Origin of the sequence: Paenibacillus sophorae (assembly GCF_018966525.1) — a bacterium.
Taxonomy (GTDB): Bacteria; Bacillota; Bacilli; order Paenibacillales; family Paenibacillaceae; genus Paenibacillus_AQ; species Paenibacillus_AQ sophorae.
Genome location: NZ_CP076607.1, coordinates 5,350,528 through 5,408,198, shown reverse-complemented (window position 1 = coordinate 5,408,198; position 57,671 = coordinate 5,350,528). Strand labels below are relative to the sequence as shown.

The window sequence follows — 57,671 nt, the reverse complement described above, 5'->3', positions numbered from 1 at the left end:
TTTGGTGTGTCAGGTTATGGTGACCCTGCTCATAATGTTAGTGTTATTCTTGATACATTTGGAGAGGGTTTTATAAAGAAAATGAGTAAGTACTACGATGAGATCGAATCATTTATTGATAGATCAAGATTTTATGCTAATGTATCTTCTTTAAGATGGGCACTAATTGGATTTGAGAGCAATGATATCTCATGGAATCTAAATCACTTTTTTACAGCTAAAGATATAGGTCCTTATGGTAAGGCATTTAATAATTTGTAGGTACCGTTAGATACAGCCGCCATCTGATAACACCGTATTCATGCAGCGGCCTGACGGCCCTTGGTTGCCTGGTGTAAAGCATGAAGTATATTCAGATACACACGGCCTGGCCAAGAACCGAGTATCAAAGTAGGTGATCCATAGTTGCTTGAACTTATAGAAGCGCATCGATATATGTTCTATTTTACAAGGAAGGATATTGATATCTTAGAGTTTGAACAATGGATGTATGATCATGGTGAACTTGAAGTCCTGCTAGGGAATCATTACTTTGACTTGATATCTATCAATTACAGAGATAAGTTTGCCAGGGAAGCGGTTAAAACAATAATACGGAATATTATTAATCCAGGTGTCTTCGAAGAAGAACGAATAACCAAACTCCTTACTGAATTGATTACTGACGAAATTTAAAGGCGAATTCTGAAAAAATCAACAACTACAGAAATAAGATAAAGCAAGAATCAATTAGATTGCTTGGATTTCTTGAAAGCCGGGAGATCGTAATTAAGGACGAATATGAATATGAAGATAAAAGAGATGAAAAGACAGAACTGAAGTTTATAATTCAAAAGATGTTCAAAAGATAGGAGCTGCGCTAGTGAAATATATTAAACTAATTGGCTATGTGGCGAGTGCGTCAACAATTGCTCTTTGGATTATTTTAATTTGGGTAAATCCATATGCTGAAGGAATGAATCAAACTAGCCTGTTAATTACCTTGATAATGCTAGTTCTTCCGAGCGTTTTATTTACAATAGGCCAATTTTTTAACAGAAGTATTATTCTATTAATTTCATTTATCTGGAGCTTCCCATACAGTATGTATATGTTGTTAAGCCCAGGTGTTTTTTTATTGTTTGGCGTTACAAATCTTATCTATTTACTTTGCTTCGTGTTATTTAGAATAAATAAAATAAAGTATTAATGTGTCCGGATGATGATGAATATAACCTGAAATCGAATAGGCGTTGATGGGAGTAATTTAAATAAGGGATAGGAATACATCGGTAAGGAGTGAAAGGGTTAAGATGATAAATAAGATACATATTCTTGGGGCGTCTGGCTCTGGAACGAGCACATTAGCGAAAGCCTTGTCAGAGAAGTTAGGATATAAGCATTTTGATACAGATGATTATTACTGGATTCCAACAGACGAACCCTTTACTAAGGTTAGACAAATTCAAGATCGCCAATCACTTCTGCAAAAGGATCTAACCAACACTCCCCAATGGATATTGTCTGGGTCATTATGCGGTTGGGGGGATATGTTTGTACCCTATTTTGATTTAGTAGTGTTCATATGGATACCTAAAGAAATACGGATTAAGCGATTAATTGAAAGAGAGCAAAATAGATACGGGAAAGAGATTGAAACAAATGGAAGTCGATATCAATCGTTCAAAGAGTTTATTGAATGGGCAGCAAGCTATGACGAAGCTGATGTAGAAACAAGAAGCAGAGCTATGCATGAACAATGGATCTCTGAATTGAAGTGCCCTGTAATAAGGATTGAAGGGGATATAACATCAAGTGTTCAAGAAAGAGTCAGTAAAGTATTGGAAATGATCAATACGGCAAGAGCCTAAATCGCAATTTCTAAAAAAAGCGGTAACTACATATAACACAGCATTCACGCTGCGGAAGTAGAGCTCCTGGTTCTGCCCAAGGCATTTTAGCGGATGAAGATCCAAAAAGATAGGAGAAGGCATGAATCATTTTAAATATTTAATTATTTTTATTCTTGTATGTGTATTCATCGGAGGATGTAAAAGCAATACAATAAACGAAGCATTTCGAAAACAACATCCAGATCAACATTATGAACTGCTTTATACAAAACAAGTAGAAGAGAAGGTCATTGGTTTTTACAAGGCTCCGTTTGATAGTGGTAATGTTGGAATCGGAGTAGCCATTTTTCAGGGAAGTGAACAGAAAGGTTGGAAAGTTATAGATTCATATTCTTATTATTCAACTTCTAAAGTCATTATTGAAGCTGGAAGAATTCATTTGGATCAGAATGAGAGTTATAGAATCTTATATGGCTTAATTGACACTCCTGATATAACAAAAATCAAAGTTACAGATAAACATGGAGAGATAATCGAAGGGAATATTATTAATACCAATTGGAAGAGAATATGGTATGCGATAGCAGAGATTAATGAAATGAAAGTAAAAGCCTATACGAAAGATGGAAAAGTAGCTGTTGAAGTGCCTTACAAAGACAAGAAGTAGTAATGGGAGGCAATATGAATCGAGTATTGGTTATTGGTTCAAGCGGAGCTGGAAAATCGACCTTATCTCAAAAGCTTAGCAAAATACTCAATATTCCGGTAATACATTTGGATGCATATTTTTGGAATGCCAATTGGGTTTCTAAACCAAATGACGAGTGGGATAAAATCGTTGAAAAATTTACGAACGAAGATCAATGGATAATCGATGGAAACTACTCAAGAACTATGGATATCAGAATTAAGAAAGCTGACCTAATCATTTTTTTGGACATGCCAAGGCTTCTATGTATTTACCGAATTATTAAACGGAGAATTAGGTATCATAAGAAAACTAGACCTGATATGAATGAAGGATGCCCAGAGAAATTAGATTGGGAATTTATTAAATGGGTTTGGAATTATAGAAAGAGAAGTCGAATGAACACAATAACGAAACTTGAATATATAAGAGAAAATCAACAAGTAATCATTGCAAAAACAAGAAGACAGGTTGATGAATTGATTGAAAAATTAGAGAAGCTAAGAAATATTTGAATGTAGCTCAGGAAGTTGCCGACATCTTCTAACAACATGTTCCGAATTCGGCTCCTACGGAGCCTTGGTCTGCAAGAGGGGTTTCGAGGAAGTGGATTTAGCAGACAGCTGTATCGACTAACCCCGTCATGAATGCCCTTTGGGCTTAAATCTGTAAGGCGTCGGGAACACAACAACGTTATGTTAAATCCCTTTAATGAATAATGAAAAGAGATGATAAACATTCATAAAAGATATTTAGTAGCCATATTACTGATCTTAGTTTTTGTTACAGGATGTAATAATAAGACGGATTCAAATGATTCGATTACCTCTATAAGACTTGATTGCCTTCAACCTATTAAAGATGAATTATGCGAGAGTAAATATTTTGAAAATGCGCGATCCATTAAGATAATTGAAGAAGCGATTAATAATGCAATAAAAATGAAAGGAGAACTAAATTATGTAGCAGAGTATAGCTTGACAGTTACATTTGCTAACAATACAACAAAGAATTATCATTTGTCGCTAGGATCAGATAGAACAATGAATGGATTATTGGTAGATCAATCAGATACAGGTCAGGGATACGAAATTTCAATGAAATATGCAAATCATTTGAGAGATTTATTAAAGAAATAGGAACGTTAGCTGAAATTCCGGCAAGTTAATTAATGAGATATCGAGGGAGGAATTTAATTGCCTTGGCCTATGGTAAACTTTGCAATTTCGACTAACCTTTCTTTTGGTGATCCATCACCAAATTTTTTATTAGGTAGTATTGCTCCGGATGCAATTCATATGAGAGGGTATATATCTAGGGAAGAGAAAGGAGTTACTCACCTCGTACGTAACGATAGACTGCCAGCCAAAGAATTGATTATGGAGAAGTGCAAGGAATATTTAACAAAGCGAACAGAGATCGAATGGAAGGACTTAGTATTGGGTTACTTTTCACACCAAGGGATATACTATAGAACCTTATGTTACTCAGCTTGAAGTAAATCAGTATAGGGATAATAAGATAAAATGGCTTCAAGACTATGAAAACGAAGCTCGAATAACACCGGTGTATTTTCAGACAGACATTATAAAAGGCTTTATAAATTAAACATCAATTGAATTGAAAGAGCTATTTAAAGACTGGAGTTTTAGGTATCTCGACGACGGCCGGAACATCAGTTAACATCATATTCCCGCTGCGTCACATTCGCTCCTTGGTCTGCAGAAGTTAGAGCTAGGAAGTTTATGGCTGGCAAGACAACCCTGACGGGTTCCAATTATGGCTCCTTTTTAAATGTTATTCTCTCTCCGCTCATTAAACCTTCAAGCAGCAACTCATCGCCTCGGCGAATAAACCACGAAATCAAACTCGCTTCTTATGTAGGATAAGCCCGCAATTTTCACGGTAAACGGCGTGTAGCGTTGGATCGAGCCACCGCAATTCACTACGGCTCCGTCTTTTTTGCGGATGATGATGCGAACCTGAGTGAGAGCGGCGGTGAACAGTTCAATATCCGTATCTAAATGACGCATAATTTGTGTGATTCCGCCTTTCTTTCATAATAATTTCTTCCATAATATAGGTAACTATTCGCCGAGTTGGCGGCAGAATCCTTCCGAGAATTTCAGATTCCCGAAGGTGCCGGGCGTTTCGTAAACAACCGCCGGAGGGATTTTTTGTACCTTTTTATAATAGAGCCCCTAAATCAGGTATGATACTATTAATTTATCGTGAAATCGTCTTCATTTATATTGGCAACGGTGGTGATAAGATGAAGCGCTTTCTTCTGGATCTGTCAAGCAGATACACCCGCAAGCTGGGGAATAAGCTGGGATTGGCGTTTTCGCTCATTGTCTGTGTGCTGATTCTGGTGCTTGCCACCGTGTCCTATTACCGAACAACCTGGATTATCAGAGACAATTACATTTCCAATACGGCCAAAGAGCTGAAGCATATGAACGAGAGTCTGGAAAGCTATGTGGCGCAGATTGACGCGCTGTCGCTGACGTTCAGGCGGGATGACAACTTTATGGAGGCGCTGATTAACGACGAAGAAGATTTTTCAAGCCGTCTCTATATCGAGAACCAGCTAAGGAACCTGTTCTTTTCCAGCAGAGATATCGCCGCCGTCTCCTTATATATTCCGCGGACCGGGGCCGAGTACACCATATCGCGGCTGACGGACTCGCCGAAGCTGGTAGTCAATTACCCTAAGTATATGATGTCGAACCCATGGTTTAAGGAGGCCAGCTCCAGAGCCAATACATTCCGGAGCATCAAACCGCCGCTGCAGTCATCCTGGGCATATAATACGGATAATAAACCGCTGTTTTTCACTTTTCACAGGGCACTCATCAATATTCCGAGCCAGAGGCCCTTGGGTATGGTGTCCATAACGATCAACTCCGCTTACAGAGATAAGATGATTAACGATATTCTTGAGCAGAGTGCCGAGGTTATCGCGATTTTTGACCGGAACAATACCTCCTTTTATAACAGCAACTCGAAGATATTAAGCAATGAAGCCGATCTGCTGCAATCCATTAACTGGACGAAGCCGGAAGGCTATCTGAACTGGAACAGCGGAAAGCAGGATTTTCTCGTCATGTACGACGTTTCGCCGGGCGACGGCTGGAAGCTGGTTAAGATGATCTCCACTAGTGCCTTGAACGAGCGGGCCAAAAATACGAGGAATCTGGAGTTTTTAATCGGACTGGTCTTTTTGCTGATTGGGACACTGCTCGTCACGTTTACAACGAAAACGATTACACGGCCGCTGAAGAGGCTGTCGAAGCAGATGGAAAAGGTCGGCGGTGCGAACTTCGATGTGATGATTGAAATTAACGGGAACGATGAGATCGCCTATCTCTCGAAAAAATTTAATGCGATGGTGGCCAAGATCAACGATCTTATTAATGAAGAGTATAAAGCCAAGCTGGGAGAGAAGACCGCGCGAATGAAGGCGCTTGAAGCGCAGATCAATCCGCATTTTCTATATAACGCCCTGCAGACGATTTCCACGGAGGCGCTCGTTCACAGGGTCGATCATATTGACCGGATGGTGCAGGCGCTGGCTTATATTTTACGGTATTCAATCCGGACCGGCGATAATGTGAATCTGTCCCAGGAAATGAGAAATGTCGAAAGCTATGTGATGCTCCAGCAGGCCCGGTACGGCGAAAGGTTATCCGTAACCATCGATTTGGAAGAAACAATCGCCGATATCCCCATCCCCAAAATGGCCGTTCAGCTTCTGGTGGAGAATTCGATCAAGCATGTTTTGGAGCAGACCCTGGACCCCGTCTTGATCAGAATTCGGGGCTATTTCAGGGAAGGCCGGACCATTATCGAGGTCAGCGACAACGGTCCTGGCATTCCGGAAGCCCGGCTCAAGGAACTGCTGGAACTGCTGCAGAAGGAGAACTGGATGAGCGGACAGCAGGGGGGGATCGGGCTAAAGAACTTGTCCGAGAGATTAAAGCTGCTGATTCACAGTGACGCCAGGCTGGATATCCGCAATCTTCCGGAAGGGGGAGCTTCCGTACAAATCATCATTCCTGTGGAGGCTGGAGGGATATACCCATGAGCAAAAATCGGGAGGGATCTTGACATGTATAAGGTGTTGATTGTCGATGATGAGCGTCCTGTCCGGATGGCGATCAGGCTCGCCGGAGAGTGGGAGAAGCTTGCGGTGTCCGAAATCGTGGAGGCTCCGGAAGCGCATACGGGACTCCGACTGCTGGAAGAGTGGAAGCCGGACATCGTCCTGGTCGATATCAAGATGCCCGTCATGGACGGAATGGAAATGCTGCGCAGAGCGAGTGCCCGGTACCCGGAAGTCAAATATATCATCGTCAGCGGCCTCGACGAATTTGAATACGCCAGGCAAGCCATCCAGTACCGGGTATTGGATTATTTGCTCAAGCCGGTCGACAAGGTGGAGCTGAATCGATCCTTGCGTGAGGCGGTCCGGCAGCTCGAAGAGGAAAGAAAGGACCGGGAGATGAAGCAGCGGCAAAGCATGATGAACAATTTGTCTCTGCCCCTGTTCAAGGAAAAGCTGCTGACCATGATTATCGACGGCGACCGCATCCATCCCCCTATTCTTGAAGATTACAAGAAGCTGACCTCCATGACGAAGCAGCATGTTCTTTACAGCTGCGCCATTATTCAGGTTCTTAATTTTGATGAGGTGTGCGCTTCCAAATTTAAGGGAGACTCGTTCTCCTGCTATTTTGCATTAACGAACATGATTGACGAATGCTGCGCTCCCTGGAGCCAGGGCTTCAGCTTCCGAAGCTACAAGACCGATCATGAGATTATCGTCGTGCTCGAAATCGGCACCCACCCGGAACCCAAGGTTTTCAGCGCGGCTAAAATGACAGAAATCATCCACTCTTTGCAGACCCTGTTCGGCTTCGCTTCAATCGCCGGGATTGGCGGTTTTTCTCCTTCCTTTGAAAAGCTGGGAGAATCCTTCGGCGAAGCCCATGCCATCAAGTCCAGCATCAACATCCTTAAATGCGAGAACCGGGTGTTCACGGAAACCCAGACCGGACGCAGGGCAGAATTGTCTTCTATTATGAACAAAAGAGAGCTGCTGATCCGCGCCTTCGAGAGCGGAAATATCGAGTTTACCCGGGGGATTGTGAATGGGTATTTTGACCTTATCAAACAGACCGGTTATTTCAGCATGGACGACGCGAGAAAGTCCGCCGCCGAATTTATCCTGATGTTTGAGGATATTGCAGCTCAGCTTGGCATCGCCGAGGACCCGCAGGGAAAGCCGTTATCCTTCGGAACCGTCGGCCCCTACCCTTCGTTCGAGGATTTCAGCGAGTTTGTGTTTCGCGTCATTTCGCTCGTGTTCGACAGAATTCAGGACGGACTGAGGAATTCGGAAGCTTTCAACATTATTCGCATTAAGAACTATATCGACGACCATTTTTTTACCGATATCAATCTGACGATGTTCTCGGAGCAGTATTATTTAAGCAAGGAATATCTGTCCAGACTCTTTAAAGAAAGATTCGGATTCGGCATCTACGAGTATGTGCTCAAGGTGCGAATGGACCGGGCCAAGGAAATGCTGGATGATCCGTCCATCAAAATCCAACTGGTCTCCAGCAAGGTCGGCTTTAACGACAATGCCTATTTCAGCAAAGCCTTCAAGAAATACACTGGCCTGTCGCCAAGCGAATACCGGAACCTGGCGCTGCAATCCAAAAAAAGCATCTGAGCCGGCTGTAAAGCTATATAAGGAGCGCGCCCGAAATCCATTGTGTTGGACCATTTTCGGAGTTCAGGATATTCCTATAAATGCTTCATTTTTGTACATTACAATCGGAACGGCTTCGCGTTATTCTGTCATAGAGGAGCCTTAAACGTTTACGTGGAGCCTGAATAAAGGAGCCTCAGGATGATGAAGAAACCGGTGTTCACCTCACTTAGTGTGATTCTCATGGCCGCTGCGTTCACAAGCTGTTCGTTTGGAGGCGGCAGTTACTCTGCAGAAACCCAGGATGTCAGCACGCAGGCCCGGCCGGTCGTCTTGAAAATGTTCACTTTTGGCGAAGGATTGTCGGAGCAGCTCCATGATATGGCGGAAAAATATAACGCTCTGCATCCGGAAGTTACGGTAGAAACAGAGCTCATTTCCAACGAGTACGATTCGGTCCTCCAAACAAAGCTGAATTCCGGCGATGTGCCGGATATCTTCATGACTCAGGGCTATTGGGCGAACCGGACGTATAAGGACATCGTGGTGGAGCTCACCGGTCAACCATTCCTGGATCAGATTGAAGACAGTGCCCTGAAAGCCGCCGAATTGGATGGCAAAATATACGGGATTCCCGTCAGCACCCAATCGTACGGCTTCATTTACAACAAAAAGGTGTTCGCCGATGCCGGCATTGACACCCTGCCCACAACCTATACCGGACTTGAGGAGACGGCCAAGCGCTTGAAGGTTAAAGGCGTCACGCCGTTCGCCAACTCATTCAAGGAATGGTGGGTGTTCAAGCATATCGCATCCCAGACTCTTGCGGCTGAAGAAGGTGATTATGCGCAAACGGCGCAGGAAATTTCGGAAGGTACAAAGACCTTTAAGGATTTGCCGCTGTTTGGCAGGACCTTCGATATGATCGATCTGATGGTCAAGTATGGCAGCGATAAGCCGCTGGAGACGGATTACGGCACAGGGCTTGCTCTGGTGGCTCAGGGCAAGGCGGCTATGATCCATAACGGGAACTGGGCGGAAGGGGATATGCTGAAAGCGAATCCGTCCGCTAAGATCGGCTTCTTCCCGGAACCGGTCGGAGACGATCCTTCTAAAGCGAGGCTGATGGTCGATTCCTCCGTGCTCCTTCGCATCAGCAACAGCTCCAAGCATATAGACGAAGCCAAGAAATTTCTCGATTACATCGTTACTGATTATATCAAGCAATATGGCTGGCACGGCGAGGTCCCGGTCTTGAAGGGCGGAGCGGCGCCTGACGGCCAGCTTGCCGCCGATACGATCCGCTATATGAACAAGGGTGAGACTTACCCCTGGGTTCAAGGATATTGGCCGGATGGTTTTGATACGGAGCTGGGGGCGCTGTTACAGGAATACGTAGCGCAGGCCAAGACAAAGGATCAGGTGCTTGACGAATTGACGAAGGCTTGGGTGAAGCTGGTGAAGGCTGCGAATATGTAAGGAGGTGAATTCCGCCGCCGGGCGTGATCTTTGCTTATATGGTTATCCACTCTATTCCAAATGGGAGGACACTAGGGGATGCAAAAAAAGAATAGAAAGCGATTACATCGCGTGATGGCCTCGATTATGGTGTTAAGCCTGATCGTGCCTGCATTCGGCTCGGGTTCCGTGGTGGCGCGGGACAGCGAGTTCACCAGAAAAGGCTCGGGGCCGATGTACTGGATCACGTATGAGCATCAATGGACCCAAAATACGTTCATGCCGGAAGATCGCTGGAAAGCGAACATCGACTGGATGGCGGAAAATTTTCAGCCGTACGGTTACGATATGGTCAGCACGGACGGATGGATTGAAGGGGCCACGCTATTAAATGAGAACGGTTACATTGTTTCGCATAATAATAAATGGATGACCGATCCGCTGGGCTCAGGCGATGATGATACAGGACCTGTATACGGAGTGGTCAACGGTGATTTCAGCGCTCCCGAGACAAAGGGCTGGACCTTTACCGGACCGGCTTCCCACGGGCGGAATAACGACAACGGCAATGATTCCTTGTATACGTGGTTGGATGATCCCCATAAAGAGACCGTCAGCCAGAGCGTTTATCTGGAGGATACGGGCCTGTACCGGCTGAGCGCAAAGGCGAAGACCAAGAACGGGATGTATACGGATGGCGTTCCGGCCTTCATGAAGATCAAGGGCTATGATGCCGCCGATCCTGAGGCTGAAACAGTAACCGCTATTACTTATGAGGATTGGACGGATTACAGCGTAGAGCTGAACATTACCCATCCGAACGTGTATCTTGAATTCTCGTATGATGCGCTAGCCAAATCGAAGAGAAGCGCCGGGCTGGACCTTGATGATGTGAAGCTAGAGAAGCTTACGGATGATGTGGACACCTCGAACCACGCGATTAACGGCGATTTCGAGCAGGGAGATTCCGTGGGCTGGACAATCGGGGATGGATTCCTTCACGGAACCAACGATGACGGCCCGGGAGATAAATCCCTGTGGACCTGGTCGAATGATGCCAATACGGTTCAGTCCATAAAGCAGAGCGTTACTCTGCCGAACGGCAAATATCTGGTAAAAGCCAAGGCTAAAACCAAAGACGACATGATTAAAAACGGAGCGACCGCCGTCTTCCGTGTCAACGGCTACAATTCCGCGGTTCCGGACGCGGCTCTGGCTAAAACGGTGACCAGCCAAAGCTGGACGGACTACTCGATCGAGGTCGATGTGACCTCGGGTTCGCTGAACTTGGAATTTGTCGCCGACCCCAAGGGCAAATCAAACAGCACGGGAATCGACGTGGACGATGTCGAGGTCAAATGGGCCGGACCGAATGACTGGCAGGGCTACCCTTCCGAGGTTTATCCGGACGGCCACAATTGGAAGTACTGGGGAGATTACATCAAGAGCAAAGGCATGAAGCTGGGGATTTACTATAACCCGCTGTGGGTTACCCCCGAAGTGGTGAAGCATCCGGACAAATACCATGTCACTGTGAAAAATGACGACGGCAGCACCGAGCAGATTCCGGTAGCCAGCCTGGTTAAGACGGAGCCGTACAATCTCGGCAACGGCAAGCAGCTGAACGGGGACCGCTTTGATGGCGGACAGGGCGCCGACCAAGCGCTGTACTGGCTGGACGTCAACAAAAAGGGCGCTAAAGAATACCTTCAAGGCTATATAAAATTCCTGGCTGAGCAGGGAGCTTCCTTCCTGCGCGTCGATTTCCTGTCCTGGTATGAATCGGGTTACGACCAGGGCCTTGGCCAAATCGGAACGGGCCATAATTCGGATACGGAATACGCCAAAGCGCTGCAGTGGATGGATGAAGCATCCGCCGACAATCATGTATTCCTCAGTTTGGTTATGCCGGACCTGAAGGGCCATGCCAAATATGAGCAGCAGTTCGGCGATATGATCCGCATCGACGAGGACGTATTCTCAGGAGGCTGGGATCATACCAGCGGACGCCGCCAGAACTGGACTCCCAGCTGGTCGCAGTGGGCCAATCCGTTCCAGGGCTTCACCGGCTTCTCCGATATTTCGGGCCGCGGCTCGATGATTAATGACGGCGACTTCCTGCGCCTGAACACCTATATCGGCCAATATGCCGACAACGAGCGGAAGACGGCCTTGTCTCTGTTCACAATCGCTGGCTCTCCGATTACGATCGCCGACCAGTACGACACCATCGGGGATAACGCCAAATTTTATCAGAATCCCGAACTGATTGAATTGAACAAATCGGGATTTGTAGGCAAGCCGATTTACTATTCCGAAGAACATTACAAGAACAATGCCAGCCGTGACAGCGAGCGTTGGGCCGGGCAGCTGCCGGATGGAACGTGGGCCATTGCCCTGTTCAACCGCAGCGACGAATCCAAAGCGCTGTCTATGGATTTCACGAAGGAGCTTGGGCTGGCTGACGGAGCGTATGTCCGCGACATTTGGGAGCACCAAGACCTCGGATATAAAAAGGTCTACTCCAAAACCCTTGAACCGCATGATGCTATCGTGCTGAAACTGATTCCGAAGACGGCTTCCAAGTCTTATCAGGCTGAAGTGGCTGCGTATCAAGGCGGAGCGATCTTCGGCAATGATGCGGCGGGATACCAGGGCTTTGGCTACATCGCCGGGCTGGATAAAAAAGACGCCAAGCTGACCTTTGCCGTCAGTGTTCCACAGGACGGCGACTACCCGCTGAATGTCCGCTACGCAAATGGCAATGAAGCGGACAGCCTACTTGCGGTATCCGTGGAAAATGAGGCCGGCAGCACAGTCGATTCGGATACGGTTGCTTTCAAGAGTCTCGGCAAAGACAACTGGGATAAATGGAGCAGTGCGGAAAAGACGGTTTCGCTGAAAAAAGGAACGAATCTGATCACCTTGAAGCAGACGGAGGACAGTGCGGGTTCCGTTCACATCGACTCCATCTCGTTCAGTTCCGGAACCGGCCAATTGATTAACGGTGATTTCGAAATGGGCAATGAAACCGGATGGACAGTGGATACGCACGGCACCACGATATGGCATGGCGTGGATACCAATGATGCCTTTGCAGGCCGCAAGCAGTACCTGTATTCGCCGGATGCCGGAGGTAAAGCGACATCCCAGCAGAAGATTACCAGTCTGAAGAACGGGCATTATACCCTTTCCGCTATGGTTAAGCTGATGCCGCATACCGATCCGACGTTTGCTGGCGGAACGGCGAAAATGGTCATTTCGCAGCCGGGCAAAGATGATGTGGCCGTTAATATTACGCCAAGCCTCAAGGATGGAGTTCCATCAACAGGCAAGACGAAATGGGAATCAGGCGATTTTGAGTACAAGGAATTCAAGGCCGAAGCGGATATAACGGAGCAGGAAGCCACGGTCAAGTTCATCATTGAGGCGCCTAAGGCGGACACTTCCATGCAGATCGACAATGTGAAATTTACCTCCGAGGAAGTGGTGACTGAAGCTCCGGCGGTAGCCTTGTACAATCCGGGCTTTGACGAAGGCTTCACCGGCTGGAGCCGCACGAACATGACGCATCAGGCAATCGCCAAAGACGGGGATAACGCCTTCGCCAGAATCGGCGGAGCCAGCGCCTATTCCTCCGATATCTGGCAGTTCAGCAATGCGCCGACAGACGGCGTATATCAACTGTCGGTGAAGACCCGCAAGACCGGGGACTTTGACAAGGCCCAGGTGTATGTAAGCTATTCCGGCGGCACGAAGAAGCTCGATATTCCGGCCGGAGCGGAATTTACGGAGCTGAAGCTGCCGAATATTCAGCTGTCCATGAACGAAGTGGTCAAGGTCGGCGTGATTTCCGAGGGCAAAGCGGGAAGCTTGCTGGGTATCGACGACTTCAAGCTGCAGAAGGACAATGACCAGCAGTTTAAAGACGTTACATTCGTTAGCAGTCTGTCGGAAACCGATCCGTACCAGGTGTCCTCAGGCGGAACGGGGGTTGTGCTGAATTCGCAGGGCAGCGCGAAGGTGAAGCTTGAATTTGTAAAAGCTGATACGGCCAAGGTATGGATGGAGCCGACCGGAACTTTTGCGAAGAAGGACACTTTCGTTGTCGACAGCGAGCAGGGAACAGTGAAGCCTGCCATTAAGAATATGGAAGACGAAGGCTACATTCTGATACAGACCGATGCTTTGAGTGTGCGAGCTTACAAGTCGCCGTTCCGTCTGGCTTACTATGACGCTTCCAACACGAAGCTGCTGTCCGAACAAATTAGCGGCGAAGGCTTCGGGTACGATGGAGATACCGGCATATATAGCGAGATGTCCCTTGCGCCGGATGAACATATCTTCGGACTCGGCATGGACCGCGACGCGCAGTCGTTTGACCGCAGAGGCAAGAAGGTCGTTATGGACAATGCGATGACCGGAGGTTACGGCGGCAATACGTCCGACGTTTCCAGCCCCTTTTTTACCAGCACGAAGGGTTATGGCTTGTATTTCGATAATACGTTCGAGAAAGCGGCCTTTGATATGGGGGCGGCGGATGAGAGCAAATACAGCTTCAGCGCGCCGAACGGGGAAATGCTGTATTACTTCATCGCCGGCGAGAACAACGGTTCATTGAACAGTATTATGAAGAGTTTTGGGGGCCTGACCGGCACCGCTCCGATTCCGCCGATGTGGACGCTGGGATATATGCAGTCCAGATACGGTTACAGAAGCTGGAACGAAGTGGACGGCATCGTGGACACCTTCCGCGATAAGAATATCCCGCTCGACTCCATGGTGCTGGATGTGTACTGGGCTAAGAAGAATCATTATTTCGATATGACCTGGAACGACGATCCTGCGCAGGACTTTACGAGTCCAAAGGCAAACATGGATGAACTGAAGGGAAAAGGCGTCAACATCGTAACCATCGTCGATCCTTACATCCAGGTTACGGCTTCCAATTTTAAAGAGGGCGACAGCAAAGGCTATTTTGTCAAGGACGCTTCCGGCAAAACGGTCATGTATCCGGCTTGGTACGGCAAAGCGGGACTGATCGACTTCACCAATCCCGAAGCGGCCAAGTGGTACAGCTCCCAGGTGAAAAAGCTGCATGATGCCGGCGTAAAAGGCTACTGGATCGACCTTAACGAACCGGAGCAGCCAACCGATTCTGTGAGAGACCAGTTTGCCGCAGGCAGCGCGGCGGAAATTACCAACGTGTATGCACTGAATGAGGCAAAAGCTTTCTATGACGGCCAGCGCGGCTACACCGACGACCGGGTCTGGACGCTGGCAAGATCGGGCTTCACCGGCATTCAGCAGTATGGCACCACCGTCTGGAGCGGAGACATTGACTCCAGTTGGGCTTCTTTCTCGCATCAGCTGCAGCTCGGCTTAAGCGCGGCGGCATCGGGCATTTCGTATTTCACTAACGATACCGGCGGCTTTGTCGGCAAACCTACGCCGGAGCTATACACCCGCTGGATGCAGGCGGCTTCGCTGATGCCGATTTTCCGGTCCCATGTGGCTCTTGGCGACAATCCTACAGATCCGACCAATATCAGAGAGCCATGGGCATTCGGAGACGCAGCGGAAGCTTCGGTAACGAAAGCGATCAACCAGCGCTACCAACTGCTGCCGTACATCTACTCTACGGCTAAGCAGACGGCAGACGGCGAAACTTCGCTGATGAAGCCGCTCGTTATGGACTACGCGAACGACAGCAAGGTTTACAACATTCAGGATGAGTGGATGTTCGGCGGTTCTATTTTGGCTGCTCCTGTGCATCAGGAAAAAGCAACGGAAAGAACGATCTATCTGCCAAGCGGAACCTGGTATGACTGGAACTCTGAACAGCAGTATACCGGCGGGCAGGAAATCACGTACAGCGCGGACCTGAATACCATTCCGATGCTGGTGAAGGAAGGCGCCATCATTCCGACCAGAGACGCGCAGGACTTCTCCGAACAGACTCCGGCAAGCGAATTGACGCTCAAAGTGTATCCGTTAATCAGCCGAGAGACTTCGAAATTCACGCTCTACGAGGATGACGGCAAAACGTATGCTTACGAGAAAGGTCAATCATCGGCAACCGAGATCTCGGCAAATTCGCAGAATGACAAAGTAGCTCTGAATATCGCTGCAATAAAGGGCAGCTACACAGGAAAGGTCGACCAACGGGTTTGGTCTTCCGAGGTGAAAGTCGGAGCCGAAGGCAAGACGGTCTATTCCGTCAAACGAAACGGCCAAGAACTGGCGGAGGTTAGCTCCAAAAATGCTGTGAACGAAGGCCAGGATGTATGGTACTACGATGCGTCCGCCCGCAAGCTGTATGTCAGAACGGCGAAGGTTGCGACTTCGGAGGCTCAGCAAATTACAGCCGCGCTGACCGCGGACGGAACCTCAAACATCAAAGACGTGACGCTGGACGCCGCTATGCACCGCGCTGGCAGCGCCAAGGATGTGCAAATCACCGCTAATACGGCTAACGTCGCTGACGGAACGGCCGTCAAAGCAGTCTTGCTGAAAAACGCCCTGCCCTATGAGGGAGTTCCGGCTGCTTCTGGCTCCGTTGCAGGAGGCAAGGCCAGCCTAACTCTGCCGCTGCCAGCCACGCTTCCCGCAGGTCCGTACCAGATCCGCGTCGAAGCCGGGAGCGCATCGTATACGTTGGACTATACGGTACTGAAGAGAATGGAAGACAGCTTCAAGATGGAACCTTCATTTAATATGAATAAGCTTGAAGCCGGCAAATATCTGGACGCCAAGGTCAAAGTAACGAACGCCTTGTCCGAAGACAAGCAAGTGATGATCATTGCCGCGCTCTATGATACGAACGGCGGACTGAAGATGGTCAATCATGCTTACAGCTCCTCACTCGTCAAGGCAGGCCAGACCCTGCAGCTGAATGCGGGCTTCCAGCTTCCGTCCAGTGTTGCGGGATACAAGGTTAAGCTGATGGTCTGGGAAGGCGAGGATCTGATGAACACCACCATGATGCCGCTTGCCGGCGTAACCGAGCTCACCCCTTGAACCATTATATTAGATGAAGGAACCCGGCGGGAATGCACCGCCGGGGCTCCTTTTAGAAGGAGGCAAACCATGAAGAAGAGCATAACCGCGCTAATCCTAATTCTGCTCCTGTCTACGTTCTGGCAAGTAATGGTTACCGCTTCGGAGACCGTCTGGTTTACGGATGTCTCGGCAAGCGCGGATGCGTCCGCCAAGCAGGGGGCGGTAACGGGGAAAGTTGCGTCCGGAGCTGGGCAGCTGGTAACGCTGAAGGTGGTGGAACCCGGCGGACAATTTTTTCTGGACAGCGTAAAAAGCGGAGATGGCGGCGTGTTCACTTTTAAATGGAATATTTCCGCCGAGGGCAAGTACGAGGTTCAGCTCGGCGTAGAGAACAGCAGCACTCCTTATAAGACCAGCTTTACCTACGGACTGGCGCCGTCTCCGACCGGAGCACCGACTCCAACCCCGTCTCCATCAACGGGTCCGGGTCCGGGTTCGGGTTCGGGCGGCTCGGGTGCGGCGGCCTCGCAGGCGCCTTCTCCCTCTCCCGCCAATATCGTGCGGGTGACGGAGGATAAGCTCACTTTTAACGAAGTCTTAAAAGAGGCGACGTTCAATCTTGGAACAGGTGCGGAAGCGCACATTCCGGCCGCTCTGCTGGAAAAGCTTGCGCAAAACGGTACCGGCTTAAATTTGGCGGGTGAGGAATTTACGCTTAAGCTGAGTGTTCAGACGCTCCGCGACCTGCTGGGCAAGGCATCCAAGGCGGGCGGCGGTGAAGTGGCTGTAAGTATCAACAAGGTGGCCGCTGCCGACATGAAATCGCTGCTGGAGCTTGCCAAGCAGCACAATTATGCAGAGCTCAAGCCAGGAAGTGATCTATACGAATTTGAGATGAAGCTGATCACAAGCGGCGGAGCCGAAACGGCGATCTCCGCATTTGATCATCCGGTCACACTCCAGCTTAAGGCAAACGGGCTTATCGCGTCCAAACTGGCTGGAATCTATTATATCTCTGATGCAGGGGAGCTTGAGTATACCGGCAGCCTGTCTGCAGGAGGTTGGCTCAGCGGCAAAATGAATCATTTCAGCAAATACACAGTACTGGAATACCGCAGGACGTTCACGGATGTTCCTGCCGGAAACTGGGCATATGACGCCGTTACGGAAATGGCGGCGAAGCACATTGTGGAAGGAATAAGCTTGAAGGAATTCGCGCCTGCACGCAAGGTGACGCGCGCCGAATTCGCGGCGCTGCTGGTGCGCGCGCTCGGACTGAGCGGAGGAAGCGCGTCGTTCACGGACGTCCCGGCAGGCAAGTGGTATGCGGATGAGGTGGTGGCAGCCCACCAGGCCGGAATCGTCAAAGGCCTCGGCGCAGCTTCCTTTAAGCCGGAGCAAACGATCAGCCGCGAAGAGATGGCGGCAATGCTCGTCAGAGCCTGGAGCGTCCTTCAGCCGCAGGCCCAGACCGAAAGCGCGGCGCCGCCGGTCTTTAAGGACCAAGCGGCAATCAGCGTTTGGGCGCGGGATGCCGCAAGCAAGGCGGCGGGACTTGGCCTGATGAAAGGCAGAAGCGCGGCGGCGTTCGTCCCGCAGGGAACGACAACCCGGGCGGAAGCGGCTCAGGCGATTGCGAATTTGCTGAATGCCGGGAATTGATACCGGCTCTGAATAAGAAAGATGCCCCATGCGATCAGCCGGGGCATCTTTTGTTGCTTGCAGCAGCGGGAACATACCCGCTTTCATGCCGCCAAAATAAACTTGTAGTTAATCATAAAGACGATCAAGGCCACGGATACAAGCGAGAAGGCGATACAGCCTGCGCCCAGCGCTCTCCGTCCATCTTTAATGAAGAATTTGACACCGAGCCCGCAGACCAGCAGCGTAGTTGCAGCCAGTACGACGGACGAGCCGACCATAGCGAACCAGTACAATACCTCAAAGAATTGAGCCATCGTAAAGCCTCCCTCTCACGTGTCCGAATAGATACTTTAAATATAAGCCATCGAGGCTCCTTTGGAAAGCGGTTACTTTTGCCGCCTTATTGGTCGACCCCCGCTCGATGGCCGTCCCCCGCTCGATGGCCATCCCCGCCCGATGGCCATCCCCCCGCCCCATGTCCGCAACTCGCCGCAGAAATATGTCGTATTACAGCGGCGGCTCAGGCGACATATTTCCCGCCTTTTCTCCGGCAGATGCCAGCGGCTCGGATGCTGTCGGATTTCGCAGGCTGTTCTCCCGGTCCTCGTGGCATCCGCCGCGGCATAGCCGCCCCTTTTTACACAGCTGCCTTCAGCTAAGGACAATCATACAGGAGGTAAAAGTAGTATTTGAGTACAGTATAGCAGGCTTTGAGAAAGGAGAGAGGGGCAAATGGCGGGAAGACAACTGGCCAGCAAATGGCGGAAGACTGAAGCGCTGCTCAGCGACAGCCGGATTTCCGGTTATATACCGAAAACGATGCCTTATAGTAATACCGCTCTGCATTCCATGCTTCAACGGTACGGCAATGTGGTGATCAAGCCGATTGTCGGCGGCGGGGGCTATGGCGTCATCAAAGTGTTCCGGGACGGCAGGGGGTATGGTTTTACCTATATGGACAGAACCAGAATATACCGGGACTATTCCAGCATGGCGGGGGCGCTGAAGAGAGTCAGGGTCAAGCGCAGCTATTTAATCCAGCAGGGCATATCGCTTGCCAGAATAGCCGGACGTCCTATCGATTACCGGGTCAAGGTCGTGAAGAACGGGGAGCACTGGGAGTTTCGTTCCATGGTTGGCCGATTGGCCAGACCCGGACTGTTCGTGACCAACCTATGCAAGGGAGGCACTATGCTGACCTGCCGGGAAGGGCTGAGAAGATCGCTTCCGCGGATTAAGATATCCGCCAAAAGAACGGAGATGCGCAATCTCACCATAACGTGTATTGGAGTGCTGGAGCGCCATTTTCCGGGAATCGGTGAACTCGGCTTCGATTATGCGGTAGACCGCTCGGGTAGAATCTGGATTCTGGAAGTGAACACAAGACCGCAATAATTTACGTAACGGGAAAAAATGGCGATAATAGTTCTTTCCGAATAGGGAAGAGAGACCGATTTTTAAGAATAGCTATAGCAAAAATGAATTTTTTTTATTATACTACCAAAGGCGAATCCTGTGTATAACTCTTATCCCCATTGTCCACCGCATTTTTCCAGCATTTATTACCTTTACCCACATATTATGCACAGGATTTCCACATTAGGCTGTGGATATTAAGAACACTTGTTCGAAAATTGATAGTTTGATATGATAGAGAAGAGCCAAATAAAGGAAAGGTAGGTGAACGTTGTGGTTGAATTATCGGATGAGATGTTGTTGGACTCTTATCACAAAGCCATAGAACTTCAACTGGAGCATGATTTTATCGCTCTGTTATTAGTTGAAATTCTCAAACGGAACTTACACTCTCCAGAGCATGCGGTACTTCAATAATGACTTCAGAATGATTAATGAAGCCCTACATAAAACTAAACCGCTACTAGAATTTAAATAGGGTATCCTTACGAGCTGTGATTAACTTCAACCCGTTAGGATACCCTTTTTATTTAACCTAACCCCACAATATGCAGCTTTGGCTCAGAAACCTCCTCAGGAGCTTTGCGGGGACTCCGAGAACAATATTATTAAGACGGTTGATCTTGCAGCTTCAGACTGCTGCTATGGCCCGGAGACAGCTTCGCTTCGGGATCAATGTAGATCTTGGCATTGTTGATGGCGGTCGGCGCCTCTCCAAAGCCTACGGCGATTAGCTTCAGCTTGCCAGGGTAAGTGGTAATATCGCCGGCAGCAAAAATGCCGGGGATGCTGGTCTCCATGCGGGAATCGACGACAACGGAACTGCCTTCAATTTGGATGCCCCAATCAGAGATTGGGCCGAGCGAGGAGAAGAAGCCGAAGTTAACGATTACACTGTCCACTTCAATATCCTGGGTCTCCTTTGTCTTGACATTGGAGAGCGTCACCTTGTTGATAAATTCATCTCCGTGCAGCGCTGAAATCTCAGTAGGGGTAATAACCTTGACCTTAGAGTTCATCAGATTCTCCACGCTATGCTCGTGGGCGCGGAACTTGTCGCGGCGGTGGATCAAAGTGACCTCAGCAGCGATAGGTTCAAGCATAAGCGCCCAGTCGACCGCGGAATCGCCGCCGCCGGTGATCAGTACTTTTTTATCTTTAAACGCATTCAAATCGCTTACAAAATAATGCAGGTTGGCTTTTTCGAAGCGTTCAGCTCCGGGAAGATCCAGACGCCGTGGTTCAAAGGCGCCAACGCCTGCCGTGATGATGATGGCTTTGGCGTGGTATTCCGCTTTATCGGTCGTAACGGCGAAATGGCGTTCGCCCCGTTTTTCAACGGAAATCACTTTCTCCTCCAGGCGGATATCACTCTGGAACAGAGCCATTTGCCGGGAAAGATTGTCTACGAGCTCTTGTGCCGTGATTTTTGGGAATCCTGCTACATCATAGATATATTTTTCGGGATAAAGTGCAGCAAGCTGCCCGCCCAGTTGGGGCATGTTCTCTATCAGAGTTACGGACGCCTGGCGCATTCCGCCGTAGAAAGCGGCGAACATGCCTGCCGGACCACCGCCTATGATGAGAAGGTCGCTCATAGGAGCGCCAAGTTGCTGGGAAGTCACAGAATCTTACACCTCCAAGTTGATATATTCAAAATGCCATACTACCCCATTATAAACATTGCGGGACCGCACTGCAAAGTGTCAGCTTTAAATAATTGGAGGAGCATGAGCCAGCAAACATGATAATAATTGCTATTTGCTTAAATACAAGGTAAGGATTACAATGTATATGATTATTTTCGGTTTATTTTAAGTTTTACTGGAATTTATTCCAATCTCTTGTGTATAATTTCACAAAAAACTTTATTTATTCAGACACTTTAAATCAGATTCGCCTGTTGGAAGGAGCCGGAAAATGAACAGTATTCCTAAAATCGTAATTCTAGGCGCTGGATATGGAGGTATACTAACCGCACAACGTCTGCAAAAGGCCTTAAATTACAACGAGGCGGATGTTACGCTTGTCAATCGCCATGAGTATCACTACTTCACTACGCATTTGCATATGCCTGCCGCGGGAACGGACAGCATCGACCATTCGCGCGTAGCCATTTCCAAGCTGATCGATGAATTCAAGATCGACCTTGTCAAGTCGTCGGTGCAAGAAATTCGCACCCAGCAGAAAAAGGTCATTCTGGAGGACGGAACGCTGTCCTACGACTATCTTGTTATCTCACTGGGCGGAGAGCCGGAGACGTTCGGCATTCCAGGGCTCGACAAGTATGCCCTGACGATCCGCAGCATCAACGCCGTTCGTCTGATCCGTGAGCATATCGAATATCAGTTTGCCAAGTATAAGAACGAGAATAACCCGCAGGAGCATATCAATTTCGTTATCGGCGGCGCTGGGTTCAGCGGCATTGAGTTCGTGGCCGAGCTGGCGGACCGGATGCCGGAACTGTGCAAGGAATACGACGTGGACCCTAGCCTGGTCAACATTTACAATGTGGAGGCCGCTCCGACGGCTCTGCCCGGCTTTGCTCCCGAGCTTGTCGAGCATGCTATAAATGTGCTTACAAAGAAAGGCGTAACCTTCAAAATCGGTGTAGCCATCAAGGAATGTATGCCAAGTGGCGTTCTGCTCGCGACGGGCGAAGAAATCAAGGCATCGACAATTGTCTGGACGGGGGGCATCCGCGGCAACCGTCTGATCGAAGCTGCGGGCTTTGAAGCGATGCGCGGCCGTGTCAAAGTGGACGAGTTCCTGCACGCTCCGGGTCATGACAATATCTTCATCATCGGAGACGGTTCGCTTATGATCGGACCTGAGGGCCGTCCTTACCCTCCAACGGCGCAAATCGCCATGCAGCAGGGCGAGTGCTGTGCCCATAATCTGGTGGCGGCGATCCGAAATAAGCAGCCGAAGAAATTCGCATTCAGCAATAAAGGAACGGTCGCTTCGCTCGGCAGGGGCCAGGGAATCGCCGTAGTCGGCGACAAGAAATACAAGGGCTGGATAGCCGCCCAGCTGAAAAAAGTCGTGGACATGCGCTACCTCTTTATTATCGGCGGCATTCCGCTCGTTCTGAAGAAAGGCAAGTTCCTATAGAATGCGGCACTGCAGCGTGCAAGTGCGGGGGCTGCTGACGCGGGACGAACTGGATCGTTACAACGGCTTGATGGAGGTCGGCTCCTATCTCGAGGATCAAAGCAGACATGATCTGGCCTATACCGTCCAGAAAGAAGTCGACCTGCTCATTCTGCCTGCGATTGAGCGGCTGAAGGAGAAGAGCCGGGACCGTGACCGGGCGACCGAGGATTACCTGAAGAGCCTGAGGGACGGGGAAGATGATGGAGAGTCTTCGGAAGGATAAATGATATGACAAAGGGTATGCCCTGGCGTTATACACGCTGCGGAGCACACCCTTTTTAATTACACTTTTAGCATTTCCTCAAAAGATTCGGAAGTCAGCAGGTTGCCGATATAGAACGATCCGAATTCGCCGTAGCGGGCGCTGACCTCGTCAAACCTCATCTCGTAGACGAGCTTCTTGAACTGCAGCGCGTCCTCTGCGAACAGAGTTACGCCCCATTCCCAATCGTCGAAGCCGACGGAGCCGGTAATGATCTGCTTAACATTGCCGGCGTAACCGCGACCGATCAGCCCGTGCGAGTACATCAGCTCCTTGCGCTTGGCCATATCGAGCATATACCAGTTATCGGCCAGCTCCCGCTTCTTGTTCATCGGGTAGAAGCAGATATGCCGGGCTTTCGGCAGAACCGGCTTTAAGCGGGCGGCGATATGCGGATTCTGCATCGGGTCTTCTCCGCTTTCTCCGCCGGAGTTATAATTGCTCAGCTCCACAATGCTGACATAGGAGTAAGCCTTGGTTGTAAAGGGGGCAAAAGCGGTCTTGTTGAAGGCTGCCTCAAGCTTGTTCAGGTCCTCCAGGCTTTCACGCAGGTGCATCATTACGAAATCGGCCTTCTGTCCCACGATCGAATACCAGGCTGAGCTGCCCAGGTTCGCCTCCTCGACACCGGCCCATTCTGCTATAAATGCATTCAGTTCATCCAGAGCCACAGCGCGTTCCTCATCATCGGCCGCCGTCCAGGCGGTCCAATTCAGAGAGCGGAAGTCATGGAGAGCATACCATCCTTCCAGCGTCAAAGCGGCTTCACTCATGTGATCACTCCTCCAATGGTTGTCCTTCTAAGCATTGTAGCGCAAGCTTGCGGTGAAGAGCAAACACTGCCGTCGGCTCAGTCACGGAAATTCATTGCTTCGTCACCTTTTTTCTAGTAAACTGACTACGGGTTGATGCTTTATGTGAGGTTCTTTATAGAGAGGGGAAGTGAGTCGGGTGGGATTTATTCCTGTGTTTGTGCTCGCCGTTCTGTTCTTTGTAATGATGTTTGGTATCGGCTTTATCCTCAATATGTTAATGAAAACCACATGGTTTCCCGCTTATTTATTCGTGCTCGTCATGTTGCCGGTGGTGGTGTATTCCATCTGGGACCGTTCTTCCGTGACGCTGTGGGAGCATCTGTCTTCCTTTCATCCGGTGGACTATTTGACCGGCGCCGCCGGCTTGGCCGGAGCGGTGCTAAGCGGCTGGACGATCCGGCGTCTGCGGCTGGGCGGATATAAAATGTTCTGACGAATAAGGTATGATGAGAAAGCGCAGCGGCCGCTTTCCCGTATTCTGCGGGAGCGGCCGTTTTAGGTTGGATTTTCATCTTTTTTTCTAAAAAATCCGCATGTGTCAGGATGACGAGGACCGGCTGCGAACGAGCGGGAGAAAGCGTCTGTTTTGGGCTTTTTTCAACATTTATAGACAGTCGATTTATGATAGAATAGAACTCTACTTGAAAGAGAAACCGTCTTGAATTCGCGAAAAGGAGGAGGTATCCGAAGATGCATATCAGTCATTTACATCATTTCACCGAACATCATCGGTACTGCGTTTCCCGCGAATTCGGTCTAAGTCCCGTAGACGAGCGTATGCTGAGTTCTATCTACCAGCCTATGGTCGGCGCTTTTGCCATAAGCCTGTACCGTTTGCTCTTCTCGCATGTTCCTGCGGAGAATATCGGCTACTCGGCTGCGGAACCGCAGCGCCGCTTGTTTCTGACGCTGGGGATTGAACCAAATGAGAAAGGCCGCAGATCGCTGATTGAACAGGCTTCCCGGCTCGAGGCAGTCGGTCTGCTTCAGACCAGCCGTATCTTTATACCGGAAACCGACGATTATTTGTACGAGTACGAAATGCTGCCGCCGCTGTCTCCATCAGACTTCTTTGCCACCCAGCATTTAACGCTGCTGCTGCGCGATAAGGTAGGTAAATTCGCCGTATTGTCGCTTAGGGAGCAGTTCTGGAGCCGGGAACCGGAGGAGTGGAGCCGGAGCGCCGTAGGCAAGGAAAATATATCACGGCCGTTCTATGATATTTTTGAGCTGAACACGCATGTCATCGATTATGAGCTGGAGCAGGCGCTGACCGAGGTGGCCGCTGTCCGCCAGCCAGTGAAGAGCGCCGAGGGCAAGCTTGCGATCGGTTACAGCGACATTATTCTGCGCTTTCCGCGGGAATCGGTCAACCGGGCGCATGTCGAGAAGCTGCGTTTTGATTTTGATCAGATGGGCGTCATCAATTATGTGGCCCATAAATACAAGCTCGGCGCGCAGGATATGTGCCGGCTGCTTGATGAGGACGGTATTTTTTCTCCGGATGGCGAGCTTGTGCTTGATGAGCTTCAACACAGGGCCAACCAGCATTTCCGGCAACATATGAAGCGGCAGGAGCAGCGGGAAGTATCGGCCGCCAAGGTCGTAGCTATCAGAGCCGCGGAACAGGGAGATGGAGCGATCATACCCGATGAGCAGCCTGTTGAAATGGAATATTATGTGGAGGTTCCTCCACAGTTCCTGTCCAAATGCGATATTCACCAATATAATATGATGCTGCGCAACGAGCCGTATACCCGGCTGCTTCAGACTTTTTTTCCGGGCGCGGTGCCGGGGCAGCTGATGGATATTTTCGAGAAGATTGATTTGAATTACAAGCTTCCCGGCGAAGTGATCAACGTGCTGATCCACTACCTGATGACGCTGGTTGCCTCGGGAGGAGAACAGCGGATCAACCGTAATTTCGTGGAGGCCATTGCTTCCAATATGCTGGTTAAGCAGGTCAACAGCTATGAGAAGGCGGTACGCTACATACGCGATCAATCCAAGGTAAAAGGAAAAGGAGCCTCCGGCGCGCCGGGGACGCGTTCGCGTTCCTATGCCAAAAGGGGCGGGACTTCCGGCAAACCCGAAATCCAGATTGCGGTGGATGACGGACAATCGGGAGCCGTGAGTGAAGAAGAATTTGCGGCAATGATGCAGATGGCGGCCGATATCAAGGCCAGCAAGAAAAAAGGAGCGGCGGAATCGCCGTAGGAAAGTGAGGTGTTAAGAGTGGAGTCGATGGGCGAAGTGCTTCGTTCGATGAATAATCCCGCTCTGCGCCTGCGTTCGAGGGATTTGGAGCATGAACTGCTGAACCATCCGCTCGTGCTTCGGCTTCGCACCGAGCATCCCGAACTGGAAGAATCCAGGCTCAGGCTTCATTTAAGCCGCCTGTATCAATATGTGGAGGAAGCCCGCAGTTGTGCGAATTGCCCCGGCCTGGAGCGGTGCCCCAATGATTTTCAGGGCCATTACAGCAAGCTGACGGTGGAGAGCATCGGCGGGTTCCCTGATTTGTATGAGCGCAAGACCGCATGTGCGCTGCAAGTTGCCAGAGACAATCAGGAACGGATTCGCAAACGGATTCGCAGTTTTTATGTGGATGATCGTGTGCTGAACGAAGGCTATGACGAGATTGAGATTATGGGCAAAGATCCCCGGCGCGCTCCGGCGGTGAGCCGGCTGTTCCAATATATCAAGAGCACGAAAGAGACGGGGCTGTCTGCACGCGGGCTGTATCTGTACGGCTCCTTCGGCACCGGCAAGACGTTTCTGATGTGCTATCTGCTGCATGAGCTGGCGATTGCCGGATTCAGCGGCGTTATCGTGTACATGCCTGATTTTGTCGAGGAACTTAAAGCGATCATGATGGATGGCCAAAAGCTGAAGGAAACCGTCGATACCATGAAAGAATGCGATCTGCTTATTTTTGACGATATCGGAGCGGAGAATTTGAACCCCTGGGCGCGCGACCATGTGCTCGGACCGATACTCAATTACCGGATGAACCGCAAGCCGACGTTTTATACGTCGAACTATCCGCTGGATGGGCTGGAGAAGCATCTGAGCTTCACCAGCAAGGATGGCGAGGAAGTCTACAAGGGACAGCGGCTGATGAACCGGATTTCGCCGTATGTGGATGTGGTGCAGCTGGTAGGGGAGAATCAGCGGGTGGAGCGGGACCCCTCCTAAATCAGTGGGCGGCCCCTCCTAAATCCTCCCCAATGGGGAGGACCCCAAGGGCTGGCCCTCTGGACACCCGAAATTTTGCAGGGGAGCGGCGTAGGCGGTAGGGAGTTGCTGTTGCGCGTGGAGCGGTCCCTATTCGGCTCCCGCCCTGACGGGCGGCGGCCGAAGGACCTTTCATGCGATGGAGCGGCGGACTGTGCACCAAGCGAGAGAGTGCCCGCTGTCCCTGCGGGATGCGCTTTACGTTAGCGTGGGGATGGCGGATTGTGCATCAAGCGAGAGAGTGCCCGCTGTCCCTGCGGGATGCGCTTTACGTTAGCGGGGGGGATGGCGGATTGTGAATAAAGCGAGAGAGTGCCCGCTGTCCCTGCGGGATGCGCTTTACGTTAGCGGGGGGATGGCGGATTGTGCATCAAGCGAGAGAGTGCCCGCTGCCCCTAACGGGATGCGCTCTACGTTTGCGAGGACAACAAGAAACGGCAGGCCCGGTAACCCGGGACTGCCGTTTTTTTACTCCGATATTAGGAACTTGATGATGACCATGCCGAAAAATACGACCGCCATAAAGGTAGTCATTCCGAAAAAGCCGTTCATCAAATCGCCAAGGTCATTGCGGGGCTCTTCATTTACATGCTCCCGCGGGTCGTGTTTCCGCACATTGACATCCATAGTTTGACCTCCTCGCAGAAATGGCCAATCTTTTTGATTGCAGGAGTATGAATTAAGTCATTGACATATAATGCGCTTTCTTTAAGTATACCCAAATCCCCGGCAGGTTGTAAAGATACTCCAAGATTGTCCTTATGATATGGGAGGACCGCATGGCGAAGCGGCGAATGTATTCGGATGGCCTTGATTTTTCTGAAAGAGAGGGAGGATTCGGCGGCACACGCCAAAAATGTGAATATTCTTCGTGACCAGCCGGGAATTACGCTTACTGGATTCGCAAGCGATGCCGGGATGGGAATCTTAAAAGCGGGCATAGGGGTAGACCGCAGCAAGATAACGGAGAAGCAGCTGGAAGCTGATGTAATGTCGCTTTTGACTGGTGCAGCCTCGTTTGTGAATAAAAAGAGCCGATGAAGCCGCTCTATCCGTTTCACTTGGTTATTGAGGAAATAGGAAGTTCCATCGAATCCATTCTCGCCGATAAGCCCGCGGGCTCGGGAGTTATTCATTGGCAATCCGTACCCTGAATCCGAAGATTAATGTGACATTTCACATATGCTAGACAAATATGTTATAATGAGAATGAGTCGATAAATAGTAATCTGGTTACCATATTACATGAATGCATTTAATATTGCTGGGTCTTACGAAGCAGGCTTCAATTGAAGCTTTTTCTCTTCGCAAAACTGATGTATAGGCAAGCGGAATAATCCGCTATGCAGAAACCATCATATATTACGAAGCGAGTTCTACTTCGCAAAACCCCTTTAAGGAGGAACATTATCATGGCAATTGTTAACGTGTCTGACCAATCCTTTAACAATGAGGTTCAAGGTCAGGGTACTGTTGTAGTAGACTTCTGGGCACCTTGGTGCGGTCCTTGCAAAATGCTTGCTCCGATTCTGGATGAATTGTCCACCGAGCTTGGAGACGGCGTGAAGATCGCGAAATTGAACGTGGATGAAAATCCGGAAACGGCTTCCCGTTTCGGCGTTATGAGTATTCCGACTTTGATCTTCTTTAAAGACGGCCAGCCTGTCGATAAAGTGGTCGGTCTGAACTCTAAAGAATCGCTGAAAAACATCGTAGCCAAACATCAATAATTTTAATACCGCATTGTCCGGGCCTTTGGCCCTGCCCAGCGCCTTCGGTTCAAACCGGAGGCGCTTTGTGCGCTATGATAAGCGATCCCGAAGGGAGAGCGGTGCTCGCACGCATAGGTCACCAATCCGCCGAAGCACGAAGTAAAGCGAATCCCGTAGGGAGAGCGGGTCCCTGCACGCAGTACCAGGCGCCGTATGAAAGGTCCAGAGGCCGCCGCCCGTCAGGGCGGGGCAGAAGGACCGCTTGATTCAAACCAGGTCACCACCCCAGGCTCAGCGCCGCTCATTCGCCCATTTCCGGGTGTCCAGAGGGCGGAGCCCTTGGGGTCCTCCCCATTGGGGAGGATTTAGGAGGGGCGCCCACGGATTTTAGGAGGGGAGAACCACATGGACTACATGGACAACATCAGGGGCAAGCTGGCGCTGCTGCCGGACCTGCCCGGATGCTATCTGATGAAGAACGAAGAAGGCACGATCATCTATGTAGGAAAAGCGAAGGTGCTGAAGAACCGGGTCCGCTCCTATTTTACGGGCAGCCATGACGGTAAGACCCAGCGGCTCGTTGCGGATATCCGCGATTTTGAATATATTGTCACGGCCAGCAACATGGAAGCGCTCATTCTGGAGTGCAACCTGATCAAAAAGCATATGCCGCGCTACAACGTGCAGCTCAAGGACGACAAGACCTTCCCCTACATCAAAATTACGAATGAACGGCATCCGCGCCTTGAAGTGACGCGCCGGGTGCTCAAAGATAAGGCGAAATATTTCGGACCATATCCGAACGCCTACGCGGCCCAACAGACGAAGAAGCTGCTTGACCGGATGTATCCGCTGCGCAAATGCGGAGCGATGCCGAAGGAGGTATGCCTGTATTACCATATGGGCCAGTGCCTCGCCCCGTGCGAGAAGGAAGTGTCCAAATCCGACTACGAAGAGATTACTCAGAGCATTTCAACCTTTCTGGGCGGTGGGCATGAAGCGGTCAAGAAGGATCTTCAGCAAAAGATGCAGGAGGCTGCGGAGGAGCTTTATTTTGAACGGGCCAAGGAACTAAGGGATCAAATCAACTATATCGAAGCTCTGATGGAGAAGCAGAACATCAACACGCCGGACACAAAGGACCGCGACGTATTTGGCTATGCCGTGGATAAAGGCTGGATGTGCGTGCAGATTCTCTATATGAGACAGGGAAAAATGATTCAGCGCCACTCGTCCAGCTTTCCGTTCTACGGAGAAGCTTTCAGTGACTTCATGTCGTATGTGACGCAGTATTACAGCGAAAATCCGGCGCTGCCGCAGGAGATTTTGTTGCCTGAACCGCTGCTTATGGAAGGCTCGGCAACGGTGCTTCCGCCGGAGCCTGCGGACGCCAGAGCCGTGTCACTGGACGGTCCCGCTGCTGCGGAGAGCGAAGAAGCAGCAGCCGGCGCTTTTGGCGGGGCTGCTGTGAGTGCTGCCGATACCGCAGCTTACGGCAGCGGACCGGCCTTTGCCGTGGCCGAAGAAGACCTGGCAGGGGAAGAGGAAACGCCGGAGGAGACAGCGGCAGAGACGGCGCAGCGCGCCGCCGCAGCAGTGGAAGCTGCCGCTGCCGGCGTGGTGGATGCCGCAGGCGGGGCGGCGGCGCTGCAGCAGTGGCTGGGCATCAAGGTCATGGTGCCGCGGCGCGGACTCAAGAAGCAGATGGTCCGCATGGCCTGCGAGAACGGACGCGTGGCGCTCGAAGAGAAGTTCCGCCTGATCGAGCGGGATGAAGAGCGGACCTCCGGCGCGGCCCTTGGCCTCGGGCAGAGCCTTGGGCTGGAGAGTCTCAGCCGGATTGAGGCGTTCGACAACTCGAACATCCAGGGGGCGAATCCCGTATCGGCCATGGTCGTGTTCATTGACGGCAAGCCGGCGAAGAAGGAGTACCGCAAATACAAGGTGCGTACCGTGCAAGGGCCTGACGACTATGAGACCATGCGCGAGGTGATCCGCCGCCGCTATGAGCGGGTGCTGAAAGAGGATCTGCCGCAGCCGGACCTGATCGTCGTGGACGGCGGCAGAGGCCAGATTTCCGCAGCAGTCGATATTCTGGAGAACGAGCTGGGCCTGTTCATCCCGGTCTGCGGCCTCGTCAAAGACGCCAAGCACAAGACCGCGGAGCTGCTGGTCGGCGACCCGCCGGAGCCGGTTCATCTCGCTCGGGACAGCGAGGAGTTTTATCTGCTCCAGCGCATCCAAGATGAGGTGCACCGCTTCGCGATAACTTTCCACCGCGAGCAGCGCGGCAAGTCGATGGTCACATCGCGGCTTGACGCCATCCCGGGAATCGGCGAGAAACGGCGGAAGCTGCTGCTCAAGCATTTCGGGTCGCTCAAGAAAATCAAAGAAGCGACGGTAGAGGATTTCCGCCCTTTGTCCATTGGCGACAAGCTCGCCCGGCAGATTCTAGAGGCGCTAAAAGACGAAGAAAAGGTATAGGCGGCGGTTGATTGACGAAAGGTATTTTCCACTTATTACAGATCATAAGCACCCAAGCTTAAATGTCTTCTATCTAAAATAAACAGCCCGAGAGCGGATGCTCCCGGGCTGTTGCCTTATTATCTGTATGTGAGCCAACGCCCGTCAAGGGGGAAGGCCGCCTGATTCGGTGTAATTCTCAAGCGTCCATGCAGTTAAACCATATGCTCCGGTTGCGGATTCGGACCAGGCTCCGGTCCAGGGTCCGGGGACTGCGGCTTAATCTCCTTACCCGGCGGATTGAACAGATATACAATGTAGCCGACGAGAAGCGGTATAACAATCGTAATGACACCGGCGATCACATTCACCGGCTCGCGCATGAAGATCAGGGTAATGCCCATCAGAAGGCTGTCGAACACGACATGGCTGAACATGACGGCGATAAAGCCGTACCGCAGAAAAATATAACTGAACAGCAGGCCGATCACCGTCAGCTCGATCGGGCGGGAACTGATCGGATAGATCGGATAGAGGGTATGTCCGAACGCCCAGACAAGGGTCGTGATCAGACTGGCGAGCAGGGTGCTGCGCACGATTTTTTTCAGCATCCGGATACCGAACAGGCGATAGACCGCTTCCTCGGAAAGTCCGGCCAGCCAGGCCACGATCGGCAGCAGCCAGGCATAGCGCATATTGTAGGGCGACTGGGAGGCATCCGTCGTCGACCAGTTGTGCAGCGTGTACTGCAAAATAATGAACATCAGCGTCTGCACGCCAAGCAGCACGAACGCCCAAATATATCCGGCATATACGCTGTCCATGAGGTATCTGCCGTAGCCCGGCTCTTTTGACCGGGGCCAGGGGTTCAGCCCTTCTTCTTTCCGCCACAGGCCGTTTCCGCCGACCAGCGAGAAGTAGAGCAGCGCGGACATCAGCAGACTGTACAACGTATAAATGATAAACATGACGATGGTCGTGATCCGGTCAACCGTGGCTGTGCCGGTCGTTTCGGGCAGCATATTGTAGGTGCTGATCATCATAATGGCAAAATGGGCGATACTTAAAAAGAGACCGCGCGCAAAAGAAGTGTGCTTCCGGCGGAGAATACTGTAGATTAACGCCAGAACGCCGAGCGCGAAGGTAGGCAGCCCGTAACCGAACAGTGTAAAACGCGTGGCGCTCGACACTTGCGATTTTACATAGTCGGTATGCCATTCCGGCGCGGAAAATCCGGGCTTGAAGAGCGATACCTCCCCTGCGGTAAACTTGAAAGCATAACGTAGCGGGACTTCCCCGACTTTGACCGAGCTGTCGGTATAGATCAGGCCGTAGCTGCCGGTTGAAGAAGAATTCCGTTCCAGCCGCGAAGGGTCGGCTCCCCACTTATTCAACCATGGTGCTGCAAGCTGTTCCTTCTCCTGCGGGGTTAGCGAAGCGTCGCTGACGATGTCTTCGCTGTCATCTTTGCCGGTTAGGACAGCTTCCGTCTCGTTCGCTTGCTTTCCGGCTCCCGCAGGGACGCGGGTGAAGCCGGCCGTCTCGCCGGTATACATATTCAGATCGACCGCCAGATTTGCCCATTTATCCTCCTGGGAATCAAGGGAAGCATGGAACGTATCGAAAGGATAACGGCGGTCCAACTTTCTTTTGCTGTAATCCTCCAGTAGGCTTTTTCGGGACATGTATCCGTAAAAAGAGGAATCCGACTTATAAGTGACGATCCAATGGTCGCCGGGTTCCGGTATGTATCCAAGCTGTTCTGCTGCAAAGCGGACCGCCTTCTCGCGGGCTTCCGATTTACTGATCGCCGGCTCGCTGCCGGGACCGCCTTGGGTAAGTGAGGGGACGATCTGGAATATGACAAACAAAATCAGACCGATGAGGCCTGCGAGAACAAGTCTTTTGGAGATGGGCCGCTGATGCAAGGGTTGGCCGACGGGATTCATGAAACGCCTCCTTGGATATATGATTTCTAAAACCGATTAACTATCTTAAAATATCACAGCCGGGATGCGAAAAGCCATTTTTTAGGGCATAAACGGTGAAATCCGCTGAAAAAAACGGTGAAATTGCAAACTAAATTTGATACTATCGCCTAAGAACAATGTATGAAGGAAAAATGCATTTTATGGATGGGGTGACGGAAATGGCTTCACAAACATCAAAGGTTTCCGAGTATCGCTGGCTGAAGCTGTCTCCGCCCCAAATATTGGTGATCGGCTTTGCCGTCATCATATTGATCGGCGCCCTTCTGCTCATGCTGCCGGTCTCGCTGGCCCCGGGGAATCACATCACGTTCCTGGATGCGGTATTTACGTCCACATCGGCTACCTGTGTTACCGGATTGGTCGTTCATGATACGGGCACGTTCTTCTCGGCCTTCGGACAGGTTGTCCTTATGCTGCTGATCCAGGTCGGCGGTCTGGGCTTCATGTCGATGGCGACCTTGTTCGCTCTGGTGTTCCGGCGGCGCATCTCCCTGCGGGAGCGGCTGGTGCTGCAGGAAGCGATGAATCAGAGCACTATGGAAGGCATCGTCCGGCTGATCCGCAGCGTCCTGATCTATTCGCTGGTCATCGAAGCCTGCGGCGCGCTGCTCCTTACGATCCGCTGGGCTTTTGATATGCCGCTGGGACGCGCCGCTTTCTTCGGCGTATTCCATGCTGTCTCGATGTTTAACAACGCAGGCTTCGATCTGTTCGGCGGGTATCGCAGTCTGACCGGCTATGCCGACGACCCGGTTGTGAATATAGTGGTCATGTTTCTGATCGTCTCCGGCGGCATCGGCTTTATCGTTATGTCGGATATTATGGACTACCGGCGTAAACGCAAGCTCTCGCTGCACAGCAAGGTTGTACTGTCCATGACTGCGGCACTGATCGTGACTGGCGCTGTTGTTCTTTTTATATTCGAGTTTACGAATCCGCGTACCTTGGGCTCGCTCGGCTGGGGCGGCAAAATATGGGGGGCTTTCTTCCAATCCGTCACCCCGCGAACGGCCGGCGCCAACACGCTGGATATGCCGGGTCTTAGGCAGGCCTCGCAGTTTTTTATTGTTATTCTGATGTTCATCGGAGCTTCTCCCGGCTCGACGGGGGGCGGCATTAAGACGACCACGTTTACGATTATGATTGGAGCGGTGATTGCGATGCTGCGCGGCCGGAATGATATCGTGCTGTTCCGCTACCGTCTGGCCCAAGAACGGGTGTTCAAGGCGCTGACGATTACCCTTCTGGCCCTGCTGCTGATCGTCGCTGTCTCGATGGTGCTGTCGACCACGGAGGATGCGCCTTTTTTGAATCTGCTGTTCGAGACGACATCGGCCTTTGCTACGGTGGGGCTCAGTCTGGGGGTTACGCCGGATCTGTCCATGGCAGGCAAAATCCTTATCTGTCTCACCATGTTCGCCGGCAGGCTTGGCGTATTGACGCTGGCCTATGCGCTGGGTCCGAAAAAGGGTAAGGAATTGTATCGCTACCCGGAAGGCAAAATGATTATCGGATAAGGGGATAAACGGGAATGAAAGCACAGCAATTTGTAATCATCGGCCTTGGCCGCTTCGGAGCCAGCCTGGCGCTTGAACTGATGGAAATGGAATATGAGGTGCTCGGCATCGACCACAACGAGGAGCGGGTGGAGGAGATGACCGACAAGCTGACGCATGCCGTTATGGCAGACGCGACGGACGAGGGCGTGATGCGGTCACTGGGCGTTCGGAACCTGGACTGCGGCATCGTGGCGATTGGAGACAATATGGAACGCAGCATCCTTACCGCCATCCTCCTGAAAGAATTGGGCGTCAAAATGGTGGTGGCCAAGGCGATTTCTATCCTGCACGGACGCGCTTTGGAAAAGCTGGGGGTGGACAGGGTCATTTTTCCGGAACGCGATATGGGGGTCCGTGTGGCGCATCAGCTGGTGACTCCGCATCTGCTCGATTACATCGAGCTGTCCAAGGAATACAAAATCGTCGAGCTGACCGTTCCGTCCTGCATGGACGGCAAGAGCCTCGCCGAGATCAATACCCGCGCCAAGTATGGCTGCAGCATTATTGCGCTTAACCGCGGTGGCGGGGTTATCGTTGCGCCGACCTCTCATGACCATGTCAATGAGGGCGACATTATGGTTGTGATCGGCTCCAACGAGAGCATCGACCAATTTGAAGAGGAAGCGGTGAACCGCGAGGAATCCGAGGCTTGATAAGCCATTTAGCGGCTGACAAAAGCGCAGCTGGTGAGCACTACTGGAATAACTCTGGCGGGGCTGGCTCTTTGCCTTCTGCCGGATATTCCTATGCTCACGCAGTTGCAACAGATGAAGCGGATGAAAAAGACTCTCTAAGGCTGGTGGCGGGCCGAAAGAGAGTCTTTTTCTCGCATGTTAGCGCCGGAGCCTTAGGTCCGCTTTATCGTTTGGCGCGGATTTCTTCGGTCATCTGCCCAATCAACTCCGCCAGGCTTCGGGAACCGAGATCGCCTTCGCCCCGTTTTCTCACGGACACATTGCCGGAGGCCAGCTCATTCTCGCCGAGAATGAGCATATACGGCGTTCTTTGAAGCTGGGCTTCGCGGATTTTGTAGCCCAGCTTCTCGTCCCGTAGGTCCATTTCGGCGCGGATACCTGCGTCTTCCAGCGATTTCTTCACCTCGAAGGCGTATCCGTTAAACTTCTCCGAAACGGGCAAAATCTTCGCCTGAACCGGTGCAAGCCAGAGAGGGAAAGCACCGGCGTAATGCTCGGTGATAATTCCCATGAACCGGTCAAGCGATCCGTACACAGCGCGGTGGATGACGACCGGACGATGTTTCTGGCTATCTTCACCGATATAGGAGAGATCGAATTTCTCGGGCATTTGGAAATCCAGTTGGATAGTCCCGCACTGCCAGCTTCGTTTCAGCGCGTCCAGAATATGAAAATCGATCTTCGGACCGTAGAACGCTCCGTCTCCTTCATTCAGGCGATATGGGATGGCGCTGGCCTCCAGACACTTTCGCAAAGCCTGTTCCGCTTCGTTCCACAGCTCTTCGGAGCCCATGGAATCTTCCGGCCGCGTCGACAGCTCGACAGTGTACTGGAAGCCGAAGATCCGGTAAATATGGTCGATCATTGCTATGACGCGGCCGATCTCTTCCTCGATCTGCTCCGGCAGCACGAACAGGTGCGCGTCATCCTGGCAGAAGGTGCGGACCCGCATCATCCCGCCCAGCGCTCCGGACAGCTCGTGGCGGTGAACCTGTCCGAATTCCGAAAGCCGGATAGGCAATTCCCGGTAGGAATGCAGACTATTCTTGTAGACAAGCATATGGCCCGGGCAGTTCATCGGTTTGAGGGCATATTTTGTTTCGTCCACATCGGTAAAATACATATTGTCCTTGAAGTGATCCCAATGCCCGGACTGCTCCCACAGCCGGTTATTCATCATCAGCGGCGTACGCACTTCGTTATAGTTCCGCTGTCTCTGCAGTTCACGCGCAAAATTCTCCAGCTCCGTGCGGATCGTCATCCCATTCGGAAGGTAAAAAGGCATTCCCGGCGCTTCCTCGGAGAACATGAACAGTTCAAGCTCCTTGCCGAGCTTGCGGTGATCGCGCTTTTTGGCTTCCTCAAGGAACAGCAGATGCTCATCCAGCTGCGACTTTTTCGGAAACGCGGTCCCGTAAATACGCTGGAGCATTTTATTGCCCGAGTCTCCCCGCCAGTAGGCCCCGGCGACGCTTAGCAGCTTGAATGCCTTGATACGGCCTGTTGATGGAAGATGGGGGCCGCGGCACAAATCGGAAAATTCACCCTGCTCATAGATGCTGATAACGGCATCCTGGGGCAGACCTTGGATCAGCTCCAGCTTAAGCGGTTCTTTCAGCTCCTCGAAGAAGCGAACGGCTTCGCCTCGGCTGACAACCCGGCGGACGATTGGGAGATCCTCTTTGATCAAGTTCTCCATCTCTTGCTCGATTGCAGTCAGATCGCCGTCAGTCAGCGGCTTCTCTATATCGATGTCGTAATAGAACCCGTCTTCGATCACCGGTCCGATGCCGAGCTTGACCGCTTGAGGACCGTATATACGTTTAATGGCCTGGGCCATAATATGTGCCGCGCTGTGTCGGTAGATTTCCAGTCCTTCTTTGCTGTCCAGTGTAACCAGCCGCAGGAGGCTGTCATGATCGATCGGTTCACTCAGATCTGCCGGCTTCCCGTTGATAATCCCCGACACGGTCTGTTTTTTCAGTCCCGTACTGATGGATTCCGCCACTTGTTCAATTGTCGTGCCTTGCGGGTACCTCCTTATTGCGCCATCCGGTAAAGTTACTTTGATTTCCATCTGTCCAGCCTCCATTTCCTGATTATTTTGGTCAACAAAGTTACCCCACAAAGTGGGGCCAAGGCTCCGAAGTATACTCAGATACTTTGCGGGGACCCCGAAAACGCAAAAAAAACGCATCTCATCCACAAAGGGACGAGTGCGTTTAAGCTCGTGGTTCCACCCTGATTCGACCTGCGGCGCGTAATGCTCCGGCTGCTGCCGGACACTGCTGCTGCAAGTCCTCATTGGTATCCGGTAACGGGGATAACGCGGTGCCGCATACTGCCGTGAAACCTAAGCTTTCGTTTCATGGGTTCAGCGCCACGGCTGCAAAGGGGTAATTTACGATCCGGTTGCCGAAGAAGCTTTCAGCCTGAGCTTCTCTCTCTGGACGGCCCGTGAAGGAAATCATGTCTTTGGTCATTGCCTGATGGGGATGTTGAATTGGATGGATATTACATTACCTCAGATTCTAAGATCAAGTCAAGCGCCAATTTAGAGAGAAACGGGCCTACCCTCATGAAACACTTCTTCCGTCACCCGCACCAGACTCCGCGCCGCAGCGCTTAAATCACCGGTGTCGCGGTAGATCAGACAGGTGGTCCGCTGGGTCAGTTCCAGTTCCTTTATGTGCAGGGAAGCCAGCCCCCCTCCCGACAGCAGCTCCGGACGAAGATAGGAATTAGGCAGCAGCGCCGCCGCTTTGATCGTCGGGAGCAGCCGGATAATGGCCTCGAAAGAGTCGATCTCCATGCGGATATCCGGCTGTACGCCGCTGCGCTGGAACAGGTCGTCCGTCATGCGGCGGTACCAGGTTCCTTTGGAGAACAGGATCATAGGCAGACCTGTCAGATGCTCCATCTCAAGCCTGGGCAATCCGGCGAGCGGGTGACGTCCTGCAATGACGAGCCGCAGCTGGTCCTCGAACAGCGGGATGCAGCGCAGGCCGGATTCCGCGGTGGCGGAAGCGATCAGGCCGACCTCAGACCGTCCTTCCCGAACCGAGGTAACGATCTCGTGAGTCTTGCCCGTAATCAGCTTCAGCTCGGCGGCGGGATACTTCTCCATGTATGCGTTTACGAGAGGCGGCAAAGTGGTCTGAATCGTAGTCAGGCTGGCTCCCAGCGCCACGGACAGCGGCTCGCCCTGCTTGAACCTCGAGATCGCCTCCAGAAATTTGAAGCGCTGCTGCCGCTGCTCCAGAGCATAGGTGTAGGCCAGCCGTCCGACCTCGGTCAGCTCCAGCCTTTTGCCATAGCGGTTAAACAGCGTGACACCGAGCCGCTCCTCCAGCTTGGCAATTTTGCGCGACAGGGCAGGTTGTGACAAATTTAGTTGACGGGAAGCTCTGTTGAGGCTGGACTGCTCTACAACAGCGGCAAAAATATCAAGGTCGTCAAACATCGCTGCACTCCTTCCGGCTGCTCATAATCGGACAAATCTCCCTTTACATTCTTATGCATATATCTTATAACGTATAATAATTAGATTGCAATTCCCTTATAAGCTGAAAAAGAGTAACATACAAAGTGACACAAGATATTCACATTTTATAAAAAATGCAGCAAAGCCTTATCAGGAGCGGAAGAGGCAGATATGGACAGGTCTTTCGGCCGAGAAAGCCCTTCGATTCCCTGTTTCAACTCCCGGTCCGCAGGTGTATGCTCATTAATGAAAACGCTGTTTTATTCGGAAAGGGGACCCCGCATTATGAGAGGCTTTTATTCCAGAAAAATTCATTCCTTGCTCGGTGTTATCCCGCTGGCATTCTTCTTCATCGAGCACATGCTGACGAATTTCTCGGCGGTGGAGGGGGGCTCTGAGGGTTTTAAAGACAGTGTGCTTTGGCTGAACAGCCTGCCGCTCGTCTTCTTCCTGGAATTATTGTTCATCTGGCTTCCCCTGCTGTACCATGGCGTCTACGGGCTGTATATCGCCTACCAGTCCAAGCCGAACCTGAACCGCTACAATCTGGAACGCAACTGGCGCTATACGCTTCAGCGGATCACCGGCATCGTCACCTTTATTTTTGTCATCTGGCATTTGTACGAAACCCGGGTGCAGGTGGCGCTTGGCAACGTTACGCATGAAGAGCTTGGCGGCGTGATGCATGATATCGTTACCCAGCCTTGGTGGCTTGCTTTTTATATTGTCGGAATTGTCGCGGCCTGCTTCCATTTCGCCAACGGGCTGTGGTCCTTCCTCGTCAGCTGGGGCATCACAGTGGGTCCCCGTTCGCAGCGGGTATCGTCCTATTTGTGCATGGGCTTGTTCGTTCTGGTGACGTTCATGTTCCTGCTGTCGCTGGTCACATTCCGTGACAGCGATTTCAAAACAGCTGAGGCTATTGTCCAAACTGCAAATACTGTCATCCAATAAGGGAGTGAACCTGTCATGGCAACAGCCGATATCATTATCGTGGGCGGCGGTCTGGCCGGCCTGATGGCTACCATCAAGGCGGCGGAAGCCGGCGTTCATGTGCATCTGTTCTCACTTGTTCCCGTCAAAAGATCGCACTCGGTCTGCGCGCAGGGCGGCATCAACGGCGCCGTCAACACGAAAGGCGAGGGCGACTCGCCGTGGGTGCATTTTGACGACACTGTATACGGCGGAGATTTTCTCGCCAATCAGCCACCGGTCAAGGCGATGTGCGAGGCGGCTCCGGGCATCATCCACCTCATGGACCGGATGGGCGTCATGTTCAACCGCACGCCGGAGGGGCTGCTCGACTTCCGCCGGTTCGGCGGAACGAAGCATCACCGGACGGCTTTTGCGGGCGCGACGACCGGACAGCAGCTTCTGTACGCGCTCGATGAGCAGGTGCGGCGCTGGGAGGTCGAAGGCTTCGTGACGAAGCATGAGAACTGGGAGTTCCTCTCCGCCGTGATCGACGACGAAGGCGTCTGCCGCGGCATCGCGGCCCAGGATTTGCGCTCGATGTCGATCGAGACGTTCCCGGCGGATGCGGTGATTCTGGCGAGCGGCGGTCCCGGCATTATTTTCGGCAAGACGACCAACTCGGTTATTAATACAGGCACAGCCGCAAGCGCCGTGTACCAGCAGGGCGTACATTACGCGAACGGGGAGTTCATCCAGATCCATCCGACGGCTATTCCGGGCGACGACAAGCTGCGGCTGATGAGTGAATCGGCGCGCGGCGAAGGCGGACGCATCTGGACCTACAAGGACGGCAAACCGTGGTACTTCCTTGAGGAAAAATATCCGGCCTACGGCAACCTGGTGCCGCGCGATATTGCCACCCGAGAGATTTTCAACGTCTGTGTCGATCAGGGGCTTGGCATTAACGGCGAGAACATGGTCTATCTGGACCTTTCGCATAAAGATCCGAAGGAGCTGGACGTCAAGCTCGGGGGCATCATCGAGATTTATGAGAAATTCATGGGCGACGATCCGCGTAAAATCCCCATGAAAATCTTCCCGGCAGTCCATTATTCCATGGGCGGCATGTGGGTCGATTACAACCAGATGACGAACATCCCCGGCCTGTTTGCGGCGGGAGAATGCGAATATCAATATCACGGAGCGAATCGGCTTGGCGCAAACTCGCTGGTGTCGGCCATTTTCGGCGGCATGGTTTCGGGGCCAAAGGCTGTGGAATATATCAAGGGGCTGAAAAAATCGGTGCAGGACGTCCCGATTTCCCTATTCGACGGCTACCGGCGCGCGCAGCAGGATAAATACGAGTCGCTGCTCGACATGAGCGGAACGGAGAACGCCTACGTTCTCCATAAAGAGCTGGGCGAGTGGATGACCGCCAACATGACGGTGGTCCGCCATAACGTTAAGCTGGAGGCGACCATTGGCAAAATCAAGGAGCTGAAAGAGCGCTACCGGGGCATCAATATGAGCGATACCTCGCGCTGGAATAATCAGGGCGTCGCCTTTACCCGGCAGCTGTGGAACATGCTGGAGCTGGCGGAGGCGATGACGCTGGGCGCGCTTCTCCGCAACGAAAGCCGGGGCGCGCATTACAAGCCGGATTTTCCGAAGCGCAATGACGAAGAGTTCCTGAAGACAACCAAGGCATCCTGGACGCTGGACGGGCCGAAGATTTCGTACGAAGACGTCGACGTGTCGCTGATTCCTCCGCGGGTCCGCGACTATTCCAAGGACAAATAACCCTGCGCTTTCGAAGCCAGTTTTGCGAAGTGAACTCATAGAAGCATACGCTATCAAAACTTTTAGGAGGGGAAACAGATGGCGGAAACAGCAGCAGCTCCCAAAAACGTGAAATTTATTATCACCCGCCAGGACGACCCGCAGAGCGAGTCTTACACAGAGGAATTCAATCTTCCCTACCGCCCGGGGATGAACGTCATCAGCGCCCTGATGGAGATTCAGCGGAATCCGGTCAATGCCAAGGGCGATGCCACGGTTCCGGTCTGCTGGGAATCGAACTGCCTGGAGGAAGTATGCGGCGCCTGCTCCATGGTTATCAACGGTAAGCCGCGTCAGGCCTGCGCTGCCTTGATCGACAATCTGGAGCAGCCGATCCGCGTCGAGCCGATGAGCACCTTCCCGGTTGTGCGCGACCTCGTTATCGACCGTACCCGGATGTTTAACGCGCTTAAAAAGGTAAAAGCCTGGATTCCGATCGACGGAACATATGACCTCGGTCCGGGTCCGCGCATGGCCGAGAAAAAGCGGCAGTGGGCCTACGAGCTGTCCAAATGCATGACCTGCGGCGTCTGCCTGGAGGCTTGCCCGAATGTCAACGCAAAGACCGACTTCATCGGTCCGGCGGCCATTTCGCAGGTCCGCTTGTTCAACGCCCATCCGACGGGCGAGATGAACGCCGACGAACGGCTGGAGGCGCTGATGACGGATGGGGGCATCGAGGGCTGCGGCAACTCGCAGAACTGTGTCCGGGCCTGCCCGAAAGGCATCCCGCTGACCACCTCCATCGCCGAGATTAACAAGCAGACAACGAAGCATATGTTCAAGCGGTGGCTGGGCGTGTAGCAATCATAGCACACGTTCGACCCTCTGCAGCGGGCCACTGCCGGATAACGATCCGGCGGTGGCCTATTCTTTTGCATTGAATAAAAGACCGATTTGATACAACATGGAGATAATACGCGCTTTATGCCTGGAATTTGGATGATGCCAGCACTCGATTTTGTTTAGACACTGGGATGAACGGGAAAACCTCCATCTTAATTTCTTAAAAAACAAGACTTGAGACGTTAAACGGGAAATCCTCCGCCTTATTGTCCGTTTTTTCTTTATCTTCTACCAAATTGCCGGATTAAGATGGAGATTTTCCAGTCTGGACCCTAATCAAGCCCTCTTTTTGAAAAATAAGTGGGAGAATTTCCGTCCCATTCATCCGAAGCCTGATTAGCGCGCCTAATTTGGAGTGATCACTGTACGCCAATTCTGTTTTTGTCAAAGGATACACTTAATGCGAAAAAGGGGAGCTGAACATGACGCACCATTATCAACAGATAAGCCCGCATGTCTTCATCATGCATGCTGAGCATGAAACGGATCGTCCCATCCTTGCGGCCATTGCAGGAGAGCGGCGGACGCTGCTCATGGACGCCGGCAATTCGCCGGCGCATGCGGAGCTGTTCCGCAGGGAGCTTAAGCGGCGCGGTGTCCGTATGCCGGAGATTCTGGCGCTGACCCACTGGCACTGGGACCATACCTTTGGCATGCAGGTCTGGAACCTCCCGGTAGTGGCCCATGCGGAGACTAGCCGGGCGCTTACTTCGCTATCGGGGCTGGACTGGTCGGACGGCTGTCTCCTGGACTTGATTCGTCAAGGGACCATCAACGAAGAGAGCGCGGCCGATATTTGGAAGGAGTTCGGCGGAAATCGCGACATCCGCATAGTCGAACCGGATATTTTGTTCCAGGGCCGGATCTCTTTTGATCTCGGCGGTGTCGTTTGCGAAATGATTCACGTCGGAGGGGACCACTCCGCCGACAGCTGCATTTTGCATGTCAGGGAGGATCGGGTGCTGTTTCTGGGCGATGCGCTGGGACCCTCCGTCTACGGTGGTCCGCGCAAATACACTAGCGCCGCCTTTTTGCAGCTGCTGTCCGTCGCATATGGGTATAACGCTCAGTGGTACGTGGAGTCACATGGTGTCCCGATGAGCGGGGAAGAATTCCGCAGCGATCTGGCGGGCTGGGAGAAATTAGCCCGGATCGTGGAGGCGTTCGGCCATGACCGGGAGCGGGTTGTCCACGAAATGAAGGCATTTTTGCAGTGTGATGAACTGCCTAAAGATCTGCTTCAGGGACTTGATTATTTCATGGCAGGCCGGGCAAATATGGTATAATCTCCGTACTGATGCATGGAAATGGAATCTATTGGGAGGTATATCGGTGATTTGTCGGGAGCAGGATGAGAAGTTTGTCATGATCAAGCAGTATGACCACGGGCTGCTGGCCGGGGCATGGTCTCCCGGGGGCTTGCGGCGGAGTACAGCAATACGCCGGAAACGGCGATAACCATTACTCTAGCCGAAGCGGAGCTGAAGCGTCCTTAAGATTTTAGGATCTGACGTACACGGAGCAGGACGAGGCGAAATACGCCTTCAAGGGAGTTTGGTCATAGAAGGAATCGGGTGAGAAAGGGGGAAACGGCCAATGAACGAACCGGCGCAAAATAAATCTACAGTATCCGCCACAGGCGGCGGACGCGGCAATTTGGCCGATTTGCCCTCCACCGGCACTGGCGGCAAAAAAATAACGCGCCGCCAATTTCTGGCCCGAGGAGCGGCGGCGTTAATCGGTGCGGGGCTGCTGACCGGCGGTTACAGCTGGAAGGGAGAGCCGAGTTGGCTGGAAATAAACAACCTAACGCTGGAGTGGAAGGAGCTCCCCGCTTCGTTCTCAGGACTGAAGCTTGTCCATTTCAGCGATGTGCATCTTGGCTTTAACAAGGATGCCGGGGATGTAAAGCGGCTGATACGCCATATTAGGGAAGCGGAACCGGACCTCATCTGCTTCAGCGGCGATATCGTGGACAGCTATCCGGAGGATTTGGAGGATTCCGTCCCTCTGTTTGCCGGTCTGACTGCTCCAATGGGCAAATTTGCGGTCCTTGGGAATCATGATTACAAGCATGCCGAGCAACTGGTCGGTCTGCTGGAGGCTGCGGGGTTCAAAGTGCTGCGCAACGGGCATGTCCTTATCCGAAGAGGGGATGAATCTATTGCTGTCGCAGGGATGGAGGATTATCTGATAAACAGTCCCGGTCCGGATCCAAAGGCGGCGATGGGCGGCATTCCGCCGGGCACATTCACGGTGCTGCTCATGCACGAGCCGGATTATGCGGATTTCGTTCAGGAATATTCTATTCAGCTTCAGCTGTCCGGACACAGCCACGGCGGACAGATTCGCATTCCTTTTATGGGCGCTCCCTTTGTGCCGGATGGGTCGGTCAAGTATATTAGCGGCTTATACACGGTTGGGAACCAGAGGATGAAGCTTTATGTAAACCGGGGCTTTGGCGAGACTTACATGCCTTTCCGGTTCATGTGCCGTCCGGAGCTCACGGTATTTACGCTGCGCCGGATGGAAGGATAGCAGTCACACCGGGTCATATCTTGTTACACAAATGAAATAATACCGTTATCAAACTCTAACAGTGGTGGGGTAAACTGTATACATGACCCCCTTTTGAGAATATAGATTTATTGGGACCCGAGAAATCGGGTCCATTTTTTTGTATCGGCTTAGCTGCTTCTTCTTTGATTATTCAGACTTACTTGAGGTTGCTGCCGCCGTAAAGCGTTACCGGCGCTTGGGTCCAGCCGTACCGCCCCCAGCGCCGCAAATGAAGCGATGATGCCCAGGATGAAGAAGGAGACCGTATAAGGCCCCGAGGCGCTGGAAGAGCCGGTAACAAAATGCGCGATCGGCTCCCCGGCGCGCAGCGCCACCGTTGCCGAAGCAATGCCGAAGGCGGCGGCAAGGTTCTGCATGGTTGCCGCCAGCGCGTTGGCATGGCGCGTGTTCTCCGGCGAAATATCGCTGTACGCCATCGTGGAATAAGCCGTTAGCGCCGTGGACCGGACGATGCCGCTGACCAGCGTGAGCAAGGCGATAAGCACAATCGGAACAGCCGGAGTGATCAATCCGCTCAGAATCATGGTCAGAGCGCCGATTGACGTCGAGACGATCAGAACGCGGCGAAAGCCGAACCGGTTCAGCAGAGAGGTCGTCGCCGGCTTGATGCCGATGTTTCCGACAAAGATGAACAGCACAATGCCGCCCGCAAGCGTCGGGCTCCAGCCGAAGACGTTCTGAAACAGCAGAGTCAGCATAAAAGGCGCGGAGCCGACCATCATCCAGTACATGGAGCTGCCGAGCTGAGAAGCGCGAAAGGTTGGAATTTTCAGAATCCGCAGCTCCACAATCGGGTTGGAGGCGGTCAGCAGATGTCTGACGGCGACAGCGGCGGCGACAAGGAAGACCGCACTCAACAGCAGCCCTTTGCTCCAGGCGGCCCCGGAGTCCGCGAGCACATGGGCCGCATAAGTCAATCCGCCTACCCCGATTCCCGTCAGCACCACTCCGGTTACGTCCAGCTTGGACGGCGCCGCTTCGGCGGCATCGTCGATCAGCTTCCAGGCGGCGATAAATCCGGCAATGCCAAGAGGAATGTTGATCAGAAACAGATATTCCCACGAGGCGTAAGTGATGATGAGTCCGCCTGCAAGCGGCGCGATGGCAGGCGAGATCAGCCCGGGCCAGACGAGATAAGACATGATTTTCAGCAGATCCCGCTTCTCCGTATGCTTGATGACAACTACCCGGCCGACCGGAACCATCATCGCGCCCCCGAATCCTTGCAGCACCCGCGCGGCGACAAGCGCCTCCAGGCTCGGTGACAAGGCGCAGGCAATCGAAGCTAGCGTAAAGATAGCGATGGCCGACAGAAATACAGGCCGGGTCCCGAACCTCTCGGCAAGCCAGCCGCTGATTGGGATGAACACGGCCAACGTGACCATATAAGCGGTGACAATCAGCCCCATTTGAGCTGAAGAGACGTGAAGCGCCCGGCTCATTGCCGGCACGGCTGTTGTAACGATAGTACTGTCAAGGTTCTCCATGAAATAACAACCGGCGACAAGCAAAGCGGTGTTGCGCAGCTTGGGAGTAATCACAAGGCGTTCCCCCTCTTGCCCAAAAGACCGGGGTCGATACATTCTGAATGCATATCAGCGTTACCGGCCCAGCAAGTTTAGAGATTCTCTGTTAAAGGCGGGCAGATCATCCGGCGTGCGGCTTGTTACAATATTCCGGCTGACGACCACTTCTTCATCTTTGTAGTTCGCGCCGGCATTTTTCAAATCATTGCGAATCGAGCGGTAGCCGGTAATATCAATGTCCTTCAGAAGCTCCGTATCAATCAGCACCTGAGGTCCGTGGCAAATCGCAAATACCGGTTTTTCCTCCTGTACAAAAGCCTTCGCAAACTGACCGAACCGGTCGTCCGCACGCAGCAAGTCCGGTGAGAATCCTCCCGGAATCAGCAGTGCATCGAAATCTGCAGCATTCGCTTCTCCGATCGAACGGGCGATTGTTACCTTGGCTCCATGCTTGCCCGAAACCTCTTTTCCCGCTTCCCATTCGATAGCTACAACCTCGTGACCGGCCGCCTCAAACGCTTCTGCCGGACTTGTAAGCTCCACATCCTCGAACAAATCCGTTACGATAACCGCAATTTTTTTACCCATAATGCATCCTCCTAATAATCGTATAGTTAAAATAAAGAATTGGTATTACCAATATTGGTGTTACCAATTTTATTTCGATTCTGGCGTCTTGTCAATGCGCTTCGGCTGAACGAGTCCTTGTTCCGGTAACTTGGGCGGGAAATGATTCTGCCACAGATAATACCGATTCGATAACCATCAGCAGTGGACAAGGTATAATGGACGTACAAGGAAAGGAGGGGTCAGATGGAGGAAAAAGATATTGCCGGTACTCAAAACGGTCTTCCCGAAAAACTGAGCAAACCTGCTAGACGCGCGCTTCAGGGGGCCGGATATTTGACTTTGGAGCAGTTAGCGGAGGCGGGCGAAGCGGAACTTCTGAAACTGCATGGAATGGGGCCAAAAGCGCTGGATCAACTGCGGCGCGCAATGGCGGACAAAGGTTTGAATTTTGCGGATGAGACGTAGGAGTAAAAATAAACAGCGGCAGCCAGGACCTGTTAAAGTCTCCCGAACTGCCACTGTTGTCTTTTTCCGGCCAGCAACATTTGAATGCTGTCCTACGGCTCACAAGGATTATCCAGTTCTTACAGAGGTACCTCGATTTTCTGCCGCTGCTTGTAGTAAACCCAGGAGGTAAAGCCGATCTCCTTCAGCCGGGCCGCCACCGCTTCATGCTCGTCGCCCACCCTCGAAGGCTTATGCGCATCCGAGCCGAACGTTACCTGCACACCGTGGTACAGCGCCCGTTCCAGGATGTCGTCCGACGGGTACCAGCCGCCGCTCAGCTTTGTTTTGCCGGAGGTGTTAATCTCAATCGCTACACCGCAATCGGCAATGACCTTCAGGCAATCCTCAAGCGGACCCGGAGCGGGAATGTTTGAGAAATCGGGATAGTTGCCCTTCATGGCGTCGATATGGCCGAGAATCTGGAACATGCCGGTGCGCGCGGACTCGGAGATGAGCCGGTAATACTCCGTCTTGACGGCAACCTTCTCTTCGGTTGCGAGGCCCTTCCAGCGCCCCTTGTTAAAAATGCTGATGCCTCCCGTACTGTGCACGGAACCGATCACGTAGTCGAAAGGGTAGGCGTCCAGAATCTTACGGTACGCTTCCACATGTTCCGGGAAATAGTCGGATTCGATACCGAGCAGGACGTCGATCGCGCCCTCATACTCTTTTTTCAAAGCGAGCACTTCTTCCACATAAGCGGCGAATTCTGATTTTGCCATAGCAATATGCGGAAAAGCTTGATCGCTCGGATCTCCGAAATAAGGGGTGTGATCCGAAATGCCTATGACTCCGAGCCCGGCCTGAATGCCGGCTTCAATGTAATTCCGAATGTTTCCGTCGGCATGGCCGCAGCGGAAATGATGGGTGTGCAGGTCGAATTTCATTGAAAGAACATCTCCTTAGGCCAAATTTGTGTAAATGATGCCGTCCTATTCCGAACCGATGAACTGCGTCTCCGGCATTCCCTTGAGATCGCTGAGGAACTGTCGCATGGCAGAGTTGACATATTTGCCTGATTTGGTGATGACGCCGACGGGATGAGTCACTTCAAGCTCCATAATCGGAATGATCTTGAGGGCCCCAGCCCGTACCTCCTCCGCCACCGACTGCTTCGAAATAATGCCTGCGCCCAGATCCAGCTCCACCATCCGCTTCACTTCCTCGCTGCTGGTCAGCTCCATGATCACATGAGTCTGGATGCCGTGCTTGGCAAACACCTCTTCGGCGAACATCCGTCCGACTGTATCGGGCGAGAGCAGAATCAGCGGAGTTTGGCCCAGCACCTCGACGCGGGCTCCTCCCGGCTGCGTGGCCAGTGGATGCCTTGGGGACACGACCAGCTCAAAGGTATCGTAATAGAGAGTGGAGGTGGTCATGCCTGGGCTGTTTCCGATCAGGTAGCCGATGCCGACATCGACAAGGCCGTTCTCAACATGCTGGTATATCTGCGTAGAGGACATGGATTGGATGGACGTTTTGATATGAGGAAATTGATCCTGGAAATAGGAAAGAATGCGCGGCAGAATCTGAATCGCGATTGAGGTCGTCGTCCCCAGAATAATATGGCCCTGAGGCGTCTCGTCCAGATCGGCAAGCCTCTGCTTCAAATCATCGACGATATTTACGATCTGCTCCGCATGCGTAAGAAACACTTGCCCTTTGTCCGTCAGCGTAACGGGCTGGTTCCGGTCCACCAGCTGGGTCTTGAACTCTTCCTCAAGGCTCTTGATCTGTGCGGAAACTGCCGGCTGAGTCAGATTGAGCAGTTCTCCCGCCTTGCGGAAGCTCAACGTTTTGGAGATCATGATAAGCGTCTCCAGTTGGCTGATGTTCATGGATTACCTCCCTTGGCCAACTCTTTGTTGACTATCGTTTATGTACATAGTTTACGCCGAATGTTGGCATTTAATTAAATTATAGGAGATTCTACCCGGCAGGGCAATGATACCGTTCACCCCTTTCTATATTTTACTTGGGCCAATCCTTAATTTTTGGTGAATTGTGCCGATATATGAGATATACTATACCAAGATCGTTTAGGTCTTTTGGAACATGACTTAAGTCCGGCAAAGGGAGGCACAGCGCTTAATGAAAGCCGAAGTGATCAATCCGTTTTTAAAATCTGCGTGCGTCGTAATTGAACAAGTGATTCAAGTGTCGCCGTCAACCGGTAATTTGGGCGTAAGAGAGATCGAGCTGATTGATAATCATATATGGATAAAAATCGGAATGACGGGGCAGCTAAGCGGCGATATTGTCTTTGGCATTGCCGAGCATGTGGCTCTGCGCATGGTATCGGCCATGATGGGCGGCTATCCTATTTCCGAGATGGACGAGATGGGACACAGCGCCATTTCGGAGCTTGGCAACATGATCAGCGGCAACGCGAGCACCATTCTATCCAACGAGGGCGTCACGGTGGACATCACGCCTCCCCAAGTCATGAAATCGGAGAATCTGGTAGCATTCCTGCCACGTAAGGCGCTTAGCATTCCGCTGCTTATGGAGGGAATCGGCGAACTGGATATTCAGGTGATGATCTTTTAGAATAATGAAGAGATTGTAGTCACTTGAGTAAGAAGGAGCTGATTGTCCGCGATGGAGCTTAAGGGTAAAGTCGCAGTCATCACGGGCGCTTCCAGCGGCATAGGTGCGTTTACGGCGCGTCTGCTCGGAGAGCGCGGAGCCATTCCGGTGCTGCTTGCCAGGTCGGAGGACAAGCTGAAGGCCGCGGCGGAAGGGATAACGGGCGAATATGGACTTTACCGCTGTGATGTGAGCAAATCCGAAGATGTAGAAGAGACGTTCGCCAAGATTTATGAGGCTTACGGAAGAGTCGATATTCTGCTCAACAATGCGGGCTACGGTAAATTCGAAGGTCTAACGGAGATGGCGGTTGAAGAGTTCGATCAAATGATGAACGTTAATTATTTAGGCATTGTCAGGTGTACCAAGGCGGTCGTGCCGCATATGCTGAAGCGGGGAAGCGGCCAGATTGTCAATGTGGCATCGATGGCCGGCAAGCTCGGAACCTCGCGGGCAACAGCTTATGCCGCAACGAAGCATGCCGTCCTCGGCTTCACGAACGCGCTGCGCCAGGAGCTTCGCCATAGCGGCATCATCGTATCGGCGGTCAATCCGGGGCCGATTGAGACGAACTTTATAGCCTTGGCGGACCCGTCCGGTAGTTATATCAAGAATCTGGGCGGCTTTATAATGAGCCCTCAGTATGTCGCCGAGCGGATGGTGAGGCTCATGGAGAAGGGCAAGGAAGAACTCGACCTGCCGCGCCTCGCAGCCGCAGGCATTCGCTTGTACGGGCTATTTCCGCGGCTGGTGGACAAGCTGTCCTATAAGATGCTGAACCGGAAATAACATAAAGATGAACAGGAGGGCCTTCCATTTGGTGGACAGGTCTTTTTGGCATATAATGAATGAATACTATACAGTGAAAAGGATGAATTTCCCTATGACTAAAGCTTCTTTTGCGGCTATCGGCATCCAGGAAGACCTTGAAGCCCGATTGTCGGAATTCGGCATCACCTCTCCTTCTCCGGTTCAGGCGGAGACCATTCCGCTGCTGCTGGAGGGCCGGGATGTGCTGGCCGCTTCCCAGACCGGAACGGGCAAGACGCTGGCCTACCTGCTGCCCCTTCTGCAGCGAATCGATCCGGAGCGGAGAACGGTTCAGAAGCTGGTGCTGGCTCCCACCCAGGAGCTCGCGATGCAAATCGTGCGCGAAGCGGAGCGCTACGGCGAGGGACGCGGCATCCGCGTGCTCGGACTGATTGGCGGCGCAGCGGTAGGCCGCCAGATTGAGCGGCTGCGGGAGCATCCGCAGCTCGTCGTGGGCACGCCGGGGCGCGTGCGCGAGCTGATCGGGCTGCGCAAGCTGAAGATGCATGAGGTTGCCACGGTTGTTCTTGACGAGGCGGACCAGATGTTCCAGCTCGGCGGCGCGGGCGAACTGGAGAAGATTATCGCAAGCGCCCTGCGCAGTCGCCAGCTTGTCATGCTGTCGGCGACAATCGGACCGGAGACGCGGGCGCTGGCCTCCAAGGTTATGAACGATCCGGCCGAGATCGGCATCGATCCCGAGACCAAGACGGCGCGCGGATTAGAGCATCTCTATATCGCCGTTGAGGAACGGGATAAGGTGGATACGCTGCGCCGGGTGCTGCGCTATTACAACCCGCAGCGGGCGATTGTCTTCGTCAACATGGCTGAGACCATCGCGGAGGTGGAAGCCAAGCTGAATCACCTCGGACTGACGGCGGGCGCGCTCTATGGCGACGCCGACAAGGTGACGCGCAGCACGGTGCTGGGCCGCTTCCGCGAAGGCAAATTCCGCGTGCTGGTCGCCAGCGACGTGGCGGCGCGCGGGCTGGACATTGAGAATCTGCCGCTTGTGGTCAGCTTCGATCCCGCGTTCGACGCGGAGCACTATGTGCACCGGGCGGGGCGGACGGGCCGCATGGGCCGCAGCGGGCTGTCGCTGTCGATCGTCACGCCGCAGCAGACGTTCATCATGCGCAAGTTCGCCCGCGAGCTCGGCATAGCCATAAGCGAGCGCGCGCTGTACGGCGGCAAGATTCTGCCGCCGGAAGAACTGCGCGGCGGCGCAGGACCGCGCCGCGAGAAGCCGCGCAGCGGCCAGCCGGCGGTGCGGACCGCCGGCATCCGGCCCCGCGCCGTGGCGGACGCGGGCGGCGCGGCCGGGCGCGGGACAGCCGGCAGCGGCGGTGCGCGGCGCGAGGAGGCGCATGGCGGCAGCGCGCGCCCGGCGCCTCCGGGCGCCAAGCCGGGCGCCGGGCCGCGCGGAGCCAAGGCGGGTGCTGCCGCACCTGGCGGCAAGGCGCGAAGCGCCGAACGGGAGCGGAACCGCAAGAACAAGGGAGCGCCCAAATGGCTGAAGGATAAGAAGAGCAGGGGGGATGGCCAATGAGCCAGACCCCGGTGCTGCAGATTACCGGCCTGACCGGCGGTTACAGCCTGAACAAGCCGGTGCTGCATGATGTGTCCCTGCAGGTTCAGCCGGGAGAAATGGTCGGGCTGATCGGCCTGAACGGAGCCGGGAAGAGCACTACGATGAAGCATATTCTCGGCCTGATGACGCCGCATAAAGGCGGGATCGCTGTACAGGGCAGAACGCGCGATAAAGATTCGGAAGGTTACCACAGCGCGCTTTCTTTTGTGCCGGAGTCGCCGCTCTTGTACGAAGAAATGACGGTGCGCGAGCATGTAGAATTTACGGCCAGGGCCTACGGCGTGAACCGCGCTGATTACGAAGCTCGCAGCCGCCGCCTCTCGGAGCTGTTCCGCATGGAAGATAAAATGGACAGCCTTTCCGGCCATCTCTCCAAGGGGATGAAACAGAAGGTCATGATTATGTGCGCTTTTGTCGCAAGTCCGGCTCTGTATGTGATCGACGAGCCTTTTCTCGGCCTCGACCCGCTCGGCATCCGGTCCCTGCTGGACTTTATGCTGGAGATTAAGAAATCGGGTTCCTCCATTCTGCTCAGCTCTCATATTCTCTCAACGATCGAGAACTATTGCGACCGCTTCATCGTACTGCATCAGGGCAGAGTCATCGCCGAGGGCACTTTGGCGGAGATCGGAGCTGCCGCCGGCAAGCCGGGCCTGCCGCTGGAGCAGCTGTTCTACGAGCTGGTCCAGGGAGGGAAGTAGCATGAATCTCAGAGAGCTGCAAGGGGAGCGGCGCAGCAGGGACGCCGCCAAGCTCCTTCCCTATGTGGGATATATTATCCAGAGCGGTGTGGCGGTCGTACTTCTATTCATTCTTATCGCGTTTTCGGCCTGGTACACTTCGGTGCTGAATGATGTTCCATCCGGCGTGCCGATTCGCTGGATCATGCTGGCGGTGCTGCTGCCGGCTGCGGTCCACAGCAGCTTCCGCACTTATCTGCAGCCGGCGGATGCCGTCTTTCTACTAGCCCAGGAGCACCGGATGCACGATTATTTTGCACCGACATGGGTCAGGGGAACAATTTGGAAAGGCCTGCGGCTTCTTCTGGTGCTCCTTATTTTGTGGCCTTTGTACATACGTACGGCGGACTCGGCGAAGTCTCTGTTTGTCACCGCCGCGCTGCTGCTAGGCGTAAAGCTTCTCTCCGCTTACGGCTGCTGGCGGGAGTTGAAGATGCTCTCCCCAGCCGCTTCTGCAGGGTACCGCCTGCTTCGCTGGGCGGTGGGCGGGCTGATCATCGCCGCCTGGCTGTGGCAGCCTTTCCATAAAGGGATTGGCTTCTCGATGCTGCTGGCAGCCGCTTATCTGGCTGCGCTTGCCGTGCCCGGCCGGCATGCCGTTCCCTGGGAGCGGCTGATCGCCCAGGAGAAGGCGCAGAGCGGACGGGTCCAGATGCTCCTCGGCTGGTTCGTCGAGGTTCCCGGACGCCAGCAGCGCGTCTATTCCCGTCGCTGGCTCTCCCGCTGGGGAGCGGGGCTTCCCTGGCGGAGGGACAGCGCGTACCGCTATCTGCTGACCAAAAGCTTTGCCCGCGGCGATGTCTTCGGCATTGTGCTGCGGATCGGGCTCTTGGCGCTGCTGCTGGAATGGTGGAACCGCGGCAGTCTCATCGGCGCCGGAATCTATTTATTCTTCCTGTTCATCTCCGGCGTCCAGCTCTCCGCCTTGTCGAAGCTGCACGGCGAATCGTTCTGGCTGACGGTATACCCGCTGCCGGAGAACAGCCGGAGCCGCAGCACCGTCTCCTTCGTGTTCCGGATGCATCTGGCGTTCGCGCTGGTGCTGTGGCTTCCGCTGGCGGCGGGCGGAAGCGGCCTGCTGCCCAGGGCGCTCGGCGCGCTGGCTGCCGGAGTGGTCCTGTCTCTGATCATCCGTGTCCGCCTGGCACGGAAAATGGGGCGGGCGGAAGACGATGATCTCTGATGTGAGGCGAGGGGCATTTCGCAGGCGGCCGTGTAGAGTCAATGCGGAGACGCGCCGCGCGCGTCAAGGGTTAAGGGTTAAGCAAAAGGAGGACCGGCGATCCATTCACCGATCCTCCTTGTCTTTTTTATTTCAGCATGAAAGCTTGAACTTTTCCGTCCCGCCGTTTGTCCGCAAAGGTTCTTTCCTTCTAGATCAGCCCGCCGTTCAGATTGATGTTTTTGTACAGCCGTATTTTCGCGTCCTCCAGATGTTCGCTCACCACCTGCTTTAAATCATCGTGAGACCCCGCCTTAAGGGCGTCGATAATCTGCCTGTGCTGCTTAAGGGAATGAAGGACCATTTCCTTTGTAATCAGGTACGATTTCATCGCCAGGTACCGGTAGTTCATCGTGTTATGATAAATATTTTGAATATTCCGGTTCCCGCCCAGCTTCAGAAACTCCATATGAAAATGAAGATTGTAATCTCCTTCGTGATAGTTTTCCAGCCTCGAGGTGTTGACGATATACACGGAGGTTTCATGGATTTTTTCCAGATTTGCGGCAACCTCCTGTGTAAGCGCGGCCGTTCCCGAAGCCAGCTTCTCCACAACCCACAGCTCAATCATCAGGCGAGTGTCCATAATCTCCAGCACGTTTTCGGAAGTAATGCCGACGACAAAAGTGCCGACCTTCGGTACGGTCTTAACCAATCCGTCCATTTCCAGCCGGCCCAGCGCGTCGCGGATCGGCGTCCGGCTTACGCCGAGCTGGGCGGATAATTCCGGTATGGCCAGCTTGTGCTCGGGCGGGAATTCCCTTTTGATGATCAGTTCTTTTAAAATGCCATACGTTTTCTCCAGCAGATTGGCATTGTCGATTCGAATCAGATTTGCCATAGAATCATTCCTTGTCCGGTTAAATAGTGCTCTTAAATCATATATATAACATTTATTTAAAACCTATCATAGGCTGTTGTCAAAGATTATTTTCCAGCAATAAAAACGAAAAAATAGTATTGACAGCGAAAATCAGGCAGTGATATGATACGTCCCATAGCCGAAATAAAACCAACTAAACCTATCGACTATATGATTTTCTTCTCTAATTATTATTTAGTTCTCTTTTTTTATTTAAATGTTATATACAACATATTTCAGTTAAGGCGTCGACCGTACGAACGGAGACCTGCTATTCGGCTTTTTAAGCCGGGCAGGTTTTTTGTGTTTGCGGTTCATAGTCAGGAGGAATGAGAAATGAAAAGCGTGGCCGACCGCTCTGCCGGAGTGCTTGCCATTCTGGCCGGCTGTCTTTCTCTTCGCGAAGCTTACCGTTTGTATCCTTATCATGTCAGTCTGCTAGGTGGAGACCACGTGTTTCCCGCCTTCATCGGAGGCGGACTGGCATTGGCCGGCATCTGGCTGGCGCTGTTTCCCGGAGAAGCCGTACGGCAGGACGGCGGGGAGCAAGCTATCCGCCGCTTTCTTCCAAAGACGGGCCTCATTCCGCTTTTGCTGCTTATTTACACTTTCCTTCTTCCTTGGGCGGGTTATCCGGCGGCCACCTCTCTTGCCGCAGCGCTTCTGTTTCGCCTGCTGGGCACCGGAAGATGGTGGCGCTGCGCGGTCTACGCTCTGCTGCTGACGGCCGGGCTCTACCTGATCTTTATCGAATGGCTGCATACTCCGTTTCCCGCCGGAACGGTATGGCAGTCTTCAAGGAGGTGATGAAATGAGTAATTTATCCATGCTGCTGGACGGCTTCGGCCATGCTCTTACGCCGATGAACCTGCTGATGGCGGCCATAGGGGTGCTCGTGGGCACCTTTGTCGGCGTGCTGCCGGGACTTGGCCCGACCTCGTCGATCGCCATTCTGCTGCCGGTAACGGCGGTCCTCGAACCGACGCAGGCGATTATCATGCTGGCGGGCATTTATTACGGGGCGATGTACGGAGGATCGACGACCGCCATACTGCTTAATATTCCGGGCGAAGCCTCGTCCGTCCCGACTTGTCTGGACGGGTATCCGCTGGCGCAACAGGGCAGGGGCGGGCCGGCGCTCGGCATTGCGGCAATCGCCTCCTTTATCGCTGGCGTGCTGGGCGTACTCGGCCTCGTCCTGTTCGCTCCCGTGCTGGCCAGCCAAGCGCTGCGTTTCGGCCCGCCGGAAATGTTCGCCGTTCTTCTCCTGACGCTGGTTATCATGATGGGAATGACCGGGGGACGCTTCGTTAAATCGGCGGTCATGGGCCTAGCCGGCATTGCCTTGTCGTTGATCGGGCTTGGCGCGAACTCCGGCATGTACCGGTTCACCTTGGGCTGGGGACCGCTGGAAGGGGGGCTCGATATGGTGAGCATTTTGATCGGCCTCTTCTCCATCGCCGAAGTGATGCGGGGCATATCCGAGAAGAAGACCGCGATTTCGGCCGGCAATATCGGCAGCGTCTATCCGGGCCGCAAGGACCTGAAGCAGAGCGCTTCCTCCATAGCCGCAGGCGGGCTAATCGGTTTCTTTATGGGCCTGCTCCCCGGCTGTTCGGCGGCCGTAACTTCCTTTTTGTCTTATGATTTCGCCAAAAGAATCTCGCGGCGGCGCCATCTGTTCGGGAAAGGAGCCATCGAAGGCGTGGCCGCGCCCGAAGCTGCCAATAACGCGACCAGCTCTGCCGGATTTATTCCGCTGTTCGCGCTGGGCATTCCTTCTTCGCCGCCGCTGGCCGTGCTGCTTGCCGGACTCATGATCTACGGGCTGACGCCGGGACCGATGCTGTTCGAGCAGAAAGGAAGCTTTGTGTGGACCGTCATTGCGAGCATGTTCATCGGCAATGTCATGCTGCTGGTGCTTAACCTGCCGCTGGTGGG

The 57,671-nt window shown here is 52.8% G+C and carries 50 protein-coding genes (2 of these 50 only partly in view); 37 read left to right on the top strand and 13 right to left on the bottom strand.

Annotated elements, in window-relative coordinates; genetic code table 11:
* The 6 genes from KP014_RS26130 to KP014_RS26105 form a co-directional block, all read left to right on the top strand.
* Nucleotides 1-261, top strand: partial view of an aminoglycoside phosphotransferase family protein gene (locus KP014_RS26130; RefSeq protein WP_281426479.1) — the 3' portion only. 339 nt of this gene lie to the left of the window's left edge; the window shows 261 of its 600 coding nt (coding positions 340-600); the start codon falls outside the window, past its left edge; it ends in the stop codon at nt 259-261.
* Between the two features lie 144 nt (nt 262-405).
* The gene (locus tag KP014_RS26125) at nt 406-675 is read left to right on the top strand and encodes a hypothetical protein (RefSeq protein WP_036605334.1); all 270 of its coding nucleotides are present in this window, start codon (nt 406-408) and stop codon (nt 673-675) included.
* A gap of 617 nt (nt 676-1,292) precedes the next feature.
* A complete protein-coding gene (locus KP014_RS26120) occupies nt 1,293-1,850 on the top strand; it encodes an ATP-binding protein (RefSeq protein ID WP_036605330.1) in 558 nt (185 codons plus the stop codon).
* A 121-nt stretch (nt 1,851-1,971) separates the two neighbouring features.
* Entirely contained in the window at nt 1,972-2,499 is a 528-nt protein-coding gene (locus KP014_RS26115; protein WP_036605329.1) for a hypothetical protein, read from the top strand.
* Nucleotides 2,500-2,513: 14 nt separating this feature from the next.
* Nucleotides 2,514-3,035, top strand: coding sequence for a DNA topology modulation protein (locus KP014_RS26110; RefSeq protein ID WP_036605353.1), 522 nt, complete (start codon nt 2,514-2,516; stop codon nt 3,033-3,035).
* A 213-nt stretch (nt 3,036-3,248) separates the two neighbouring features.
* Nucleotides 3,249-3,659: a YhfM domain-containing protein gene (locus KP014_RS26105; RefSeq protein WP_036605326.1), complete on the top strand. Its 411-nt coding sequence runs from the start codon at nt 3,249-3,251 to the stop codon at nt 3,657-3,659.
* Between the two features lie 696 nt (nt 3,660-4,355).
* Here KP014_RS26105 and KP014_RS26100 read toward each other — a convergent pair.
* Complete coding sequence (locus KP014_RS26100; RefSeq protein ID WP_036605324.1) at nt 4,356-4,553, bottom strand: hypothetical protein; 198 nt, start codon at nt 4,551-4,553, stop codon at nt 4,356-4,358.
* A 239-nt stretch (nt 4,554-4,792) separates the two neighbouring features.
* Here KP014_RS26100 and KP014_RS26095 point away from each other — a divergent pair, with 239 nt between their 5' ends.
* From KP014_RS26095 to KP014_RS26075, 5 genes are all read left to right on the top strand, one after another.
* Nucleotides 4,793-6,607, top strand: a complete 1,815-nt coding sequence (locus tag KP014_RS26095; RefSeq protein WP_175491871.1) for a sensor histidine kinase — start codon at nt 4,793-4,795, stop codon at nt 6,605-6,607.
* Between the two features lie 24 nt (nt 6,608-6,631).
* Nucleotides 6,632-8,260 carry a response regulator gene (locus KP014_RS26090; protein ID WP_036605320.1) on the top strand — a complete coding sequence of 543 codons (1,629 nt, stop codon included), beginning with the start codon at nt 6,632-6,634 and terminating at the stop codon, nt 8,258-8,260.
* Between the two features lie 180 nt (nt 8,261-8,440).
* Complete coding sequence (locus KP014_RS26085) at nt 8,441-9,718, top strand: ABC transporter substrate-binding protein (RefSeq protein WP_051500720.1); 1,278 nt, start codon at nt 8,441-8,443, stop codon at nt 9,716-9,718.
* Between the two features lie 78 nt (nt 9,719-9,796).
* Entirely contained in the window at nt 9,797-16,717 is a 6,921-nt protein-coding gene (locus tag KP014_RS26080; protein WP_036605319.1) for a TIM-barrel domain-containing protein, read from the top strand.
* 69 nt (nt 16,718-16,786) lie between these two features.
* A complete protein-coding gene (locus tag KP014_RS26075) occupies nt 16,787-18,361 on the top strand; it encodes an S-layer homology domain-containing protein (RefSeq protein WP_036605316.1) in 1,575 nt (524 codons plus the stop codon).
* An 83-nt stretch (nt 18,362-18,444) separates the two neighbouring features.
* Here KP014_RS26075 and KP014_RS26070 read toward each other — a convergent pair whose 3' ends face one another.
* A complete protein-coding gene (locus KP014_RS26070) occupies nt 18,445-18,657 on the bottom strand; it encodes a hypothetical protein (RefSeq protein WP_036605315.1) in 213 nt (70 codons plus the stop codon).
* Between the two features lie 418 nt (nt 18,658-19,075).
* Here KP014_RS26070 and KP014_RS26065 point away from each other — a divergent pair, with 418 nt between their 5' ends.
* A complete protein-coding gene (locus KP014_RS26065) occupies nt 19,076-19,738 on the top strand; it encodes a YheC/YheD family protein (protein WP_036605312.1) in 663 nt (220 codons plus the stop codon).
* 294 nt (nt 19,739-20,032) lie between these two features.
* Nucleotides 20,033-20,176 carry a sporulation histidine kinase inhibitor Sda gene (gene sda, locus KP014_RS26060; RefSeq protein WP_090834316.1) on the top strand — a complete coding sequence of 48 codons (144 nt, stop codon included), beginning with the start codon at nt 20,033-20,035 and terminating at the stop codon, nt 20,174-20,176.
* 191 nt (nt 20,177-20,367) lie between these two features.
* On the opposite strand, the gene KP014_RS26055 is transcribed toward sda, so the two are convergent.
* Entirely contained in the window at nt 20,368-21,384 is a 1,017-nt protein-coding gene (locus KP014_RS26055; protein WP_036605311.1) for an NAD(P)/FAD-dependent oxidoreductase, read from the bottom strand.
* Nucleotides 21,385-21,679: 295 nt separating this feature from the next.
* Here KP014_RS26055 and KP014_RS26050 point away from each other — a divergent pair, with 295 nt between their 5' ends.
* Both KP014_RS26050 and KP014_RS26045 read left to right on the top strand, forming a co-directional pair.
* Nucleotides 21,680-22,873, top strand: coding sequence for an NAD(P)/FAD-dependent oxidoreductase (locus KP014_RS26050; protein ID WP_036605309.1), 1,194 nt, complete (start codon nt 21,680-21,682; stop codon nt 22,871-22,873).
* Between the two features lies 1 nt (nt 22,874).
* Entirely contained in the window at nt 22,875-23,138 is a 264-nt protein-coding gene (locus tag KP014_RS26045) for a hypothetical protein (protein ID WP_036605307.1), read from the top strand.
* A gap of 59 nt (nt 23,139-23,197) precedes the next feature.
* On the opposite strand, the gene hemQ is transcribed toward KP014_RS26045, so the two are convergent.
* Nucleotides 23,198-23,950 carry a hydrogen peroxide-dependent heme synthase gene (hemQ, locus tag KP014_RS26040; RefSeq protein ID WP_036605306.1) on the bottom strand — a complete coding sequence of 251 codons (753 nt, stop codon included), beginning with the start codon at nt 23,948-23,950 and terminating at the stop codon, nt 23,198-23,200.
* Nucleotides 23,951-24,128: 178 nt separating this feature from the next.
* On the opposite strand from hemQ, the gene KP014_RS26035 reads away from it, so the two are divergent.
* From KP014_RS26035 to dnaI, 3 genes are all read left to right on the top strand, one after another.
* On the top strand, nt 24,129-24,425 hold the full coding sequence (locus KP014_RS26035; protein ID WP_036605305.1) for a YuiB family protein: 297 nt from the start codon (nt 24,129-24,131) through the stop codon (nt 24,423-24,425).
* A gap of 257 nt (nt 24,426-24,682) precedes the next feature.
* Entirely contained in the window at nt 24,683-26,209 is a 1,527-nt protein-coding gene (locus KP014_RS26030; protein WP_036605303.1) for a replication initiation and membrane attachment family protein, read from the top strand.
* Nucleotides 26,210-26,227: 18 nt separating this feature from the next.
* Nucleotides 26,228-27,190, top strand: coding sequence for a primosomal protein DnaI (gene dnaI / locus KP014_RS26025; protein ID WP_036605346.1), 963 nt, complete (start codon nt 26,228-26,230; stop codon nt 27,188-27,190).
* A gap of 507 nt (nt 27,191-27,697) precedes the next feature.
* Here dnaI and KP014_RS26020 read toward each other — a convergent pair.
* Nucleotides 27,698-27,856, bottom strand: a complete 159-nt coding sequence (locus KP014_RS26020; protein WP_090834270.1) for a YqzM family protein — start codon at nt 27,854-27,856, stop codon at nt 27,698-27,700.
* A gap of 177 nt (nt 27,857-28,033) precedes the next feature.
* Here KP014_RS26020 and KP014_RS26015 point away from each other — a divergent pair, with 177 nt between their 5' ends.
* The 3 genes from KP014_RS26015 (at nt 28,034) to uvrC (ending at nt 31,425) form a co-directional block, all read left to right on the top strand.
* On the top strand, nt 28,034-28,270 hold the full coding sequence (locus tag KP014_RS26015) for a hypothetical protein (protein WP_036605301.1): 237 nt from the start codon (nt 28,034-28,036) through the stop codon (nt 28,268-28,270).
* A 371-nt stretch (nt 28,271-28,641) separates the two neighbouring features.
* Nucleotides 28,642-28,959, top strand: a complete 318-nt coding sequence (trxA, locus tag KP014_RS26010; protein ID WP_025688833.1) for a thioredoxin — start codon at nt 28,642-28,644, stop codon at nt 28,957-28,959.
* A gap of 387 nt (nt 28,960-29,346) precedes the next feature.
* Nucleotides 29,347-31,425 carry an excinuclease ABC subunit UvrC gene (gene uvrC / locus KP014_RS26005; protein WP_090834271.1) on the top strand — a complete coding sequence of 693 codons (2,079 nt, stop codon included), beginning with the start codon at nt 29,347-29,349 and terminating at the stop codon, nt 31,423-31,425.
* A 194-nt stretch (nt 31,426-31,619) separates the two neighbouring features.
* Here the strand turns inward: uvrC and KP014_RS26000 are convergent, their stop codons facing one another.
* Entirely contained in the window at nt 31,620-33,353 is a 1,734-nt protein-coding gene (locus tag KP014_RS26000) for a CPBP family intramembrane glutamic endopeptidase (protein WP_051499394.1), read from the bottom strand.
* 200 nt (nt 33,354-33,553) lie between these two features.
* Between KP014_RS26000 and KP014_RS25995 the strand changes: the two genes are divergently transcribed.
* Complete coding sequence (locus KP014_RS25995; protein ID WP_036589234.1) at nt 33,554-34,912, top strand: TrkH family potassium uptake protein; 1,359 nt, start codon at nt 33,554-33,556, stop codon at nt 34,910-34,912.
* Between the two features lie 14 nt (nt 34,913-34,926).
* Entirely contained in the window at nt 34,927-35,607 is a 681-nt protein-coding gene (locus KP014_RS25990; protein WP_036589230.1) for a potassium channel family protein, read from the top strand.
* Nucleotides 35,608-35,812: 205 nt separating this feature from the next.
* Here the strand turns inward: KP014_RS25990 and thrS are convergent, their stop codons facing one another.
* Together thrS and KP014_RS25980 are read right to left on the bottom strand one after the other, a co-directional pair.
* Nucleotides 35,813-37,726, bottom strand: coding sequence for a threonine--tRNA ligase (thrS, locus tag KP014_RS25985; protein ID WP_036589227.1), 1,914 nt, complete (start codon nt 37,724-37,726; stop codon nt 35,813-35,815).
* A 477-nt stretch (nt 37,727-38,203) separates the two neighbouring features.
* A complete protein-coding gene (locus KP014_RS25980) occupies nt 38,204-39,112 on the bottom strand; it encodes a LysR family transcriptional regulator (protein ID WP_036589225.1) in 909 nt (302 codons plus the stop codon).
* 306 nt (nt 39,113-39,418) lie between these two features.
* On the opposite strand from KP014_RS25980, the gene KP014_RS25975 reads away from it, so the two are divergent.
* The 6 genes from KP014_RS25975 (at nt 39,419) to KP014_RS25950 (ending at nt 45,271) form a co-directional block, all read left to right on the top strand.
* A complete protein-coding gene (locus KP014_RS25975) occupies nt 39,419-40,087 on the top strand; it encodes a succinate dehydrogenase cytochrome b558 subunit (protein ID WP_025336227.1) in 669 nt (222 codons plus the stop codon).
* A gap of 15 nt (nt 40,088-40,102) precedes the next feature.
* Nucleotides 40,103-41,848, top strand: coding sequence for a succinate dehydrogenase flavoprotein subunit (gene sdhA, locus KP014_RS25970; RefSeq protein ID WP_036589222.1), 1,746 nt, complete (start codon nt 40,103-40,105; stop codon nt 41,846-41,848).
* Between the two features lie 78 nt (nt 41,849-41,926).
* The gene (gene sdhB / locus KP014_RS25965) at nt 41,927-42,691 is read left to right on the top strand and encodes a succinate dehydrogenase iron-sulfur subunit (RefSeq protein ID WP_036589219.1); all 765 of its coding nucleotides are present in this window, start codon (nt 41,927-41,929) and stop codon (nt 42,689-42,691) included.
* Nucleotides 42,692-43,155: 464 nt separating this feature from the next.
* On the top strand, nt 43,156-44,019 hold the full coding sequence (locus KP014_RS25960; protein WP_036589216.1) for an MBL fold metallo-hydrolase: 864 nt from the start codon (nt 43,156-43,158) through the stop codon (nt 44,017-44,019).
* A 46-nt stretch (nt 44,020-44,065) separates the two neighbouring features.
* Nucleotides 44,066-44,191, top strand: a complete 126-nt coding sequence (locus KP014_RS25955) for a DUF3891 family protein (protein WP_139210604.1) — start codon at nt 44,066-44,068, stop codon at nt 44,189-44,191.
* A gap of 138 nt (nt 44,192-44,329) precedes the next feature.
* On the top strand, nt 44,330-45,271 hold the full coding sequence (locus KP014_RS25950; RefSeq protein WP_036589213.1) for a metallophosphoesterase: 942 nt from the start codon (nt 44,330-44,332) through the stop codon (nt 45,269-45,271).
* Between the two features lie 149 nt (nt 45,272-45,420).
* Here the strand turns inward: KP014_RS25950 and KP014_RS25945 are convergent, their stop codons facing one another.
* Entirely contained in the window at nt 45,421-46,854 is a 1,434-nt protein-coding gene (locus tag KP014_RS25945; RefSeq protein ID WP_216700421.1) for an MFS transporter, read from the bottom strand.
* Between the two features lie 60 nt (nt 46,855-46,914).
* Complete coding sequence (locus KP014_RS25940) at nt 46,915-47,427, bottom strand: type 1 glutamine amidotransferase domain-containing protein (RefSeq protein WP_036596708.1); 513 nt, start codon at nt 47,425-47,427, stop codon at nt 46,915-46,917.
* A gap of 225 nt (nt 47,428-47,652) precedes the next feature.
* Here KP014_RS25940 and KP014_RS25935 point away from each other — a divergent pair, with 225 nt between their 5' ends.
* Nucleotides 47,653-47,874: a helix-hairpin-helix domain-containing protein gene (locus tag KP014_RS25935; RefSeq protein ID WP_036596706.1), complete on the top strand. Its 222-nt coding sequence runs from the start codon at nt 47,653-47,655 to the stop codon at nt 47,872-47,874.
* 119 nt (nt 47,875-47,993) lie between these two features.
* Here the strand turns inward: KP014_RS25935 and KP014_RS25930 are convergent, their stop codons facing one another.
* Both KP014_RS25930 and KP014_RS25925 read right to left on the bottom strand, forming a co-directional pair.
* Entirely contained in the window at nt 47,994-48,803 is an 810-nt protein-coding gene (locus tag KP014_RS25930) for a histidinol-phosphatase (protein ID WP_036596704.1), read from the bottom strand.
* Nucleotides 48,804-48,848: 45 nt separating this feature from the next.
* Entirely contained in the window at nt 48,849-49,754 is a 906-nt protein-coding gene (locus tag KP014_RS25925; RefSeq protein WP_036596702.1) for a LysR family transcriptional regulator, read from the bottom strand.
* Nucleotides 49,755-50,007: 253 nt separating this feature from the next.
* On the opposite strand from KP014_RS25925, the gene KP014_RS25920 reads away from it, so the two are divergent.
* The 5 genes from KP014_RS25920 to KP014_RS25900 all read left to right on the top strand — a co-directional run bounded on the left by KP014_RS25920 (nt 50,008) and on the right by KP014_RS25900 (nt 54,829).
* Nucleotides 50,008-50,466 carry a chemotaxis protein CheX gene (locus tag KP014_RS25920; protein WP_036596699.1) on the top strand — a complete coding sequence of 153 codons (459 nt, stop codon included), beginning with the start codon at nt 50,008-50,010 and terminating at the stop codon, nt 50,464-50,466.
* Between the two features lie 51 nt (nt 50,467-50,517).
* Nucleotides 50,518-51,294, top strand: a complete 777-nt coding sequence (locus tag KP014_RS25915; protein ID WP_036596697.1) for an SDR family NAD(P)-dependent oxidoreductase — start codon at nt 50,518-50,520, stop codon at nt 51,292-51,294.
* A 94-nt stretch (nt 51,295-51,388) separates the two neighbouring features.
* Complete coding sequence (locus KP014_RS25910; RefSeq protein WP_090834317.1) at nt 51,389-52,864, top strand: DEAD/DEAH box helicase; 1,476 nt, start codon at nt 51,389-51,391, stop codon at nt 52,862-52,864.
* Complete coding sequence (locus KP014_RS25905) at nt 52,861-53,607, top strand: ABC transporter ATP-binding protein (RefSeq protein WP_090834273.1); 747 nt, start codon at nt 52,861-52,863, stop codon at nt 53,605-53,607. Before KP014_RS25910 ends, KP014_RS25905 begins: the two co-directional genes overlap by 4 nt.
* Before the next feature lies 1 nt (nt 53,608).
* Nucleotides 53,609-54,829 carry an ABC transporter permease gene (locus tag KP014_RS25900; RefSeq protein ID WP_090834274.1) on the top strand — a complete coding sequence of 407 codons (1,221 nt, stop codon included), beginning with the start codon at nt 53,609-53,611 and terminating at the stop codon, nt 54,827-54,829.
* Nucleotides 54,830-55,019: 190 nt separating this feature from the next.
* Here the strand turns inward: KP014_RS25900 and KP014_RS25895 are convergent, their stop codons facing one another.
* Nucleotides 55,020-55,709 (bottom strand): GntR family transcriptional regulator, encoded by a 690-nt coding sequence (locus KP014_RS25895; protein WP_051500214.1) that lies wholly within the window; start codon nt 55,707-55,709, stop codon nt 55,020-55,022.
* A 357-nt stretch (nt 55,710-56,066) separates the two neighbouring features.
* Here KP014_RS25895 and KP014_RS25890 point away from each other — a divergent pair, with 357 nt between their 5' ends.
* Complete coding sequence (locus KP014_RS25890) at nt 56,067-56,537, top strand: tripartite tricarboxylate transporter TctB family protein (RefSeq protein WP_051500213.1); 471 nt, start codon at nt 56,067-56,069, stop codon at nt 56,535-56,537.
* A gap of 4 nt (nt 56,538-56,541) precedes the next feature.
* On the top strand, nt 56,542-57,671 hold the 5' portion of the coding sequence (locus KP014_RS25885; protein ID WP_090834275.1) for a tripartite tricarboxylate transporter permease. The gene runs 400 nt beyond the window's last position; only the first 1,130 of its 1,530 coding nucleotides appear in the window; it begins with the start codon at nt 56,542-56,544; its stop codon lies off the right edge, out of view.

Coding starts and splice junctions, on each gene's coding strand:
- KP014_RS26120 (WP_036605330.1), top strand. CDS start 1,293: ATGATAAATAAGATACATATTCTTGGGGCGTCTGGCTCTGGAACGAGC.
- KP014_RS26115 (WP_036605329.1), top strand. CDS start 1,972: ATGAATCATTTTAAATATTTAATTATTTTTATTCTTGTATGTGTATTC.
- KP014_RS26110 (WP_036605353.1), top strand. CDS start 2,514: ATGAATCGAGTATTGGTTATTGGTTCAAGCGGAGCTGGAAAATCGACC.
- KP014_RS26105 (WP_036605326.1), top strand. CDS start 3,249: ATGATAAACATTCATAAAAGATATTTAGTAGCCATATTACTGATCTTA.
- KP014_RS26100 (WP_036605324.1), bottom strand. CDS start 4,553: ATGCGTCATTTAGATACGGATATTGAACTGTTCACCGCCGCTCTCACT.
- KP014_RS26095 (WP_175491871.1), top strand. CDS start 4,793: ATGAAGCGCTTTCTTCTGGATCTGTCAAGCAGATACACCCGCAAGCTG.
- KP014_RS26090 (WP_036605320.1), top strand. CDS start 6,632: ATGTATAAGGTGTTGATTGTCGATGATGAGCGTCCTGTCCGGATGGCG.
- KP014_RS26085 (WP_051500720.1), top strand. CDS start 8,441: ATGATGAAGAAACCGGTGTTCACCTCACTTAGTGTGATTCTCATGGCC.
- KP014_RS26080 (WP_036605319.1), top strand. CDS start 9,797: ATGCAAAAAAAGAATAGAAAGCGATTACATCGCGTGATGGCCTCGATT.
- KP014_RS26075 (WP_036605316.1), top strand. CDS start 16,787: ATGAAGAAGAGCATAACCGCGCTAATCCTAATTCTGCTCCTGTCTACG.
- KP014_RS26070 (WP_036605315.1), bottom strand. CDS start 18,657: ATGGCTCAATTCTTTGAGGTATTGTACTGGTTCGCTATGGTCGGCTCG.
- KP014_RS26065 (WP_036605312.1), top strand. CDS start 19,076: ATGGCGGGAAGACAACTGGCCAGCAAATGGCGGAAGACTGAAGCGCTG.
- KP014_RS26050 (WP_036605309.1), top strand. CDS start 21,680: ATGAACAGTATTCCTAAAATCGTAATTCTAGGCGCTGGATATGGAGGT.
- KP014_RS26045 (WP_036605307.1), top strand. CDS start 22,875: ATGCGGCACTGCAGCGTGCAAGTGCGGGGGCTGCTGACGCGGGACGAA.
- hemQ (WP_036605306.1), bottom strand. CDS start 23,950: ATGAGTGAAGCCGCTTTGACGCTGGAAGGATGGTATGCTCTCCATGAC.
- KP014_RS26030 (WP_036605303.1), top strand. CDS start 24,683: ATGCATATCAGTCATTTACATCATTTCACCGAACATCATCGGTACTGC.
- KP014_RS26020 (WP_090834270.1), bottom strand. CDS start 27,856: ATGGATGTCAATGTGCGGAAACACGACCCGCGGGAGCATGTAAATGAA.
- KP014_RS26015 (WP_036605301.1), top strand. CDS start 28,034: ATGGCCTTGATTTTTCTGAAAGAGAGGGAGGATTCGGCGGCACACGCC.
- trxA (WP_025688833.1), top strand. CDS start 28,642: ATGGCAATTGTTAACGTGTCTGACCAATCCTTTAACAATGAGGTTCAA.
- uvrC (WP_090834271.1), top strand. CDS start 29,347: ATGGACTACATGGACAACATCAGGGGCAAGCTGGCGCTGCTGCCGGAC.
- KP014_RS26000 (WP_051499394.1), bottom strand. CDS start 33,353: ATGAATCCCGTCGGCCAACCCTTGCATCAGCGGCCCATCTCCAAAAGA.
- KP014_RS25995 (WP_036589234.1), top strand. CDS start 33,554: ATGGCTTCACAAACATCAAAGGTTTCCGAGTATCGCTGGCTGAAGCTG.
- KP014_RS25990 (WP_036589230.1), top strand. CDS start 34,927: ATGAAAGCACAGCAATTTGTAATCATCGGCCTTGGCCGCTTCGGAGCC.
- thrS (WP_036589227.1), bottom strand. CDS start 37,726: ATGGAAATCAAAGTAACTTTACCGGATGGCGCAATAAGGAGGTACCCG.
- KP014_RS25980 (WP_036589225.1), bottom strand. CDS start 39,112: ATGTTTGACGACCTTGATATTTTTGCCGCTGTTGTAGAGCAGTCCAGC.
- KP014_RS25975 (WP_025336227.1), top strand. CDS start 39,419: ATGAGAGGCTTTTATTCCAGAAAAATTCATTCCTTGCTCGGTGTTATC.
- sdhA (WP_036589222.1), top strand. CDS start 40,103: ATGGCAACAGCCGATATCATTATCGTGGGCGGCGGTCTGGCCGGCCTG.
- sdhB (WP_036589219.1), top strand. CDS start 41,927: ATGGCGGAAACAGCAGCAGCTCCCAAAAACGTGAAATTTATTATCACC.
- KP014_RS25960 (WP_036589216.1), top strand. CDS start 43,156: ATGACGCACCATTATCAACAGATAAGCCCGCATGTCTTCATCATGCAT.
- KP014_RS25950 (WP_036589213.1), top strand. CDS start 44,330: ATGAACGAACCGGCGCAAAATAAATCTACAGTATCCGCCACAGGCGGC.
- KP014_RS25940 (WP_036596708.1), bottom strand. CDS start 47,427: ATGGGTAAAAAAATTGCGGTTATCGTAACGGATTTGTTCGAGGATGTG.
- KP014_RS25935 (WP_036596706.1), top strand. CDS start 47,653: ATGGAGGAAAAAGATATTGCCGGTACTCAAAACGGTCTTCCCGAAAAA.
- KP014_RS25930 (WP_036596704.1), bottom strand. CDS start 48,803: ATGAAATTCGACCTGCACACCCATCATTTCCGCTGCGGCCATGCCGAC.
- KP014_RS25925 (WP_036596702.1), bottom strand. CDS start 49,754: ATGAACATCAGCCAACTGGAGACGCTTATCATGATCTCCAAAACGTTG.
- KP014_RS25920 (WP_036596699.1), top strand. CDS start 50,008: ATGAAAGCCGAAGTGATCAATCCGTTTTTAAAATCTGCGTGCGTCGTA.
- KP014_RS25915 (WP_036596697.1), top strand. CDS start 50,518: ATGGAGCTTAAGGGTAAAGTCGCAGTCATCACGGGCGCTTCCAGCGGC.
- KP014_RS25910 (WP_090834317.1), top strand. CDS start 51,389: ATGACTAAAGCTTCTTTTGCGGCTATCGGCATCCAGGAAGACCTTGAA.
- KP014_RS25905 (WP_090834273.1), top strand. CDS start 52,861: ATGAGCCAGACCCCGGTGCTGCAGATTACCGGCCTGACCGGCGGTTAC.
- KP014_RS25900 (WP_090834274.1), top strand. CDS start 53,609: ATGAATCTCAGAGAGCTGCAAGGGGAGCGGCGCAGCAGGGACGCCGCC.
- KP014_RS25895 (WP_051500214.1), bottom strand. CDS start 55,709: ATGGCAAATCTGATTCGAATCGACAATGCCAATCTGCTGGAGAAAACG.
- KP014_RS25890 (WP_051500213.1), top strand. CDS start 56,067: ATGAAAAGCGTGGCCGACCGCTCTGCCGGAGTGCTTGCCATTCTGGCC.